The following is a 57,671-nucleotide window of genomic DNA, read 5'->3' on the forward strand; positions in this document are numbered from 1 at the left end:
CTGGCAAATGTGCATCAATCAAAGCAAAAATCGTCAAAATGTGAAAACTGTAAACATCTGATTTTATAAGCAAAGCGATTCCAGTTACTCATAAGATGTTAAATAAAGAGAGTTTTTATCTTTTTACATTTTTGTCGCGTTATTTGTTTGAAATACTGTGTGATGTCTTATTTACAAGATAAAATGATTGATGTATTCACTGAGATGAATGAACTTTTAAAAAGTAATGTGTTCAATTTACTGAAAAGTACCAAAAAAACATTCTTCAGGTCAGGCTGATTCTGATCTTGTATGAGGTGAACAAGGTTTTGGCAAAGTTAAAAAAAATTCAATTCTGGATTCCACCTGCAGTTGTAGCCATTGCTGTACTACTTACCTGGTATTATTTTGAACGTTTTTCCCTCAGGCAAGAGGTGGAAGATGCTCGTCTATCTGTACATTTTCAGTTGAGCACTTTACGTGCCGAACTGGAGAGAAATATTCACATTAATGCTTCCAGAGTTGAGGGGATGGTCATTGCCATTAGTCTTGAACCGAACATGTCTCTTGAACGGTATGCTTCTCTCGCTGCTCCCTTGATTGAGAATTATCCTCAACTTAGAAATATCGGTGCTGCTCCTGGTCTGGTCATGAAATACATGTATCCAGTTGAAGGAAATGAGGCAATTATCGGAGTAGATTTCCGGGACGTGCCAGCCCAGGCAGATGCAGCACTCAGAGCCATAGGGGCGGGTGCCCTTGTGCTGGCAGGGCCTGTTAATCTTCTTCAGGGTGGGCAGGGACTTATCGGTCGTATACCAGTGTTTATGGATAATGACGAAGGTAGAGAATTATGGGGACTTATTTCTGTAGTCATTGATTTGCATGATTTTTACCAGTCCAGTGGACTTTTTCTAAACGACATGCCTTTTCAGGTAGCCATCCGGGGAAAAGACGCCCTGGGTTCGGACGGTGATCTTTTTTTTGGCTCCCAGGAAGTTTTTGACTCTGATCCGGTCCTGGCAAGTGTGAACCTGCCATATGGATACTGGAAAATGGCAGCAATTCCCGAAAACGGATGGCCAAGCAAAGCTTCCAATGCCTGGCTTATTCGGCTTTTTTTCATTGTGGGTGGCGTGACAATTGTTTTACCAGTGGCTGCTACCTGTCGTTTGTTAGTTATCAGAAGGCAGAATATGCAGCAGCTGCAGCAAAGTTTTAAGCAACAGCAACTTGCTGCCAGAGAAGCTAATGCTGCCAGTAAGGCCAAGTCTGAATTTCTGGCCAATATGAGTCACGAAATTCGGACGCCAATGAACGGGGTAATAGGCATGAACGGCCTGCTCCTTGATACCAATCTTACGAGAGAGCAGCGTTATTATGCTGAAATAGTTCAATCCAGCGGCAAGGCCCTGCTTAATCTAATCAATGATATTCTTGACTTTTCCAAGATCGAGGCTGGACGCTTGGAGCTTGAACTCCTTGATTTTGACCTGCAAAATCTGATGGATGATTTTATTGCCTCCATGTCTTTGCGTGTACACGAAAAAGGTCTGGAACTAATTTATTCCATAGACTCAGACGTTCCCCGGCTTCTTCGCGGGGACCCCGGACGTTTGCGCCAGATATTAATTAATCTGGCTGGCAACGCACTGAAGTTTACAGAGTGCGGAGAAGTGGAGATCAGAGTCAGTAAAGTCATGGATGATGAATCCAGAATGACGACTGAAGATAATCAGGCAGGTCTATCCGCAATACATGATTCAGCACTGAACTCCTTTGAGCGTTGTACTCTTCTTTTTACTGTCCGTGATACCGGCATTGGCATTCCTGATGGCAAAACTGACATGCTTTTTAACAAATTCAGTCAAGTGGATGCCTCCATCACCAGAAAGTTTGGCGGAACAGGACTGGGACTGGCCATTTGCAAGCAACTGGCTGAATTGATGGGTGGAAACGTCGGAGTTAACAGTGTTTTAGGACAGGGTTCTAAATTCTGGTTTACAGCACGATTTGTGGTTCAGGCGAACAGCAAAAATATCCGGCCTGTGCCACCAATTGACTTAATAGGATTGCATGTCCTGGTAGTGGACGATAATGCTGCCAACCTGAATGTTATTCTAAAACACTTAACTTTCCTGGGCATAAGAACCCATGGGGTAGAGAGCGGTGAATCAGCCTTGCGTGCATTATCCGAAGCCCATGGTAGAGGCGATAGGTTTGATTTGGCCATTTTGGATCTGCATATGCCGGGGATGGACGGCATGGAAGTCATTAAAAGACTCAAGGCAGATGCACGCTTTAAATCTTTGCCAACAATCATGCTTGTTCCCTTAGGGCATTCAGACAAAAGTGTCTGTTCGCCCCAGACCATTTCTGCCTGCCTGAACAAACCAGTGAGTCAGTCAGGACTGTGTGACGCCCTGGTCACGGTTATGACTGGTACAGGAAACCAGGTATTCAGCAAATCCAGGATAAGATGCAATGTGACAGGTAAAGCTCAGCTGGAAGAGCCTGAGCATCCTATATTTTCCGGACGAGTCCTTGTAGCTGAGGATAATCATACCAATCAGCAGGTAGTTCTGACCATGCTTAAAAAAATAGGTCTTCGTGCCGATGCCGTAGCCAATGGTCAGGAAGCAGTGCATGCCATACAACAATTGCCTTATGATCTTATACTCATGGATTTAATGATGCCGGAAATGGACGGGTTTGAGGCAGCAAAGCAGATCAGAAGCTTAGAAGAAAACAATGCTGGAATGCGAAAATCATGGAGTGCTGGAAAAAACAGGAAAGATGATGCAGGAGTTCCCATCATCGCACTGACTGCGCATGCCTTGGCGGATGTCAGGGCGCAGTGCTTAGAGGCGGGTATGGATGACTATTTGACCAAGCCCATTGACCCGGAAAAGTTGTCGAGTGTATTGAAAAAATGGTTAAATAATGAAGCTGAACAGGAGGCCGAGGATTTTCAAAAGCCTGATAAAGCCATGATCCATCCATTCAATGCGACTGAGGGCTGGAAAGAACATGGAGCTGATTCTGGCTTGCCGGCTCTGGACCGGGATGAGCTGATGCATCGCTTCGTTGAACAGGATTTTGCAAAAAGCATTGTAGACAGCTTTATCTTGGAAACTTCTGAGAAGCTGACTGTTCTGAGTCTCGCTGTTCAATCACGGGATACTCAAGTAATCCATAAAGAAGGCCACTCGATGAAAGGAGCTGCTTTAACAATAAGTGCCAAAGCTCTGAGCCATGTTGCCATGCAAATTGAGAAAGCTGGCAGGGACTGTGATATTGCTGCTGCTGAAAGTCTGGTACTAATGGCAGAAAATGAGCTTGAAAGACTTAAAAAGGCCTGGAAAAACAATCATCTCAAATGAGCGTCAGATCTCGTGCCACATTTAAATGGCTGATATGGCTGGCACTGCAGACAGGAAGGATTACATGTTTTTGAAAATTCAATGGGGGACAGTTCCCAAGCCAGGGGCAGCCCCCGTGCTGCATAAAAAGATCTGAACTGATAAAATCCCTGCCTTGTGAGCTTAGAAATTCAGAGCTCTTTTTCCTTGCATTCACCATAAGTTAATGTTTACAAGATTCTGCGTTGTAACCTCATTAAATATGCTGAGCAATAAATAAATTTTAATCTTTATTAAAATTAGCAATGTCCAATGTCTTCAACCTTCAGTCTGAACTAAGAGTTTAACCCATTTTATGTTAAGCACAGGGCATGCATTCCGGGACCATCTTGAGCAATAACCAATGTTTTAAGCGTCTCACTTATCAGGCAAGTGGCTCCCGCAAGAATCATCATCTGTGCCACATCGATAACGAATAACGAATAACGAATAACAGATAACAGATAACGAATAACAATTACTAATAACAGATAGCTGGGTTGTGGGCACAGCCCGCATTAGATAAGAGCAATGCTCCCTTTTTTGGAGACTGTATGGTAACTGAACATATCTACAAAGAGCTTTTTGAACTGTCCCCCGACGGTGTTGTTCTCATAGATCCTGAAACTTCTCTGCCTATTGAATTCAATAAGGCAGCTCATGAAAACCTGGGTTATACCAGAGATGAGTTTTTCAGGCTTCGCATAAGCGATTATGAAGCAAAAGAAAGCTCAGAAGAGGTGCAGAAGCATATTCAGAAAATTATTAAAACAGGCATTGATAACTTTGAAACCCTGCATAGAACCAAAACAGGAGAATTACGCAGCTTTCTGGTAACAGTAAAACGTGTCGAGTTTCAGGAAAAAATGGTTTTCTTATGTTACTTCAGAGATATTACAGAGACCAAACAGGCTCAAAAGCAGGCTGTGGAGTTTTATGAAAGGCTTGAGAAAATTGCATCACAGGTGCCGGGTGTAGTTTATCAATACAAGGTTGATGCTGACGGAAAAGGAAGCTTTCCTTACGCCAGCGCCGGCATGAAGGTGGTCTATGGGGTCGATCCTGAGCAGGTTAGAGAAGACGCATCAGCTGTAATGGAGGTCATTGACCCCCGGGATACTCAAGGTGTTGTTGATTCCATTCAAGAGTCTGCAGGAACATTAAAACCCTGGAAAACTGAATACCGGGTTACCCATAAGGATGGAACCCGAAAGTGGCTTATGGGCAGCGCCATACCTCAACGCGATGAGCATGGATCAACACTCTGGCATGGTTTTATTGCAGATATTTCCGAACAGAAAAAGGTGCAGGAGGAACTGGAGATCAAAACCGCAGAGCTGGAAGGTTTTTTCAATGTTTCTCTTGATCTCTTATGCATTGCAGATATGCAGGGCAAGTTTCACAAGCTGAACAAGTCATGGGAAGAAGTTCTGGGCTATGATCTGGATGAGATCAGACAAAAAAATTTTATGGACTTTATACACCCGGAAGACAAGAAAAAAACTATCCAGCAAATGGCTTTGCTGAAAGAAAATAAAAATGTTATTAACTTTGTAAATCGTTTCAGGAAAAAGGATGGCACATATTGCTATATTGAATGGCGTTCGCATCCTCAAGGTAATTTGATATATGCTGCAGCCAGGGACATTACAGAGCGTATTGAAACTGAAGAAGCTCTAAGAATTAAAGAACAGCGATTTCGAGATATATCTCAGGCTGCAGGAGAGTATATTTGGGAGACCAATGTTGACGGAATTTACGTATTTGTCACTGAAAGGGCCAGTCAGGTTTTGAAACGACCTGTTGATGAAATCATAGGCAGTTCACCTTTTGATTTTATACCTGAAGAGGATTCTCAAAATGTAATGAATTTCTTTCTGGACAAGGCTGAAAAAGGTGAGTCTTTTTCAGGTCTTGAGCATAGATCAATGTTGCCTGACGGGAGCTTCATCTGGCAAAGGGTGACCGGAGTGCCTGTTTTTGACAGTGAGGGATTGCTCATTGGATACAGGGGAGCAGCAATGGATATAACCCTGGAAAAAGAAGCCCGGCTCAGCCTGCTGGAAAATGAGCAAAAGTTCAGGGGGCTTTTTGAAATGTCTCCTGTAGGCATTGGTTTAAATGATTTTGCTACAGGTCAGTGGTTTGATTTCAATCAGTCACTTTTAGAGAGTACCGGCTATACAAAAGAAGAGTTCAGAGAGTTGAGCTATTGGGACTTGACTCCGAGGGAGTATGAGCAACAGGAGGCAAAACAGTTAGAGTCTTTGGAAAAGACCGGTTATTTTGGTCCTTATGAAAAGGAATACATCAGAAAGGATGGTCAGCGTTATCCTGTATTGCTTAACGGGATGCTTATTACTGACAAGTCCGGCAAAAAGATGATCTGGTGTATAATACAGGACATTACAGAGCGTAAAGAGTTTGAAGAAGCCATTCTGCGCAAGGAAAAGGAAATTCGAAGTATGACTCAGGCTTCTCTTGATGCGCTTATTGTGATCGATTCAAAAGGAAGGGTGACCTTCTGGAACAAGGCCGCACATAATCTTTTCGGTTATTCTGAAGAAGAAGCTATTGGTAAGGATATTCATGACCTGGTGGCCCTTGAAGCAGATCGAATTAAGGCACAACAGGGTATTCGTGAGTTTGCAGGTAGTGGTCTTGGAAAGGTTGTAGACAATATTATGGAGTTTCAGGCCAGAACCAGGCAAGGAAAAATTATTGACGTGGAAAGATCTGTGGCATCTTTTGAGTTGGATGGTGAGTGGCATGCAGTTGGCAGTGTACGGGATATCTCCGACAGGATAAGAGCAAGAGTTGCCATGGAGCAGGCCAGAACAGCGGCAGAAGATGCCAACAGGGCTAAAAGTGATTTTTTAGCCAATATGAGCCATGAAATACGTACCCCCATGAATGCTATTATTGGTTTGAGCCAGCTTGCCCTGAATACTGAACTGAGTCCCAAACAAAGAGATTATCTGGAAAAGATTGAGACCTCCTCCAGGATGCTTCTCGGGGTTATTAATGATGTTCTGGATTTTTCCAAGATTGAAGCAGGCAGGCTGGAGCTGGAACACCATGAATTCGATCTTGAAAGCTTGCTGGATCAGGTTGCTGTGCTCTTCATAAATTCTACCGAATCCAAGGGACTGGAACTATTTTTTCGCGTGCATCCGGATGTGCCCAGGGTGGTTGTTGGTGATTCATTGCGTATCAAGCAGGTTTTGACCAATTTGATGAGTAATGCTGTAAAATTTACCCATGAAGGTCAGATTGAAATCAAGGTAAATCTGGTCAGCAGAGACAATGAACAGGCAATACTAAGGTTTGCAGTCTGTGATACTGGAATCGGTATCAGTTCAGAGGAGCAGCAGAAATTATTTAAGGCGTTTTCCCAGGCTGACACTTCAACTACCAGAAAATACGGAGGTACTGGACTGGGTCTTATTATCAGTCAGCGACTCGTGGAAATTATGGGGGGTAATATTGAAGTAAAAAGCGAGCCAGGGCAGGGAAGTGTATTTTCCTTTAATGCTCTTTTCAGGGTTGGAAAGGAGGTTGAAGACAGGTTTGACTCTTGCAGTCTGGATGAGTGCAGAGCTTTGATTGTTGACAAAAATGAAACTTCCCAGATTATTTTAAGAGAAATCCTTGAATCCTGGAATTTTTCTACAAAGGCTGCTGCAGATGGAAGACAAGCCTTAAAACTGGTCAGCGATGCTTTGAGTCAGGGAAGGGTTTTTGATGTCATTCTGGTAGATATGAATATTCAGGGTATAAGTGGTCCAGAGACCATCAGGCTGATCCGGGATAAAGAATTGTCCTGGGGAGTCAGACCTCAAGTCTGTATGTTGCTGGCACCATCCGGCAGAAAGGAAGAAGCAGAGAGTTATCTGAGTCTTAACAGGATTGATAATGTGCTTCTCAAGCCATTTACTTCCTCAACTCTTTTTGACGCCATTATGAGCGCAAGAGGAGAAGTGAAGGATGCACAGAAACCCAGCACCATATTTTTTCCTGATTATTATTTGCAGGGCCTTAGTATACTTGTAGTGGAGGACAACGAGATTAATCAACAGGTGGCAAGAGAGATCCTTGAGCAGGCAGGTATTTCAGTACAGGTGGCTGAAAATGGAAAAGTAGCTGTGGACGCAGTTGATGATCACAATTTTGACATTGTGCTTATGGATATCCAGATGCCTGAAATGGATGGTTTTGAGGCTACAAAAATTATTAAAAGCAAATATCCTGATCTGCCTGTTGTAGCTATGACAGCTGCAGCCATGGAGAGTGACCGGCAGAAAAGTTTAGCTGCCGGTATGGATGAGCATTTGGGCAAACCCATCAACCAGAAAATACTATTTCAAACTATCGAAAAATTTATCAGTTCAAAGATCCATGATGATAGGGCAGCTTCTTATAATGCACAAAATCTAAAGGGAGGTTTTCCGATGCAGTTGCCAGGACTTGACGTCCAAAGTGGTCTAAGCAGACTTGGGGGTAACACTTCTCTTTATTCCAGGCTTCTTAAAGATACCGTACGCGACTTTGCTGGCACTCCTGAAAAACTGAAACACTATTTAGACTCTCACAACAAAAGTGATGCTGAAGCTCTCATTCATACCCTGAAGGGTATAGCCGGCAATATCTCTGCAACCAAACTTTATGAGAGATGCAGTCGTATGGTTGAGGACATCAGACAAGATCGAAATATTACCGAAAATGATCTGAAATATTTACAGAGTGCTTTAGATGAGCTCAAAGAGAGTGTATTGCTGCTTAAAAGGCGAGAAAAGAATGATCGGTTAAAAGAATTTCTTCCAGTAGAAGAGCTTTTACCACGAATTGATGAATTTAGGCAGTTATTGATGAAAAACAGTCTGGATGCACAGGATTATGTGAAATATTTTAAAAACTATGCTGGATCAGAGTATTACGCGGAAATAGTGCAGGATCTTATGAAGTCCATGTCTGTTTTTGATTTTAGAGAGGCGGAAAAAATACTTGCCAGATTAGAGGTTCATCTTCAGCAAAACATGGATAATCAGGTTTAAAAATGTATAAAGACTGGCGTCCAAAAATTCTTATTGTAGATGATGCAGCACAAAATCTGACCATTCTGGGTACGATTCTGAAAAGGGATTATGATGTTGTGGCTGCCACGAGTGGCGAAGAGGCACTGCGTATAGCCTTTGGAAGAGAGCAGCCTGATCTTGTTCTGTTGGATATTCTCATGCCCGGTATGGATGGCTACGAGGTTTGCAGAAGGCTCAAAAATGACTCCAAGACTGAATCCACTCCCATTATTTTTGTTACAGCCAAAGCCACAAGTGAAGACGAAGCCAGGGGCTTGAGTCTTGGAGCTGTGGATTATATTACTAAACCTTATCAGGTTCATATAATAAGGGCCAGGGTCAAGACTCAGATTGAGCTTTTCAAGACACGCAAGAAGTTACATCAGGCAAATGTCATGCTCACTACGGAATTGGAGTCCATGAATGAACTCCAGAAAAGTGTCCTGCCCGCGGAACCATTCAAGTCAAACCATATTTTCGCTCATGGTGTTTATCATCTGCCCGGAGTGGCTGGCGGGGACTATTTCGATTATGTACCCCTGGCTGATGGCGGCTTGAGGTGCGTTGTGGCGGATGTATCAGGACACGGGGCCAGAGCAGCATTTATCATGGCCATGGTCAGAACCACGTTTCGGCTTGATAATTGCTGTACTTTGTCCCTTGCAAAGTTAATTAACAGTCTAAACCGGCAACTCATTCACACTTTTGGAGATGAAGGGGATTTTGTGACTCTGTTTGCAGCTGATTTTTTTCCACAGCAAAAGGAAATTGAGTACATTAATGCCGGTCATTGTCCAGCTTTTTTTATAGATGAAAATGGGTTTAATGAAGTAGATGCCACAGGACCGCTGCTCGGTGTTAATGAGCATGATTACCAGATTAATGTTATAGACGGTTCAGGTTTATGGAGGATGTTGTTATATACTGATGGTCTGTATGAGTCTGAAGACATTGACCAGGGGATTATCGGTTATGAAGCCTTTAGAGATGTTTGTCAGGAGCTGTTAATAAGAGATGATTTCGATGTACTGGATCTTCCGAGAAAAATTGCGGACAGCTTTTCGGGCATTCTGAAAGTTAATGATGATCAGACAGCTTTATACATCAGGAGATTATAGATGGATTTTGAGGCCCGTGAACGCGAAGGTGTTTTGATTGTCAAACCATTGGCCAAAAGGATTGACTCGGGCAATGCCCCTGCATTTAAAAGCGGCATGGTGGACTATATAATCAAAGATGAGATCAAAGTGGCCATAGATCTTTCCGATGTTGAGTTTATGGACAGCTCTGGCTTGTCATCTCTGCTATCGACCTACAAAACCATAAGCAAAAAGGGCAAAATGGTGATTTTCGGTGTAAGGCAGAATGTTGGCCAGCTGTTTGCCATTACCAGGCTTGATAAAGGTATTTTTACCATAGCCCGGGATGAAGAGCATGCCCTTACAATGTTTGTTTATGATGGGCTGCGGGCATAGGCCGCCTTAGTTCAAATATTTTCTGATTTCGTCCCAAATCTGTCTTGAACGGTGTTCATCTCCGGTAACTCCAACCCTTATGGTGACTCTGGTAGTATTGGAAGCTATATACCTGGTTCCTATCCAGACATGAGTGCCATCAGGATATTTTGACTCAAAGCTTGCTGAGTCAACATCTACCTCGTCTTTGGTTAACGGAAGGGTAAGGCTGGATAAACCCTGGCGCACGGCCTGATTGGTTGTTTGGAAATCATAACTTATATTTTCCTGAAGGCGACCTTTAAAAAACAGAGCCGCACCACCTCCTGCCGCGCCTCCAAGAGCGAAAAGGCAGCCCGATAAACCAAAGCAAAAAAGTACGATCATTCCCATACATATTTTTTGTTTTAAGTGATACATTTTAATTCTCCTTATTATTGCAGGTATCCCCATTCCTGAAGCCTTGAGTGGGCATGGGCGGCGTAATCACCCTGGTTAACCTGCTGCAGAAATTCATAATATTTTTGAGCAGAAGGCTCTCTTCTGCCCATGCCTTCATAAGAAAGACCTTGAAAAAAGATGGTATTCGGATTGCCTGGAAGAGCTTCATGATAGCGATTAAATTCGTTAAGCGCATTTTCAAAATTCCCGGTATAAATACTGGTCATGCCCAGGATGTGTACAGCCTGAGGCTCATCTGGATAAACCTCAGCTGCCCTGGCAGCGTAACGCCTGGCCAGTTGATACTGTTCCATGCTTAACTGGCATTTAGCCATTTTCAAATTGCCGGCATAATCATCAGGGGCAATGTTTAATGCCCGCTGGTACTGCTCTTTTGCCTTATCAGGGTTTCTCTGTGCCATATGGCTGTCTCCCTGCTGCAAAGCTTTGACAGCCGGAGCAATTCTGCGAAGACCTGCAATATTGTCCATATATCTTTCTCTGAAAATGGGCTTGGTATGCTTTTGTGCCTGGTATCTTGTGCTGACCTCATTTAAAGCTGTCTCATAACGTTCGCTGCTCATGGGATGGGTGGAAAAAAGTACAGCCATGGAGTTTTCATTTTTTCCGGACATTTCATTAAGCATGTTCATTAAGCCAACGAATCCTTCAGGGTTGTATTCAGACCTGGCCATGTATTCCAAACCCAGTGAGTCTGCTTCCCTTTCCTGGTTGCGGCTGTAACCTGCAAGAAGAGCACCGGCACCAATTCCACCAAGACCGGAAACAAGATCTCCCAAATCTGGTCCCACGGCAGCCGTGACTCCTGAAAGTAATACAGCTGTAAGCAGCCCTCTGGTCATTCTCTGACTGGTATGCCTTGCCGCCACATGGCCGACTTCATGGCCCATAAGTGCTGCCAGTTCAGCCTCATTTTCCATGTCCAGAAGGATACCCCGAGTTACGCCGATGGTTCCGCCTGGAAAGGCATAAGCATTGACATACGGAGCATTCAGAGCATGAAAAGAGTAGGGCATGTCGGGCCGGTGGCTCTGGGCCGCTACATTGCGACCCACATACGATACATAGTCATTTAGAGTTTTATCCTGAACTCTGCCGTAATCGGCAGATATCTGATGGGGTGAATTCTGCTGATCAATGCTTATCTCCTGAGATTCAGACATCAGCATAAGCTCTTGCCTGCCGGTTACAGGATTGACAGCGCAGCCAGCCAGAACCCCCATACCTGCTATAGCTGACAGATAAAGGAAGTGTCTGCGGTTGATAACAGGCAGGTCCATGGCAGATTCCACAGTCTTGATAAGTTGTTTCATGATTAACCCCGATAATTGTTCAGGTTTGGGTCTTTCTGAAAATTGCTTTTTCCAGTTCTACAAGAAAAAACAGAATAATACCAAAGATGAAAATCAAGATCCATGACGAAAAGGCAAGGGCTTCAGTCTGAAAAATAAATTGCATCGGCGGAAGATAGGTAAAGCTAAGCTGTAAAACAGCGAGAACAGCAATGGATAAAAGAACCGGGCGACTGCCGAATATTCCCTGAAAGTTCAATGAGGATTCATAGATATACCTGCTGTTGAATAAATAGAATACCTGACCCACCACAAGAGTATTGATGGCTGCTGTGCTTGCCAGGTCTTGAGAATATCCGCCTGCAAGAATAAGTTTGTAATGACCAAGAGCGCCTGTGACAAGGATCAGCGAAACAAAGGTTACTCGCCAGAGGAGAAAACCGGATACCAGGTTTTCATCAGGTGAGCGGGGTGGCCTGTTCATGACATTGGCTTCAGATGGTTCAAAGGCCAGGGCCAGGGCCAGGCTGACTGCTGTGACCATGTTGATCCATAAAATCTGAGGTGGTGTTACCGGCAGGGTGAAATGTCCTGTTGCGTCCATTACTCCGATTCCCATGAGAATGGATGCAATGACCAGTAACGCCTGTCCACCATTGGTGGGTAAAATGAACAGTATAGCCTTTTTGAGATTGTCATAAACTGTTCGCCCCTCTTCCACTGCGTTGGCTATGGAAGCAAAGTTGTCATCAGCAAGAACCATGTCAGAGGCTTCCTTGGCTGCTTCAGTACCGTTTTTGCCCATGGCCACACCTACGTCTGCTCTTTTGAGGGCCGGGGCGTCATTGACTCCGTCTCCAGTCATTGCAACAATATGGTTGCGTGCCTGCAGGGCCTTGACCAGTCTAAGTTTATGTTCAGGGCTGGTACGGGCAAAGACATCAATATCAGGGGTTACCTTTTCCAGATCTTCATCGGATTTGTTTTCAAGTTCCTTTCCAGTCAAGGCGGTTTTGCCGTCACCAATACCAAGTTTTTCAGCTATGGATAAAGCAGTTAAGGCGTGATCTCCAGTGATCATCTTGACCCTGATGCCTGCTGAACGACATTCCTTTACAGAAACACAATCCCCGATGAGTTTGGCAGCAGCCTCAATGGCTTCCTCTCTAGGGGGGTCAATAATACCAAAGACGCCGAGAAGTGTGAATCCATCTTCTACATCCTTATCCTGTACACTTTGCAGATCACCAGCTTTTTTTACGGCAACAGCAAGAAGACGCTGGCCTTTGGAAGCAATTTCTTCCCCGCTTTTCTGCCAGAAATCAAGATCTAAAGGCTTGTCTTTACCTTGATGGCGTTGATGAGAGCAACGCTCCATAACCCTTTCAGGAGCTCCTTTCAGGATAACTACATTTTTACTGTCAACCCTGTTCAGGGTGGCCATGAATTTTTTTTCTGAACTGAAAGGCATGCTGTCCTGGCGTGGATTTTCCGCATTTATTTTTTCCTGGTCAAGTCCGGCTTTCATGGCTGCAGTAACTAAAGCACCTTCGGTGGGTGCTCCATCAAGCTTCCAATGTCCATCTGATTCCTTGATATCAGCATCATTGCATAAAAAGGCAGAGCGCAACATTTCCATGAGCACCGGATAATTATTGAAATCTACTTCCTTATCATGGAGCTTGAAAACACCATCCGGAGAATAACCTGCCCCTGTAACCGTAAAGAGATTATCGCCTGTCTGAATATTTTGTACAGTCATCTCATTCTTGGTAAGTGTTCCTGTTTTGTCGGAACAGATAATGGTCACTGAGCCAAGGGTTTCAACAGCCGGCAAACTGCGAATAATGGCGTTTCTTCTGGCCATTCTCTGTACTCCGATGGCCAGAGTGATGGTCATAATGGCTGGAAGGCCTTCAGGTATGGCAGCTACAGCAAGACCTACAGCAGCCAGAAACATGTCGCCGGCACTATAATCCCTGATCAATATACCGAAGAAGAAAGTAAGACCGGCAAGGACAAGTATGACTGCAGTGAGCATGTGTCCGAATCTGGCAATCTGTCTTAACAAAGGAGTAGTCAGGGTATCAACCTGGCTGAGCATGGAGCTGATGCGCCCGATCTGGGTATTTTCTCCAGTTGTAGATACAACCCCTCTGGCCTGGCCGTATGTGACCAGCGTTCCAGAAAAGGCCATACTCGTTCTGTCACCCAGGGAAGAATCCTCGTCAACCTCATGGGTATTTTTACTCACAGCAACAGATTCTCCAGTCAGAGCCGACTCATCAATTTGAAGATCTCTGGATTCAAACAGTCTGATGTCAGCAGGGACTTTATCCCCTGCCTTAAGCACCACAACGTCTCCGGGGACAAGGTCCTGGGCTGAAATTGTCTGTCTTTTACCATCTCTTATGACCACAGCCTGGGGTGCAAGCATGTTTCTGATGCTGTCGAGAGATTTTTCAGCCTTGCCTTCCTGGATGAAACCTATCAGCGCATTGACTATGGTCACACCGAATATGACCATGGAATCCACCCATTCCTGCAATAGGGCGGTTATGACTGCCGCGACAAGAAGTACATAAATCAGAACATTGTGAAACTGGAGCAGAAATCTGGTTAGAGGACCCTTTCTTGCTGTCTGGGCCAGCATGTTAGGGCCAAAACTGTTCAGCCTGTCAGTGGCTTCCTTGATGGACAGGCCATCAGGGCCTGTCTCTAAAATATTCATGGCTTCATCAGTGGGAACACTGTGCCATTTTCTTTTATCAGATATTCTGGGTTGATTATTCACTTTATGCCTCCTTGAAATGAAATAAGCTTAACTTTGCTTTTGCCACAAATATGAAAATTTGTCCAATAGTAACAGTGCAAGGGAAAAGTATGTGCCGGACAGATAGGGTTTCACGTGCAGGTGTTTTCATTTGTGACTACTGTTATGGTGTAAGTGTTTACCATTTAGTATCCAAAAATAAAGAACACAAAAAACAAGATTGAGATAATTGAAGAAATTTGAAGAAAATCAAAAAGTATCTTGTTGAAAAAAAATTATGCAATGTCCAAAGCAGTTGTTAATGTCCCATGATCATTGGGGTTTGGGCTTGGAGAATTAAATTGTGGACAGCAGTTGGAGTAAACCTGATTATCAAATAAAAAATGTTTATTATCAATATGTTAAGAGTTGAGTGCTCCATAGGTGACAACTGCTTAAAAGCACTGATTTTGAAGGTTGCCAGTTAAACGGGATTCCGGATAAAGATCGTCCTCATGATGAACGCGTGGGAAAGAATTCAACCAATCCTCGAAAAATCCCTGAAACCAGGGATTTTTCAGCTATGGATCAAACCTCTCAAGGGTGAATATCATCAGGATTCCAACAGATTAGTGCTGGAAGCTCCCAATGACTTTATTGCTTCATGGGTCAAAGACAAACTGGAAGATGCAGTGTTAAGCTCTGGAATGGAGGTGCTTGGAAAAAAGCCGGAGTTGGCCATTACTTCACCTGACAATAACTGTAAAACCAGCCCTTTGAAGGTTGGACGTATGGTCAATCCTGAGGAAAAACCGGCTTTGCCATCTCGAAAAGCCTTGAAAATCGTCAGCGGATTCAAATTTTTCTTCAGGGACTTTGTTGTTGGTCCCTGCAATGAGCTGGCCTATGTGGCTTCCAAAAGCTTCTGCAGTGAACGTATTTCTTCTGATCAGCTTTTTCTGTGTTCCTCTACCGGTCTTGGCAAAACGCATCTGGCCCAGTCCATGGGCAACCACCTGGCTGAGATTTCCAATACTAAAAATATTCGCATGGCTTACCTGACTGCAGAAGAATTTGCCAGCCAACTGGTTATGGCTCTGAAATCACGTCGTATGGATGAATTCAAGGCAAGATTCAGGGATCAGATTGATGTACTTATGTTAGAAGATATCCATTTTTTTCAAGGAAAGGAGAATATTCAGAATGAGTTTCTTTCCACAATAAATTCTCTGCAGTGTCAGGGCAAAAAAGTAGTTTTAACCAGCACTTTTCTCCCCAAAGAGCTTAAAGACATTGATTCCAATATTGTTTCGCGAATGTGCAGGGGGTTTCTCGCCGTTATTGAGAGACCTGATTTGCAAACCAGAAGAGAAATCATCAAAAACAAGGCTGCTTCCATGCAGATTGATGTGCCCGACGAAGTGACGGATTTTCTTGCAGGCAAGATACAGCAAGATATCCGTCAGCTGGAAAGTTGTCTGCAAAATCTTGTTTTTAAGGCCAGGATGCTTAAGGAAAAGATATCTCTTGAGCTGGCAAACCAGGTTATCAAGCACTTTGATGTTCAGGAGCACAGCCTGAGCATGGATGATATCATTAATCAGGTGTGTAAGTTGTTTGATGTTTCTTTGGACAGCATCAGTTCCAAGAGTAGAAAAAAACAGTATGTTCTGGCGAGAAACGTGGCATTTTTTGTGGCTCGCAGACATACCGAAGCATCCCTGAAGGAAATCGGTTATAAACTTAACCGTCGACACTCCACTGTGATCAAGGGTATAACGAGTGTAGAAAAAGAGCTTTCCCGTCAAAGCCCTCTTGGCAGACAGCTGGAACAGACTATCAGCCAGATTGTAAGCTGAAAATACAGATCCATTTTTACAACATTACCAGTTCCATCTCTCCCCAGGCTGTCAGCTCTTCCCCGAGTTGGGCCAGTAGTCCAGTCACTCCCTTTTCCTCCAGTTCCTGCCTTTTTTTGTTCATGATATGCAGTGATTTTCTGCTGTTTACCATATTGCACAAAGCAGTAGCTGCAGCATCGGCTACTGCTCCTGATTTTGCTTTGACAACAACCAGATCACCCTTGCCCAGGCTTATGGAATGTCCGATTGTAGCTGATGAAGAACAGACAGCGCAGGGAGTTTCGCAGGTCTTGACGCGAATGCCAAGGGTCAGTTCCTGACCAGGGTCAGCAAGCAGCCCTACTAACCTGTCTTGCGTCGAGTATATAAATATATCTCCTCCATTTTCAATTAGAGCCTCAGGGCTTAATTGATTAAGGTACTGTGCAATATCCTGAGCAACAGCACCGGCCACTGCGGCCATTGGGCCAACATTAAAAAGTGCTGCAGCCTTACACATGTTCTGGATTATTGTCGGAGCATGCCTGGGAATGGGTAATGGGGTCATTGCTGCAGCAAATTCAGGGTGAAACAGGATATGAGTTTTGATGCTCTGTCTTATTTTGTGCAGTCGGCTCAGAAGATGCCCACTGTAGTCAGCTGTGCTTATGATGTATAGATCACTTTGCTCAACAACCAGTTGATAGCCGACTTCACCTTGAAAAGGGGTGCATGACTGACGATAATTTCTCGAAGGATTGATATATTTCATAATTGTAATCAAAGTTGACTGTAGCTGGATTTTTACTAATCTGGTTTTAGTCACTTAGAAGCTCTCCACCCGGGCGGCCCGGGACCGAACTTGTGAGTAACTGTCTTTAAAGTGGAGCCTGCATCCTGCAGGCTATTTAATTCCAGGCGGCTGGAAGCTGCCTCCACCTTGAAGAACAGTCCCATATTTGGAAATTGGGACAGTCCCCGCGAGGTACTATAAAAAAATTTGATGCTGCATTGGTCCCTGGAAGAAATTGGCTTTAATGACAAAATTTACACAGCGCGGGACAGTCCCTGTGCCAGGCTCAAAGTTCCCATCTTTGACGGAACTTTTCTGGCAAATGTGCATGTATCATAGGGCAAAAATCGAAAAATGTGAAAACTGTAAACGTATGATTTTATTGGCAAAACTATTCCAGTTACTTAGAAGAAGGATACAGCTTATGACGTCTCTGGTTTCAGTAATCATTCCAACATATAATAGAGCGTGGTGTCTAAATAGAGCCATATACTCTGTCCTGGCCCAAGATTATCGTCATTTTGAGCTGATCGTTGTTGATGACGGCTCCACAGACACTACAGCCGGAATAACTGACAGTTTTCATGATAGAAGAATCAGATACATTTATCAAGACAACAAAGGTGTTGCTGCTGCAAGAAATACTGGCCTCAGTATTTCTAGGGGCAGGTATGCAGCCTTTTTAGACTCAGACGACACGTGGATGCCTGATAAACTTGGCAGACATTTAAACTTTATGTGTGAAAGCGGATTCAAGATTTCACAGACTGAAGAAATCTGGTTTAGAAAAGGCAAAAGGGTAAATCCCATGATTAAGCATCATAAGCCTTCAGGCTGGATATTTGAACGTTCTTTAGAGTTGTGCCTGGTAAGTCCTTCCTGTACAATAATGAATATGGATCTGGTGGATCAGGGGTTTGTTTTCAATGAAGGGCTGCCTGCATGTGAGGACTATGATCTGTGGCTCAGAATAAGTCTGCATTATCCCTTTGGATTGCTTCCGGTTCCCTTGACTGTTAGGAATGGAGGGCGCCCTGATCAGCTTTCGTCAAAAATTATTGGTCTTGATTTGTACCGAATTTATTCCCTGCTGGATATAAAAAAACATGGAGTTCTTGACTATGAAGCAGACCTGGCTCTCAACAGTATTCTGAAAAACAAGGTGAGGATATATTGTCAAGGGTGCCTGAAAAGGGGACGCGTGGAAGAAGCCATGCGAGTTCAGGAGCTTGTGCTGCAATATTTTAGTAACTTACCGCCTCAATTCTGTAGCAAAAAACAAGAAGCTTTTTTACTTTGATATGAGAAATAATGCCCAAGATCCTGATTCTTCAGCCTTCAGCCTGATAAATCAGTCAACGCCTCAACTTAACTGTCCCTGTTCAAAATTGGGTTGTGGGCACAGCCCGCATTAATGTGGGTAGATGTTTGCTTATTTTATGTATTTGGCATTCCTTGCGCAGTGTTTCTTGACATAAGGTTTGAATAGTGAAAAATTTTAGTCAGGTAAGCTGTATGCAAAGGCCTGACTTCTGCAGTGATTTTTTTACGTATCTACATAACGGGCACGCCAGAGACCGTAAAGCTATGAAAATTACCTTTTTTGCCATTTTGTTATTTGTCCCTCTCTGGACTGTTCAGGCCCATGCCGCCAGTCAGGATAATGTTGTCCTGGCTTATGTTGATTTTCCTCCTTATGAATACATGGAAAATAACGAGGCCCGGGGAATTCTCGTGGAAATTGTGCGTACTGTATTTGACAGGGCTGACATAAACCTTGAACTGGTTTATTATCCATTCAACAGGGCCTATCAGGAAGCCATGCAGGGCAGTATAGCCGGTATTTTTAATTTTTACAAAACTCCCCAAAGACTTGAGCATTTCGACTTTTCCGATCCTGTCATTCTCAATCCACTTTACTTGTTTGTTCGCCAGGAAAGTGAGCTTTCTTTCAATGGCGCCATTGAAGATCTATCCGGTCTGAATGTAGGTGTTATGTCAGGGTATACTTATGGGGCTGAATTTGACAATTGCAATTTGTTCAACCTCGATAAAGCCAACTCTCATGAGTCCAACTTCAAAAAATTGATCATGGGACGCATTGATGTTTACCCGTGCGACTGGCTTGTGGGACATTACGTGCTCCAGAATCATGGATTGCAGCACAATGTCAGGGCCTTGCCTGTTCCTTTAACCGTTATGGAGGGCCATATCGGTTTTGCCGGGGGCAGACACCATGATGTCCTTAAAAGAATTAATCCTGTTATCAGAACTATGCATGAATCCGGAGAGATACAGGCCATCATAGACATTTATATTCAAGGCTCAGACTACCTGCAGAGTCTGATAACCGGGAATATGGAGTCAATGGGGGGTCAATACTCTCATAACCTTCAGCCCAAACCAGATGCGCAATGATTAAGCTTTTTGGCAGGCAAATTCAGAGAAGTTTGACTAAAGACCTCATTGTGGGGATTTCATTGTCCCTTGCCGTCTTACTGACTGCTCTCGGCGCAATCTTTTATTTTTATCTTACCGAGAGGTACAGTGCTGACATACAAAACAGATCTGAAATGCTGAGCGATGAAATAGCTCATGTTCTTTCCAGACCAGCTTGGAACCTGGACCATGATTTTGCCACCCATATTGCTTCGGCCTATTTACATAATGAAATAGTGAGCGGTATCAGACTGATTTTCAGTCCTGAGACTGTTGTTTTTGACCATATTCCAGACCATAACGGGCAGGATCTCTTTGGAAAGACCAGGGATATCTATTTTGAAAATGATTTTTTTGAACCACACGTTGTAGGCGAGGTGGAAATATGGTTTTCCAGACATCAAATTCATGAAATGCAGAATAATATAATCCGCATTGTAGGGGTGACGTTACTGAGTTCAATTGTGATTATTGTACTGGTTATTCAGATTCTAATGTCATTATTGCTCAAAAGGCCACTCTCAAGTTTGCATAAAAGTATCCGGTCCATAGCAGCAGGTAATTATAAAAGCTTTATAAGGCCGGTGCCGCAGGAGGATATAAATGCAATTATTTCAGATGTTAATCTAATGGCAGAATGTATAGCCGATCATACCAGCCGTCTCAGTCTGGAAATTAATGACCGCAAGCAGGTGGAAAAGGACTTGCGGGAGAGAGGCAGACAATTACAGAGTTTGAGCGATAATTTGCCGGATGGATATGTGTATCAATGTATCATGAGTGATGATGAAAAACGTTTTACTTACATCAGTGCCGGGGCCCAGCGCCTGCATAAAGTGTCTGTAACTGATATCCTGGCCGATTACCGGGCATTTTATAACCTGTTTACTGAACAGGACAGAGAGCATATTCTGGAGCAGGAGAATAGAGCGACTGAAACCATGTCGCAATTCAATACGACAGCGAGATATATCTCACCTGATAATGAACTGCGGTGGATGTCTCTAACAGCTGCCCCAAGGCTGACTGCAGAGGGTGATCTTGTCTGGGAAGGTATTGCCATGGATATTACTGCTCAAAAAAACCTTGAAGAGCAGCTGCGTCAGTCCCAGAAAATGGAATCAGTGGGTATTCTGGCAGGAGGTATTGCTCATGATTTTAATAATATTCTCCAGGCCATGAGTGGGAATATTCAGCTGATCTTAATGCATAAATCCAAAAACGATCATGACACAAAACGGTTGGAGATCATAGCGGGATCAATAGATCGGGCAGCCAGGCTTGTAAGGCAGCTGCTTCTGTTCAGCCGCAAAGCTGATGTTATGCGCCAATGCCTTGATCTCAATACTATTGCGCGTGATTCTATTGTCATGCTGCAGAGAATTATTCCCAAAATGATCAGCGTACAGTTTGCTCCTGATGAAAATTTATGGACAATTGAAGCAGACCCGGTTCAAGTCGAACAGGTAATCTTAAATCTGGGTACCAATGCAGCTGATGCCATGCTTGAAGGTGGCAGATTGACCATTGAAACAAAAAATGTGGATCTTGATGATGACTACGTCTCAAGTCAGCTGGATATCCAGCCTGGACAATATGTTATGCTTTGCATCTCTGATACCGGACATGGTATGGACACAGTTACTCTCGCCAGTATTTATGATCCTTTTTTTACTACCAAAGAAGTGGGTAAGGGAACAGGACTGGGGCTGGCTACGGTCTATGGAATAGTTAAAAGTCATGGTGGCAGTATTCATTGCTATAGCGAACCGGGACAGGGGACAACTTTCAGGATCTATTGGCCCCGGGCTGTGAATGAGCCTGCCCTAAAAGCGTTGGATCAGCCTGAAGTTGAATCTTCCTGGATTGTCAAGGGTAATGAGACAATACTGGTAGTGGACGATGACTTAGATATTCTGGAATTGACTGCAGAAGCTCTCGAGGGCTATGGCTATCAGATTCTGACGGCTGCCAGCGGCGAAGAAGCCCTGTCAAAGTACTCGGAGCGAAAAGGTGAGATAGATATGGTGATCCTGGATTTAAACATGCCCGGTATGGGCGGCAGGCAATGTTTGGATCAGTTGCTGACAAAGGATGCAGCAGTCAAAGTGCTTGTGGCCAGTGGCTACTCCTTAACCGGGCAGGCTGCAGATGTACTCAAAAGTGGTGCTGCGGGATACATTGGCAAGCCTTTTCAATTTAGTGAACTGCTGATCAAAATCAGGGAAATATTGAGTAAAGGAGAATAATTTATGAAATGGTTTTTTTTCGTACAAACCGGGATGACAGCCTTTATTGTTTTGGTTTTGCTTGTGGGATGTGGTGGGGGCACCAGCAAGGATGATGAAGAACTGAATCGTCAGATTGGACAGATGCTCATGATAGGTTTTCGTGGACTGGAAGTGGATGAAAACCACTTTATTGTCAGAGATATCCAGGAAGGCCGTGTGGGTGGGGTAATACTGTTTGATCGAGACGTGGCTTTAAGCTCGGATATACGCAATATTGAATCTCCTGAGCAGTTGAAAAAACTGACAGCAAGCCTGCAGAGCCTGACTGACGATCCCCTTCTCATTGCAGTGGATCAGGAGGGGGGCAGAGTAGCAAGGCTTAAAGAAAAGCATGGATTTCCGCCTACTGTATCTCAAGGCTGGTTAGGCAAAGCAGATGACCTGCAGCTTACCTTTGACTATGCATCACAAACAGCCCAGTTACTGGCTGACATGGGAATCAATGTCAATCTTACTCCAGTAGTTGATGTTAATGTTAACCCTGACAACCCGGTTATTGGCAGACTTGAGCGGAGTTTCTCAGATGATCCTCAAAAGGTTGCACTGCATTCCGCACAAGTCATAGAAGCCCACCGCGAGCATAATATCATTACTGCCCTGAAACACTTTCCAGGACATGGCAGTTCCACACAGGACTCGCACCACGGTTTTACTGATGTTACTGATACATGGAAAGAATACGAACTGAAACCCTATACTTTGCTCTTTGACTCTACCGGGGTTGATATGGTCATGACTGCTCATGTTTTTAATGCCCGCTTAGATTCACAGTGGCCGGCAACCTTGTCTTACAGTATATTGCATGATCTTCTGCGTGTTGAAATGGGGTTTGACAAGGTTATTATATCCGATGACATGCAGATGGGGGCCATAAGGGATCAGTACGGCCTTAATACTGCTGTTGAAAGAACTATACTCTCTGGAGCTGATATAATAATTTTTGGTAATAATCTTGTATATGACGAAGAGATTGCCTCAAAAGTACGGGACATTATCATCAACAAGGTTTATCAGGGCAAGATAAGCCGGGGGCGCATTCAGGAGTCTTATGACCGGATTATGAAGCTTAAAGAGGGTTTGTCTTAACACTAATGCAGGTTGTACCCGTAACCCAATTTAAACAAGGATCGTTAAGTTGGGGCGATAACTTTAATTTTAGGCTGAAGGCTGAAGGCTGAAGGCTGAAGGCTGAAGACTGAAGGCTGAAGACTGAAGGCTGAAGGCTGAAGGCTGAAGACTGAAGGTTTAAGGCTGAAGGTTGAAGGTTGAAGACTGAAGGTTTAAGGCTGAAGGCTGAAGGTTGAAGGCTGAAGGTTTAAGGCTGAAGGCTGAAGGCTGAAGGTTGAAGGCTGAAGGTTGAAGACTGAAGGTTTAAGGCTGAAGGTTGAAGGTTGAAGAATAAGGATTTTGGGTATTATTGCTCTTGTCAGGGTTAAAAATTTTCTTGTTACACCTCGTTCCCAGGCTCCAGCCTGGGGACGTTTAGTTCTTGCGGCTCCAGCCGCTTCTTCATACCAAAACCTGGATTCCGGCTTTCGCCGGAATGACGGTAAAGAGTAAAAACTTGCTTTAACCGTCACCCCGGACTTGATCCGGGGTCCAGTTTTTTTTGAAGTTACTTGTAAGTTCCTCACCTGGGTGGACCGGGACCGAACTTGTGAGTAACTGTCTTTAAAGTGGAGCCTGCATCCTGCAGGCTATTAAATTCCAGGCGGCTGGAAGCCGCCTCCACCTTGAAGAGCTGTCCCATATTTGGAAACTGGGACAGTCCCCGCGAGGTGCTACAAACAAGACTGATGCTGCATTGGTTCCTGGAAGAAATTTGCTTAAATGAAAAAATTTACACAGCGAGGGACAGCCCCCCTCCGGGCTGTAAGCCTCCGGGCAGGAAGCTGTGCCAGGCGCAAAGTTCCCATCTTTGACGGAATTTTTCAGGCAAATGTGCATCATTCATAAGCAAAAATCGTAAAAACATGAAAATTGTAACCGTCTGATTTTATTGGCAAAAAGATTATAGTTGCTTGTAAGCTCCTCCCCCGGGCGGATCGGGACCGAACGTGTGAGTAACTTGAAATAGCCTTAACACGTTAGAGATTGCCGCGCTCGAAGACTCGCTCGCAATGACAACTTAGCTGTCAGGGATGTAGTTGCTGAAAACCTGTCACCCAAGAGGGAGCCTAAGCAACCGAAGCAATCTGTATGGTAAAACCACCCCTCGTTCCCAGGCTCCAGCCTGGGGACGTCTTGCTCTTGCGGCTCCAGCCGCCTCTTCAAAAAGTAGCTGGAGCCACAAAAAAAAGAGATGTTCCCAGGCTGGAGCCTGGGAACAAGAGCAAATATACTGATATTTGTAAGTGTTTAATTTTATTGTTAATATGATTCCAGTTACTTAGAAGCTATAAAATATCGATACAAAGAGTACACTCCAGTTTTCAGAATCGCTTTATGTTCGAGGTACATTGTAACAGCTCCGGAGGGCGAGTATGCGTGGTGCGCCAAAAAAGAAAAAGATAAATGGCTGGGACAAAATTAGTAATTATCTGCTTAAAATTTTAAAACCTTATGATTGGACTCTTTCCTTTCGCTTCATAGTTATACCTGCTGTTTTCCTTTTTCTCGTTGTTTTGATTACTTCTCTTTTTTTTGCACGCAGTATTCACATGTCATCCCAGGAGCATCTTACCGAACGACTTCATCTTGGACATTCTTTACTGAATAACCAGTTCAGGGAGAACTTCAGATTTATTGACTTCAGCGCAGCCCGTATTGCAGAGAATCCAGATGTAATCCAGGCTTTTTCCTCACGGGATTTGTCTCTAATCAATGACCTGCTTAAACAATCCACAGACCCCATCAGACAACTGCCAGGTTTCAACTCTCTTGATTTCTGTATTTACCTTGACTTGGACCATGAAGGCCCATTGTCTGGATGGGAGTGTACTGTCAGAAATGAAGTGATTGCACCTTTTGTCGAAAAAACATGGAAGTCACGTGATGGGAACAGCGAGATTTATGTTGGATCCATGGGTCTGAGCAGAATAACCTTAGTGCCTGTTATTCAAGATATGAAAACTGCAGGAGTGTTCGGGATACGCATTTCTCTGAACTCCATTCTGTTCAATCTTGATCTGCCAAGAGGAATGACCATGGTTCCGGTGGTCAGTGATGAATTTGCAGCCAATCTCAACCCGGCGCTGATAAGCATGGATTATGCTGGCTGGATTGCCTATGATTCCAGCCATGCCTTTACTTTACTGCCGTCTGCAAGTATTGACAGTAACTGTCGATTATCCCTTGAGCGCAACAACAGCTTTTTGCTTTATCCCTTGATGAACTCTTCCGGAAATGAACTTGGAGGTGTTATTCTTGGAATAGACCACTCGCTCATCACCAGCCACAACCAGGCTTACTGGCGGTACATCACCATAATAAGCTTGTGTTTCGGTCTGGCAATAATTCTTACTCTTTTCATCAATCTTCTCAAGATCAAGCAGTTTTTTCAGAAGCTTAAAAGGATGGTCATTGCTTCGCACAGCAATGATTTTTCTGATCGTTTTGAAACTGATCCTGTGCATTGTCTGGAGGTTTTGAATTGTCATAATGAAGAGTGTCCTGTGTATGAAAATCCGGCCCTGGTATGTTATCTGGAAACAGGATCCGAGGCCATTTCTCCAAGGTGGCGGGACACATGCATTTTTTTAAACAAGTATGAAGATTGTACCAACTGTCCTGTTTATGCCATGCGCCGGGGAGACGAACTCGATGAAATGCGTAATGTGATAAATACCATGATGCGCCTTTGGAGCATTTTTCTTGATAAAAGCGGACGCCTTTTGAGCAAGGTTTTGAGAACTGAAAGCACCACTTATCATATTCCTTCTCTTGATGATGTCGCCAATAGAATGGAACAGATGGCTAACCTGACTTCTTTCAGCCATGATATCAGGGGGGTTTATCAGAAGGAAGAAGTTTACGAACAATTAAAAATTGCTTTCAGCAAAACTTTCAAGATCGATCATTTTCTGCTTTTTGAGGTCAATTCAAGTCAGAACAGGATGTCTCCTGTTCTGGACAGCCATCCGGATGATGTATTGTGTAAAAAGGATATTATTTTAAATCCTGAAATATGCAGGGCCAAGCGAATGTCCGAAGAAGTCTCTTCCGCAGGCAATGAAGCCTTATGTCCGTATTTTAATTGTGATCATTCAAGACATATTCGATATTGTATTCCCCTGGTTATGGGCGGTCAGGTGGGAACGGTCTTCTCTTTCATGGTTCCTCGATCTGAATGGAATATGAGGCGTGAGCAGGTAGTAGTTCTACGTAAATATATGGAGGAAACAGCACCTATTCTTACCACTTTGCGACTTCTTGAGGTGACCAGGGAACAATCCATGCGTGATCCTTTGACTCATTGCCAGAATCGCAGATTCCTGGATGAGTATATGCAACAGTATGAACCGTTGTGCATTAGAGAAAACAAGACCATAGGTTTTTTGATGGCTGACCTGGATTACTTTAAGCAGGTAAATGATCATCACGGCCATCAGGCAGGAGATATGATGCTCAAGCAGGTTGTGAGCATTATTAAGGAAGGAATTAGGTCATCTGACTTGCTGATCAGGTACGGTGGAGAGGAATTTTTGATTCTCCTGCCACAGGTTGAGCCTGATATGAGTGAAGCAGTGGCTGAAAAAATCCGGGCAAAAATTGAGCAATACGAGTTTGATATTGGTGATGGCAAAAGAATAAAGAAAACCATCAGTCTCGGAGTTGCTGAGTTTCCCCATGATGCAGACAGCATGTACAAGGCGATTAAGTTTTCTGATGTAGCTCTTTATGAGGCCAAGAAAAAAGGCAGGAACAGGGTAATCAGGTTTAAGCGGGAAATGTGGACGGATGAGGACTATTAAAGAGGGCTTTGTCGCAAGGTAACTGGTAATTGTGGTGCTCAAGTCTGTTAATAAAAAAACGTATCTGTATAGCGCCTTGTATGTGGCATGGCTTCCTGCCCGGACGCATACAGCCTGGAGGGGGACGAGCTATTCCGGTACACACAGATTCAGAAAAATGAGTCATTTTGAGCACAAATTGATGCTCAAACGAGTCTCGGAGTAGCCTGTCCTTATGCTTTCCTGTAAGCCGATAGACAGATACAAAAAAACATAAAGGAGAATAAGTATCGTGCAGAAAACAGTGTATTTTATCGAAGGAGATGGAATTGGTCCAGAAGTATGGAATGCAGCCCGGCCGGTTTTGGATAAGGCCTTAGAAAAGGCATATTCAGGTGAACATGGAATTGAATGGAAGGAATTACCGGCCGGGGAAAAGTCTTTTAAAGACAATGGAGAATATTTGCCTCAGTCAACTATAGACACTCTGGCCAAAGCTTCTCTGGCCATGAAAGGACCTCTGGCTACCCCAGTGAGCGGTGGGTTCAGAAGCCTTAATGTGACCTTGCGTCAGGTTCTTGATTTATATGCATGCATACGACCGGTACGCTACTTTCAAGGTATTGAATCACCTTTAAAAAGGCCTGATCTTGTAGACATGGTGGTTTTCAGAGAAAATACAGAAGATGTTTATGCCGGGATAGAGTGGGCTGCCGGGGCGTCAGAAGTTCAAAAGCTTATTTCCTTTTTGCGGGAAGAGATGAAAGTCAATGTTTCAGAAAACGCTGCTGTGGGGCTCAAACCTGTTACAAAAAATGGCTGCCAGCGTCTGGTAAGAAAAGCTGTACAGTTTGCCATTGATCAGAAAAGACCCGGTGTAACTCTGGTACACAAGGGCAATATCATGAAATTCACAGAAGGCGCATTCAGAACCTGGGGTTATGAACTGGCAGAAAGTGAGTTTGCTGACGTAACCATTTCAGAAGAAAAGGCCGCAGACAATGAGACCAGAGTGATAATTAATGACCGTATTGCAGACGCCATGTTTCAGGAAGTACTTATGCGCCCTGAGCAGTACAGCGTCATAGCCACCACCAACCTTAACGGAGATTATCTTTCTGATGCTCTTGCTGCCCAGGTAGGTGGTCTTGGTCTTGCGCCAGGAGTGAATATGAGCGATAAGCTGGCTTTTTTTGAGCCTACTCATGGAACCGCTCCCACAATAGCAGGAAAGGATATGGCTAACCCTGGCAGCCTCATACTTTCAGGCGCCATGCTCCTGGAACACGCTGGGTGGGGTGAAGCTGCGCGGCTTATTCATAATGCTGTGGAAAAGGTTATTGCCGGCAAGAAAGTTACTGTTGATCTGGCATCACAGATTCAAGGAGCTAATCAGGTTGGGTGCCGGGAGTTTGGAGAGCTTATTGGTATGAATTTATAAGCATATTGCTTGTATTGGTCGGGGGCCGGCAGTCATTTGAGGGGGTTCAGTTAAGGCTTATGTCGGAAAGCTGCCTGTCAAATGTGCGCCGGACCCAGCCTGGAGCATTACGCGTTTCTAAGAAATGTCAATTGGGGACAGTCCCGAAGCCCGGGACAGCCCCCTCTCCGGGCTGTAAGCCTCCTGGCAGGAAGCCGTGCCACATGCAAATGGCTAAACTATTACAAATTTTTTCAGTTTTCAAAAAAAGGGTAATGCTTCCATCCAGCCAAAACCGCTAAGTATTCACCATTTTGCGAGGACAGCCCGCTTCAGTATTACTTTCCGGCATATCTCTTGGGGTTTATATTGTATTTTTTTACCTTATAATTGATGATGCGGTAACTTACCCGAAGATCACGAGCTGCCTGCAGCATATTGCCTGCAGCTTTTTTCAGGGCTTCAATAATCAGCTCCTGTTCAAATTTGGCCACAGTTTCCACAAAGGGCAGTTCATTATCGGTAGCTGTGCTTTCAGCAGTCTGCAGTGTGGGTGGGAGATGATAGGTTCTGATTACCTCTTCATTACACAAGAGAACCGATCTTTCAATGCAGTTTTTCAGTTCCCTGACATTGCCCGGCCAATGATACTGACTCAGCAGATCCATGGCCGGAGTGGATATACGCTTTATCTGTTTTTCATATTCCTTGCTTGAAGACTCAAGAAAATGTTCAGCAATGGGCAGGATATCTTCCCTTCTTTCCCGCAGTGCTGGAATGAAAATGGGAAATACATTTATTCTATAATATAGATCTTCCCTGAACCTACCTTCTTTGATCAAGTTTTCCAGCAATTGATGAGTAGCACAGACAATGCGCACATTAACCTGGGTGGTTTTTTCACTGCCCAGTCTTTGAAATTCTCCTTCCTGAATGGCCCGTAAAAGTTTGGCCTGGGCGTCCGCACTTAGTTCGCCGATTTCATCGAGAAATAATGTGCCTTGATGGGCCAGTTCAAACCTTCCTTTTTTATGGCTGACGGCTCCTGTAAAAGCCCCTTTTTCATATCCAAAAAGTTCGCTTTCTAACAGTTCTGAAGGCAGAGCAGCACAATTAAGTTTGACAAAAGGTTTGCTTTTTCTCGGGCTCAAATTATGGATTGCTTCAGCCAGCAGTTCCTTACCTGTGCCGGATTCTCCCCTGACAAGCACAGTTGCCTTACTGGGGGCTACCTGCATGATCTGGTTCATAATGGCCATCATGATCTTTGATGATGCAATCAGCTTATTCTTGGCCAGGTCCTGATAGGTAACGCAGTGATCAACAGGTAAGAAACCGGCAAATTCTTTTTGCCGGGTCATTTCTTCCTGAAGAAAAGATGCCTGTCTGGCGATGATTATGCCAAGGATCTGGAGGAATCGGCAGTCTGTTTCCAGTTCTGAAATATTTTTCAACCCCATCTCAGCATTCAAAACGCCAAGGATTTCCATTTCATTGTCAGGGTTTATTCTCTTTATAGGTACGGAGATAAAAGAAAGGCTTGCCAGTTCTTCAGGAGATCGATCAAAAGCCAGGTTGAGGAAATTGGGATCGTCCTTCATTACGGGAACTGTGATGGGCGATCTTTCCTTGACTACCAGTCCGGTTATTCCCTGACCGGGTGTGTATGAATATTTGGGTGTTTTTTTATGACCGTATGACAGGCTGAATTCAATGCTTTGACTTTTGGGATCAAATATGGCCAGGGACATGCGCTTATATCCCATTTCCCTGGACGTAACTTTGAGCAGCTTTTCAAGCCCCTCACGGAGCGGGCCTTGCCAGCCCAACTCCATGAGGATCTTTTCCAGAATAATAAGTTGAGTGTTGTCACTCATTGAAAAGCCTATTTATCCCGGGTGATGTATTCAGCGCCAAGACGGGCCGCCTTCAGGTTAACATCAACCAGTTTGGGTTTCAGACGTTTTTCAATGGACTCAAGGAGGATATCAAGGCCAAAAGGAAGTACGCCCATGGAGAAAAAGGCTCCCATGAGAACAGTGTTGGCTGTTTGTACCACTCCTGTTTCTTTTGCCAGAGATAAGCAAGGCAAAAATTTTGCCCGGGGGGAACATTTAAGTGTTTCTGACTTGACTAAGTCTATGGAAGGGTATTCTTCCCTGCCTGTGGTGACTGAAATGGGCGGAACAGGATCTTCACTGCTAAGAACAAGGCCGTCCTTAGCAATAAAGGGAAGCGCACGCAGGGTTTCCATAGGTTCAAAACCCAGAAGAACATGAGCTTCTCCAAGCGATATCTTTGGGCTGGCATAACCCCCGAGAAGAACAAAAGAGTGAACCACCCCTCCTCGCTGAGCCATGCCGTGAATTTCTCCAGCATTTACTTCGACACCCTGGTCCAGGGCAGTTTCTGCCAGCAGTTTGGTGGCAGTAAGGGTTCCCTGGCCACCTACTCCAGTAAAAAATACTCTTAATGGTTTCATATAATCAGCTCCTGGAACCTGGTTTGATTTCATCGCAAATCTGGACACAAACCATGCATCCAGCGCAAGCATCCTGGTTGACCCCAACAGTTTCGCCATCTTTGAAAAAAGCTGGACAGGCCAGAGTATTAAGACATTCAAGGCTGGCAGGACCAGAAGTTTTGATGGTGGCGACCTTGGTACGCTTAATTCCCAGCACCTTCTTGGCATAAAGAGGGCAGGGATCTTCAGCAATAAGTACCCTGACACCTTTCATTTCCTTGAATTCCTCTAAGGCAGTTGATACAGCCTTTTGATTCAAAGCCTTGACCTTTTTTACATGTTGCACGCCACTGGCTTTTACCAATGGCTCAATTTCAATATTGCCAGGTCTGAGTCCGTATAGGGCCTGATCAACTCCGGGGTGGGGCTGATGTCCTGTCATGGCCGTGGTTCTGTTGTCTAAAATAACAACAATAAGATCATAGTCATTGTATACTGCATTGATGAGTCCGGTCACTCCGGAGTGAAAAAAAGTTGAGTCACCGATAAATGCAATTACCGGATTATCAACCACCCTGGACATTCCGCACCCGCTGGATACCGAAGAACCCATGCACAGCAGAAAGTCCGCTGATCTGAGAGGGGGAAGAATGCCAAGAGTATAACATCCAATATCTGAAGAGTAAATGGCGTCATCACCAAAAATCTTTCTGGTATTAACGTACACAGATCTGTGAGAGCATCCTGCACACAGGTTGGGCGGGCGGCTGGGCAGAGCTGCAAGATCCGGATTGCAAAGTTCCTGGGTTTTTATTTCTATACCTGTTGCTTTGGCCAGTGCCTGCTCAACACACAGAGTCGAGTATTCATCCCATAAAGGAAGTTCTTCTCCTTTACCTGTAACTTCAAGGGTCAGCCCGTTTTTCTGACACAGAACACGAACATCATTTTCCAGAATAGGTTCGAGTTCTTCCAGGATTACCACTTTATCAAGACCTTTCAGAAAGTTTTTAATGGTGTTTTCCGGAAGAGGCCAGGCAATTCCAAGCTCAAGAACTTTAACCTTGATTGCTGGATTGGATTTAAGAACATCTTTAAGATATGACCGTGATACTCCTGAGGCAATGACTCCTACTTTTCCCTCACCCCAGGATTTATTCCATGAACAGTTTTCAATTTCAGAGCGAATGTTTTCTAAGTTTGAAGTCAAAACTTTATGTCTGATTCTTGCTACAGCAGGAATGGGTACAAAGCGGCCAGGATCTTTTTTAAACTCACCCCTGGTTTTGGCGGGTTTCATGGGACCGAAGTCAACCGGACCTCTGAGGTGGTTGATTCTGGTTGTAGTTCTGAGAAGAACCGGCTGCTGCCACTTTGCGGAAAGCTCCATGGCTTCCTTAGCCATATCCTTACATTCCTGGGCAGAAGATGGCTCAAAGCAGGGCAAACCTGCCAACCGGGCATAATATCGGTTGTCCTGTTCATTCTGACTGGAATGACATCCCGGGTCATCAGCCGAGAGAATGACCAATCCTCCGGGGGTGCCAATATAGGCCAGAGTCATCATGGGATCTGCAGCGACATTCACTCCCACATGTTTCATGGTCACTAAGGTGGGTACACCTCCAAGGGCGGCAGCTCCTGCGGTTTCCATGGCTACTTTTTCATTGGGAGCATACTCAAAATAATAACTGCCCCTGGCAGACAATCGGAAGAAGGTGTCTGGAACTTCAGATGATGGAGTTCCAGGATAGCAGGATATAAATCCAACACCCGCTTCTAATGCCCCTCTAACAATGGCTTCGTTGCCGAGAAGCAATTCTCTAACCTCGCCTTTGGGATCTAAAAGATTCATAGCTGGCTTCCTTCTAAAGGTATTATGTTTTAAATTAATTTATGATTGAATTTTTTGCTGAAGCTGTTCGATTTTAAACTCAATAAATCCTGTATCCATGTCCTGGGAATGTTCCATGAGCTTTTGATAGGCATCCAGAGCAGCTGCATAATCCCCTGACTGTTCGGCGTTAAAAGACAGAAGGCTTAAGTATTGATGCTGGAAATCACCTGGAAGTGAGCTGTTTTTCAGTATCTCCAATGCCTGTTGATGATCGCCGGAGAGTTCATGGGCTTTAGCCTGACCCAGAACTGCTACCGGATGCATATCAGGATCAATTTGTCCCAGTTGTTTAAAATCAGCTGCAGCACTGGCAAAGTTTTCCATGTTCATATGTATGCGGGCTTTTTCAAGCAAAATAGCTCCATGGAGGCGTTTTGGGGCATGATTAGAGAATTCCTGTAACATGGACAATCTTGCGGATGAACTATCCTGACTCAGGATATTTTCCAACTCATTGTTTGCCCTGGTAACTTTTCTGTCTTCCCAGAAAGTATAAGATGAATAAACCACGGCCACAAGAAGAACCGTCCCAACAACAAGGACAATGGTTCTGATATGTTCCTGGATTTTTTCTAAAAAAGGGTGAGCTGATGAGTCAGCTTCACTCATTATTCTGTCCAGAAATCCTTTTTTCTCAGATTCGCTCATAATTGCTCCATTCTATCTATATTGAGAGTTAGAAGTTCTCAGTTCATTGTTAGTGGTTGAATAAAAAAATATGATTTCAAGTGGTTAGACATTAAATACGTCTAAACATTTTTAAGTATTGAAAAATGATAGCAGTTTAGCCCTTTGGACGCGACACTGGGACTGGGTCTTCCGGGATCCCCGTGCTTCTAAGTAACTACAATCGTTTTGACAATAAAATTAGACGGTTACATTTTTCACATTTTACGATTTTTGTCTATGATACATGAACATTTGCCTGAAAATTTCCGTCAAAGATGAGAGCTTTGCGCCTGGCACAGCTTCCTGCCCGGAGGCTTACAGCCCGGAGGGGGACTGTCCCTCGCTGTGTAAATTTTTATCATTAAGGCAAATTTCTACCAGGAACCTATGCAACATCAATCTTTTTTATAGTACCTCGCGGGGACTGTCCCAATTTTCAGAAAAGTGACAGTATCCTAAAGTTACTCACAAGTTTGGTCCCGGTCCGCCCGGGTGAGGAGCTTCTAACTTGACACATCTAAAGCATCGGTTGAGGCTCGAGTTGGCCCGGGAGTGCCAGTTTCCTGCTTTGCTTAAAATGGGGTTAGACTGTTACGTAAAATTCAATAAATCCAAATATGGGTAATATCACCCTTTATGTGATGCTGAGATCTGTTCTGCCAGCTTGAGAAGAGCTTGAGCTGCAGGGCTTTCAGGATGAGTCTTAACGTAGATATATCCTTCATCACCGGAACGGACTACCTCAGGATCTAATGGTATCCTGCCCAGAAAAGGCACATCCATTTCAGATGAAAGTCCTTCCCCTCCACCGGAATTAAAAATATTTAGTATTTCATTGCATTTAGGGCATGTGTAGCCACCCATATTTTCAAGAATGCCAAGTATGGGTGCATCCAGTTCCCGGCAGAATGTTACTGAGCGGCGGACATCATCAATGGCCACTGCCTGTGGTGTGGTAACAATAATAGCTTCAGCGTCATTGCCCATGAGCTGCAGGGCAGACATGGGCTCGTCCCCAGTGCCGGGAGGGCAGTCAACAATGAGATAATCAAGATCTCCCCAGGCCACATCCTGCAGAAACTGGCGTATAAGTCCCATTTTGACAGGACCCCTCCATATTACTGCTTCTCTGTTGTCCGGCAACATAAAACCGAGAGACATTACCCACAAATTTCTGCCCCAGGGGACAGGTTCAATATAATCTTTTTCAATGTGAGGTCTTTCTGTTGACAGGCTCAACAGTCGAGGAATTGACGGGCCGTGAACATCAACATCCAGAAGACCAACTTTCAATCCCTGCATGGAAAGCGCAGCGGCCAGGTTGGCGGCAACTGTGCTTTTTCCAACACCTCCCTTTCCACTCATAACTACAATTTTATTTTTAATGCGGCCAAGTTTATTTTTGAGTTTAGCTTCTTTGTCTTGCTGGTCTTTGTCCGGACCGCAAGCACATGATGAAGCCATTTTAAGATCCTGCATATATTCCTCCGGTATAATTACATCCTTGATTTTCAAGCCTGTTTTTTATTTTTCACTTCTGTCCTCAGCCATTCATACCAGGCATCAATGCCTTCCCTGGTTTTTGCTGATACAGGGTAAATATTGATGTCTTTGTTCAGGCTTCTGGCAAAGTTTGAGGCCTTTTCCAGGCTAAAATCAACATAGGGCAAGAGATCAGTTTTGTTTAAAAGCATTACTCTGGATTCAGCAAAGATAAGCGGATACTTTTCAGGCTTGTCGTCACCTTCAACAACGCTTAGAATTGTAACCTTATAGTCTTCTCCTACTGAAAACTCAGCCGGACATACAAGATTGCCGACATTTTCAACAAATAAGATATCTACATTGTCAAGATTTAACTCGCTGGCGGCATCCAGGACCATTGAACCGTCAAGATGACATCCGCCTTCAGTATTAATCTGGATTGCTTGAGCACCTGTTGCAGCTACCCGTTCGGCATCATTGCTGGTCTGAAGGTCGCCCTCAATAACAGCCATGTTGAACTCTTCCTTAAGATCAGTGAGAGTTGCTTCCAGCAGGGTTGTTTTCCCTGCACCCGGAGAGCTCATGAGGTTGAGAACCAGGATTTGTTTTTCCTGAAACATCTTACGCAATTGATCTGATATTCGATCATTGGCTTCAAGAATCTTGCGCACTACTTTTATTTGCATAATTTTTACTCCGATAAATATTTCACCTGATTTATTCTGCTTCTAATTCATCTATGTACAGGTCTTTTCCGGAAATGATTTCGTGTCCAAATTCAGCCCGGCAATGGGGGCAGGTCATGATGAGCAGGTCTCCTTCAGGCGCAAACTCTTTTCTGCATTCCCTGCATCTGGCTTGAAGGGGCACTTCTTCAATTTCCAGTATGGCCCCCTGAAGATCTGTATCCATGGTCATGGCTTCAAAGGCGGTCTGCAGAGCTTCCGGTACTATGGCGGATATTCGGCCGTACTTGACTTTGACTCTGATGAGTCTGGTTACACCGTGTTTAGCCATCTCCTGTTTGATAATTTCCACCAGGCTGTGGGCGATGGACATTTCATGCATAATATTTCACTTTGCTGTATTTTTTTCCTGCTATATGCAGAGATTTCTAATGAGTTTAACCTGGTCGGCCCGGGACAAAATGTGTGAGTAACTTATACCACTTGTTCCCAGGCTGGAGCCTGGGAACAAGAAAAAAATATTATTTAAAGAGATTACAGATTCAGGTTATAACTGCTGATGAAATCCTTGATTCTTATTCTGGACTGTTCCATACGAACCTTCAGTGATTGTCTGTATTCAGAGAGATCAACCTTTGAGCGGGCTACCCCGGAAGTCATGGCAGCCTCTGCCACAGCAGTAGATTCCCATTCTATGATTCTTGAATCAAGGGGTTTGGGAATGACATAGTCAGGTCCAAAGGAAAGTTCCTTGAGGCCGTAAGCATCAAGCATATCCTGAGGTACCGGCTCTTTGGCCAGGTCTGCCAGGGCACTGGCTGCTGCAATCTTCATTTCTTCATTGATTTTACGCGCATTGACATCAAGGGCACCACGGAAAATAAATGGAAAACCTGACACATTATTAACCTGGTTGGGATAGTCTGAACGTCCAGTACCCATTATGCAGTCCGGACTGACTTCCTTGGCATCAGGATATGAAATTTCAGGATCTGGATTGGCCATAGCAAAAATGATGGGTGATTTGGCCATGGTTTTGACCATGTCCTTTGACAAAAGTCCTTTGACCGAAAGGCCGATGAAAACATCCGCGCCCTTTATGGTTTCAGTCATGGCCCCGAAGTCTTTAGACTGGGCAAACTCCAGTTTATACTTGTTCAGGTCTTTTCTGTCTTTATGCAGCAGGCCCCTGGAGTCATACATGAATATGTTTTCAGCAGGCAGGCCGAGGCTTACATAAAACTTGCAGCAGGCAATGGAAGCAGCTCCTGCTCCGGATACCACCATCTTCATGTCTTCAATTTTTTTGCCTGTGATTTCTAAGGCGTTGAGAAGACCGGCTCCGGAAATGATGGCTGTGCCGTGCTGGTCATCATGGAAGACAGGTATGTCCATTTCTTCTATAAGGGTTTCTTCAATTTTGAAACACTCAGGAGCTTTTATGTCTTCGAGGTTGATTCCGCCAAATGTGGGTTCCAGCATTTTAACGAATTCAATGATTTTTTCCGGATCTTTCTGGTTGATATTGATATCATAGACATCAATGTCGGCAAAGGCCTTGAAAAGAACCCCCTTGCCCTCCATGACTGGTTTACCCGCCATGGGCCCTATATCTCCAAGTCCCAGCACCGCTGTGCCGTTGGAGATGACCGCCACAAGGTTGGCCCTGTTGGTATAATCAAAAACCTTGGCCGGATTATCAGCAATTTCAAGGCATGCTTCAGCAACGCCCGGGCTGTAGGCCATGGACAGATGTTTCTGATTGGCGCACGGTTTTACAGGCAAAACTTCAAGTTTGCCCTTCCTGCCCATGCTGTGATATTCAAGCGCTTCTTCTCTGGTAAATAAAGACATTTGCTCCTCCGAGGTGGTTATCTTAAATGTTTTTTTCAGCTACTGTCGAGATTCAAGCCGGCATATGTACATAGGTCAGATGGCTCTGGTTTTCAAGCAAATATTTTGAGGTACATTTGGATAAGTTTAATAATTTCCAGTCACTTGAGACTTTTCTAAAGACATTAGGGCAGTTCCGGATGGATCTGGGCCTGGAGCGAATGCACGCTGGTATAGAGTTGCTGGGAGGGCAGCCTCATTATCCTGCTGTCCAGATTGTAGGCACTAACGGTAAAGGCTCTACAGCCTGCTTTCTGGAAAGTTTAGCAAGGTGCAGCAGACTTAAAACCGGACTGTTCACTTCGCCGCATCTTGTTCATTTCAGGGAAAGAATCAGAATTGATTCAGAGCTTCTTTCTGAGGAAGCATGGGTTGTTGCGGCCAACAAGGTTTATGGCCTGTGCAGAGAGTTGAATCTTACTTATTTTGAGCTTTTGACCATTATTGGACTTGAAATTTTCAGGGAACAGCAAATTGATCTGGCTGTTTTGGAAGCCGGGCTGGGAGGGCGGTTTGATGCTACCAGCGCCATTACTCCGGCACTGAATATTTTTACCCGCATCGGCCTTGATCATATTTCTGTTCTGGGAAGCAATCTTGAAGAAATTGCCAGGGACAAATCCATGGCCATGAAGAAAGGTCCGGTGATTATTGCCAGGCAGGATGGCCAAGCCCTTAATGTTTTGCTGAACCGGGCAGAACAGGTCGGAGCTGATGTTTTTCTGGTGGATGAATTTTTTGAGTTTGTCGGCACTGAGGCAGTATTAAGAGATTTTCCTGAAATCATGATTATCAGCCGGGAACTGGGGCTTAAAGGAAGGCATCAGCTGGATAATGCTGCCACGGCTATACTTGCGTGGAAAGTGCTGTGTTCAGAATATGGTTATGTTTTTGATCTCCAGAACTGTCTTGCCGGGTTGAAAAAGGCATTCTGGCCTGGGAGGATGCATATTGTCAGAAACGAACCAGTAGTTATTCTTGATGGTGCTCATAATTGCCAGGCCTTTGAAGCTTTAAAGGATTCTCTTGAGGACATGAAAATCAGGCCTGAGACAATTATTTTTTCCTGCATGAAAGACAAAGACTTAAGCAATCTGGTTAAAGCTGTAAAAGAGATGGGGGCCTTAGAAATCCTGGTGCCGGACATTAAGGATAACCCAAGGGCAATGTCTAAGTGCGATCTGGCTGCCATGATTGGCAATAAAGCTAAGCCACTGGATAATATTGTAGAATTTTTAAAAAATATTGACAATGACCAGGGCCCGGTGCTGGTCTGCGGATCTTTATATCTGATTGGGGAAGTATACGCTGCCTTTCCTGAGTGGATGGAATCCAGGCAGACGGGCTGAGGGGAAATACTTGAAGAAAAACAGGTATTGGGATAGTTTAGGAGTTTGTTTGGTTGTCATTAACCTGAAAGTCACTGCTTACATGGGTAAACCTGCAGGTACACAGATTTGAGCAGGTTTATTTCTGTTTGCGGGTGCAAATGGCTGGGAGTCCTGGCATGAGCATTGTGGTTAGGGAGTCAGATCCAAGAGCAATGGAAGTGTCTGTTTCAGAAGATGAGATTTCTGTATTTCTTTCTGATGGTCGAAGGATCAGCGTTCCTTTGGCATGGTCCTGGCGTCTGTCCAATGCCAGTCACCAGGAGAGACAAAACTATCAGCTCATTGGCGATGGTTTGGGGATTAGCTGGCCGGATATTGATGAAGATATAAGTGTTGAAGGAATGCTTCGGGGGATACCGGCTAAAAGGCCTGGCACTGGCAAGCCTGCCAGTAATTGAAAGATGCTGTCACCTTTCTGGATACTGTGATATTCTTTGTAACCTGCCAGGTGTAGAACAAGAGGAGGAAGGCATGGCGAATATTAATATCTTCGGAGTGGATGAACGGGTTAAAGAGTTATTGGAAAAAGAAGCAACAAGTTCAGGGATAAGCATTAATTCTCTTGTGTTGCGGTACATATATAATGCAGTCGGGTATTGTCCAGGTCAAGATGAAAGCCATGTTCAGGATCATCTGGCAGGAACCTGGTCGCAATCAGAATATGATCAATTAATGGATGAGATTAAACATTTTAATGAAGTTGATGCATCTCTTTGGAAATGAAGAATATTGATGTCTATGGTCTTTTGGTCAGTCACTGCTTTTACTAATTTATGCTTTTTGCATTTTATTTTTAGTTTAATTTCAGGAGTTATTCTTGTCCTCTTTATTTAGATTGTTACCTTCAGTTGATTCGGTTTTGAGCGGGCTGGCTGATAAGAAATGCTACAGCAATTATCCCAGAGCTTTTATTCGTGACCTGGTGAATGACTTTCTGGAGCTTTGCAGGCAGGAAATCAAGGCTGGAACCATATCCGGCGATGACGAACTTAGTCCGGAAAGATTCAGCTCCCGCCTGGAAGCCTACCTTAAGGTCCATACCAGGCCGCATTTCAGAAGGGTTATCAATGCCACCGGGGTGGTCATTCATACCAATCTGGGGCGTTCTATTCTGAACAGGCAGGCAGCCCAGGCTGTGTGGGAAGCATGTCTGCATTATTCTAACCTCGAGTTTTCTCTAAATACAGGGAAAAGAGGCAGCCGCTACAGCCATGTGGAAGAGCTTCTGTGCAGGATTACCGGAGCAGAAGCAGGCCTTGTGGTCAACAACAATGCTTCGGCTGTACTGATTATTCTTGATACTCTTGCCAAAGGCAGGGAAGTGGTGGTCTCCAGAGGTCAGCTTGTGGAAATAGGCGGATCTTTCAGAATACCTGATGTCATGGCCAAGTCAGGGGCTTTTCTAAAGGAGGTGGGAGCAACCAATCGCACCCACCTTAAAGATTATGAATCAGTTATTAATGAAAATACCGGAGCTCTGCTTAAGGTTCACACTTCAAACTACCGAATCATCGGCTTTCACAAGGAAGTTACCTTGAAAGAGCTGGTTCAGCTGGGCGACAAGCATGGCCTCCCTGTGATTGAGGACATGGGAAGCGGTAATTTTTTTGATTTTCCCGGGCATGGGTATCATTTCATGCCTGAGCCTACAGTGCAGCAGGTGGTCAAAGATGGAGTATCAGTAGTTTCCTTCAGCGGGGATAAGTTACTGGGAGGACCACAGGCCGGTATAATAGTGGGCAGGGAAAAAATAATCAGCAAAATCAAAAAAAATCCCATGAACAGGGCTATTCGCATAGATAAAATGACTCTGGCCGCTCTTGAGTCAACTCTCAGATTTTATCTCGACTCTCAAGTTGCCATGCGTGAAGTTCCTACCTTGCGCATGATAACCATGAAGCAGGAAGAACTGAAAAAAGCTGCTCAGAAACTCATGAACAGGATCAGGAGAAGCTTCGGAAATGAATTGAAATGCAGCATATTTCCAGCCAACTCCAGGGTTGGTGGAGGTTCATTTCCAGAGCAGGACCTGCCCACATATCTGGTGGGCGTAAAATCAGACAGAATGAATTGTGAGCAGTTGAAGGAAAAGCTGCTGCGCACTGATCCACCATTAATCGGAATGATTGTACATGATCTTTTCTGTTTAGACCCCAGAACACTGGATGTGGATGAGTTTGGCCTGGTGGTGGAAGTACTTGGGCAGGCTTTGGAGGTGTAAGAAGTCAGAAGTCAGGGGTCAGGAGTCAGAAATCAGGAGTCAGAAGTCAGGAGTCAGGAGTCAGGAGTCAGGGGTCAGGGGTCAGAAGTCAGGAGTCAGGGGTCAGGAGTCAGAAATCAGGAGTCAGGAGTCAGAAATCAGGAGTCAGAAGTCAGGAGTCAGGAGTCAGAAGTCAGGAGTCAGAAGTCAGGAGTCAGGAGTCAGAAGTCAGGAGTCAGGAGTCAGAAGTCAGGGGTCAGGAGTCAGAAGTCAGAAGTCAGGGGTCAGAAGTCAGAAGTCAGGAGTCAGGGGTCAGGGATCAGGGATCAGGGGGCAGGGATCAGGGATCCGGGTGAAATATAGTACCTCGCGGTGACTGTCCCAATTTCCAGAAAAGTGACAGACTCATTAAAGTTACTCACAGGCTCGGTCCCAGGCCGCCCGGGTGAGGAGCTTAAAACTTAACACTTAAAACTTAAAACTTAACACTTAAAACTTTAAACTTAACACTTAAAACTTTAAAAAAATCCACGGAGCGCCAATGGAATTCAAAACAAAAAACTGCTGGGAAGTATATAAAAGTAAAAAGCATGTCAGCGCCATGGACAGGCTGGCTCAGGATTATATTGAATTTTTAAGTAAATGTAAGACAGAGCGGGAAACAGTGGAATTTCTGGCTGAAAAGGCCATGAATGCTGGTTTTGAAAGAGGTATAAGTTCTGACAGATTCATGAAGACTCATAAGGGAAAAAGCCTGATCCTGGTTAGAAAAGGCAGAAAGAAGCTCAGTGAAGGCCTCAGGATTCTCGGGGCGCATGCAGACACTCCCAGGCTGGATCTCAAACAGAGGCCACTTTATGAAGAATGTCAGGTCAGCCTGGCCAAGACTCATTACTATGGTGGCATCCGCAAGCATCAATGGCTGGCCAGGCCGTTAGCCCTACATGGGGTAGTAATTAAGACTGACGGTACAAAGATCAATGTATGTATTGGAGAAGATCAGGATGATCCGGTGTTTACCATTGCTGATCTATTACCCCATCTGGCCTACAAGCAGGTTGAAAAAAAGTTGTCTGAAGCTTTTGAGGCAGAAAAACTTAATGTTGTTCTGGGACATGTTCCTGTTGCGCCCTCAAAAGAAAAAAATGAAAAAGAAAAAAATCCTGTTAAGCTCGGAGTGCTGGGTATTCTTAACCAGCGATTCGGCATTATAGAGGAAGATTTATACAGTGCTGAACTGCAGGCTGTGCCTGCAGGGCCTGCGAGATATGTGGGCCTGGATAAGGGATTGATCGGAGGATATGGTCATGATGACCGGGTTTGCACTTTTGCCGGATTCAGAGCTTTTGTAACCCAGGAAGATCCGGAATTCACCCAGTTGCTCATTATCTGGGACAAGGAAGAGATCGGCTCTGAAGGTTCCAGCGGAGCCAAGTCTCTTTTTATGGAATACTGCATAGAAGATATGCTTGATGCCTGGGAACCTGAAACCAGAATCAGAACAGTTTTTGAAAATTCCAGGGCTTTGTCAGCAGACGTGCACGCGGCCATGGACCCTGATTATCAGGATGTGCATGAAAAACTCAATGCTTCTTTGTTGGGTCATGGACCTGTATTCTGCAAGTTTACAGGACACAGGGGAAAGGTTGGAGCCAATGATGCCCACCCGGAATATGTTGCCTGGCTAAGGGGGATACTCAACCAAGCCGGAATACCATGGCAGATGGCTGAAACTGGTAAGGTGGATCTTGGAGGAGGTGGTACAGTGGCTAAATTTCTGGCAGTTTATGGAATGGATATTATTGATTTTGGTCCAGGCGTCCTCGGAATGCACAGTCCTTTTGAGATCTGCAGTAAGGCAGATTTGTATGCTTCTGTTCTGGCCTTTGAACAGTTTTTCAAGAGTTGAAGATGGGCAGGCCTGTGGTGAATTCGACACTTTCCACCTTTTTTATCACCACTGAGTGCCGGGTGTTTACCTCTGTTTCCTTAGAAAAGGGCTGAACTGTTAAAATTATTTGAAATGTACCACGGGTCTGTTTAATGCTTAAGTTGCAGATAGACAAAGGCAAGTATTTTAAGGAGAAAAAATGCCTGTAATTATGGGCACTGCCGGACATATTGATCATGGTAAAACAACTTTGATCAAAGCCCTCACCGGAATAGAGTGTGATCGTCTAATTGAGGAGAAAAAAAGGGGCATCACCATTGAGCTGGGGTTCGCCTTTCTGGATCTGGATGATAATTTCAGGCTGGGCATTATTGATGTTCCCGGCCATGAAAGGTTTGTCAAAAATATGGTTTCCGGAGCTTCAGGGATTGACTTTGTCCTTCTGGTTATTGCTGCAGATGAGGGAGTAATGCCCCAAACCAGAGAGCATCTCGACATCTGCACCCTTCTGGGCATTGAAAAGGGTCTTGTGGCTATGACTAAGACAGACATGGTGGATGAAGAGTGGATGGAACTTGTTCAGGAAGATGTGGGAGAATACCTGCAAAATACTTTTCTTGCTGAGGCCCCCATTATTCCGGTATCAGCCCATACAGGCAAGGGGATTGATGAACTCAGGTCCAGACTTAAGGAAATTTCAGCTTCATTCAAGCCACATCGCAGGTCTGATCTTTTTCGTCTTCCAGTGGATAGAATATTCACTATGAAGGGGCATGGAACAGTCATAACCGGTACTACTGTCTCGGGAAAAATTTCTGTAGGCGAAGATATAATGATTTATCCCCTGGAAATAACTTCCAAGGTAAGATCCCTTCAGGTTCATGGTGAACAGCGCCCTGATAGTGAGGCTGGAATGCGTACCGCTGTCAACCTGCATGGTTTAGAAAAAGAGGATCTTGAGCGAGGGTTTGTTCTTGGCCGTCCAGGAACCTTATTCCCCAGTGCAGTATGGGATCTGGAGCTGAACTATCTTGAGTCTGCTCCAAGGCCTCTGAAGCACAGGACTCAAATCCATTTCCATCATGGTTCCAAGGAAATTCTGGCCAGGATCTACCTTTTGGATCGCGATAAGATTGAACCGGGAGAGAAATGTGTTTGCCAGGTTCGTTTTGAGGACCCCATGGCCGGAGTTTACGGAGATCGATGTGTACTACGTTCTTTTTCTCCTCTACGGACCATTGCTGGAGGCAAAATAATCAATCCAGTGGGCGGCAAAATAAAGCGTTTCTCAAAAGATGTTTCGGTTCTGGAAAAGCTTGCTCAAGCCAGAGAAGAAGAGGTTATTCTTCTGCAGTTAGAGCTTGCCGGTGCCTCCGGGCTTTCCTTGTCTCAGCTTGTGATCATGACTGACATGGAAAACAAGGAATTGGAAAAAAAACTACAGGTCATGGGGGGCAGGCAGGAAGTATTTCTTTTTGACAAGGACAAGAGGATCTATGCCAGCGGTGACATGGTCAGAGATACTGAGTCCGTGATGCTGGAAAAGCTTGAAGCCTTTCATGCAAAAAACCCCATCAAGGAAGGCATGTTCAGGGGTGAGCTTTCAGGCAAATGGGCCAGGGATATTCCGGAAAAGCTTTTTTTCTTTGTTCTGGAGAGAATGGTCCGCAAGGAGCGGATTGTTTCTGAGCAGGAATATTTGCGATTGCCTGGACATAAAGTTTCTCTTGCAGCTGATCAGGAAGAACTCAAGAAAAAGATCATGGCCATTTACAATTCTGCCTGGATTCAGCCTCCTACTGTCAAGAAACTGCTGGAAGACCTTGATCTTCAAATGAAGGAAGCAGCTCCAGTTCTAAAGCTTTTGCAGGGTCAGGGCGGGCTGATAAAGATCAATGAGGAATTTTATTTTACCCAGAAGGCCATCGATGATCTAAAGGGCAAAATATTTACTTTTTTCAAATCCAATGAGGAGATGGGGCCAGTGGAATTCAAGGAAATTACAGGGCTTTCCAGAAAATTTGCCATACCTTTGCTGGAGTTTATGGATAAGGAAAAGTTGACTATCAGGGTGGGAGATAAAAGAAAACTGCGCGGCCGCGGTTGATTTTTAAAGGCTGAAAATGCGCATATTAAATATCAGCGGCTCAGCTTTTGTGCCCACATTCAGATCATTGGGACATCAGGTATTGAGTGTCGGATCATCACCAAGTTGTGATGTTCATCTGAAAAATCCAATGGGAATAAAAGAATTATGGGATATTCTCAAAGCCAGATCCTTTTATCCGGACCTTGTTTTCTGGAATGACACCTGCCGACCTCCAGAAGTTTTCGGGATTGAGAAGTTGCCGGGAGTTACCATTGGTTTTACCATAGATCAATACTGCAACCCCTGGCATGTCCCATACAGTTGGGCCTTTGATCTGCTGCTGGTGGCCCAGAAGGATTATCTTCCTTTTTTTGTCCAGAAAAAATTGCCCAGAAATTGCCAGTGGTTTCCTCTTTTTTGCAATGAGGACAAGGATTTTGATTTTGGGCTGGATAAAGATATCCCTGTCAGCTTTGTTGGTACCCTTAATCCTCCTCTCAACAGGCAAAGACCTCTTCTTCTAAAAAACTTTAAAAAACTTTCCCCTTTATATACTCATCAGGGACAATACGCTGAAGTTTTTTCCAGAAGCATGATTGTATTAAATCAGAGTGCGGCAGGAGAATTGAATTTCAGGTTGTTCCAGGCAGCTTGTTGTGGCGCTGCTGTACTGACTGAGGACGTTGAGAATGGCCTTAGAGACATATTCAGGCCTGGTGAGGATATTCTTCCTTTTTATAAGCGCGGCAACCATGAAAGTGCGGTCAGCATAGCAAAAAAGGCATTATCCAATCCGGAAAAAACCTTAGAGATAGCAAAAGCCGGACAAAACAAGGTACGAAAGGAACATAGCGTAAGGGTTCGGGCCAAAAGGATAATCAGCATGGCAGAAAGGCTGATTTATAACAAGGCAAGTCAGTGGAGAAGGGATAATCTCAAGCTTATAGAAAATGAGCTCAGGAAAAGTTTTCTTTTTCTTGCTGCTGATCGGGAGTTGCCTTTAACCAAATCAATTAGAGACTTTTACATGCATCTTGGAATCAAGAACTGATGCAAGAAAAAAAAGCGTAAAGTTCCCAGCAGATATTTGTTAAATATTAGTAACTTACCGTTTTAATCCTGTAGAAAAAAACAAGAAATTTTGTAATTGTTTAGCCCTTTTCTAAGGAAAGCAGGGGACAGGCACCCCAACCCTTGTTTTTTGTTGATGTAAAACACAGACTTAATAAAACAAGGGCTGGGAGAGCCAGTCCCCCTCCGGGCTGTATGCCTCCGGGCCACATGCAAATGGCTAAACTATTACAATTATTCTTGTTTAAATTGAGTTGTGGGCACAGCCCGCATTAGACTTACCGACCTCTTGGGACGCTGCAAAAGCAGTTGAAAATTCGGGAAAACTGTTTATTCTTTTTTGCTTTACATAGTGCATTACGCTGGGGTATATTGGCAAAAATATTGCTACTTATTAATGTAGCACTACAGCGATGCTCTGGTGTTGAGGTAGTGTAAAGTGGTTTTACCTGGATTAACTTAAAATAGTGAGGGTTTTACAATCCATGTCATTTTTCAGCTCACAATCTCTTAGTTTAAGAAAATCTGCCCCTTTAACTGATAAGGAATTCGATGACCTCAGCACCTATATTTATGAATTAGCCGGCATAGAGATCCCTAAGCAGAGGAAATATCTCTTAGAAAACAGGTTACGTTCCAGGTTGGGCGAGCTCAAGCTAAATTCTTTTTCAGATTATTATAAATATTTGAAATTTGGGCCCAACAAGCAAAAAGAGGTGGAAATTTTCTGTGAAAAGATGACCACCAATGAGACAAGTTTTTTCAGAGATGCCAAGCAGCTTGGCGTTTTTCGCATGGCAGTGCTTGCTCCCATGCTGCAGAAGTTAAAACAGTCAGGAAAAAAGCAGATACATATCTGGTCGGCTGGCTGCTCGTCAGGTGAAGAGCCATACACTTTGAGTATTATGCTGCATGAAATGCTTAAAATGTCCATTATGGGCTGGCGAATTCGCATCACAGCCAATGATATTTCTTCAGCCATGATCGCTAAAGCGAAAAAGGGTCTTTATAGTGAACATTCCCTGAGAAATACCTCCAAAGACATCATAAACAGATACTTCACCAAAGAACCAGGTGGATATCTGGTCCATCCCAAAATAAAAAAGAATATTGTATTCGAAAAGATAAATCTTAATGATACAGCTGCCCTGAAAAAGATCCCCAAATCTCAGATAGTATTCTGTCGCAATGTTATAATTTATTTTGATCCGCCCATGAAGAAAAAGGTTATTAATTCTTTTTATGACAACCTTGTGCCTCAGGGCTATCTTGTCCTTGGACATTCAGAATCTTTACACAGTATAACCAATATTTTCCAACCCATGCGAAAGCCCGGTGGAATAATGTATCAGAAGATGGATTAGGGTGCAGGTATCGCTTAGCGTTTTCAATGACTAACGCGGGCCATGCCCGCAACCAGTTATCAGTTATTTGTTATATTTCAGTAAACAGATACCTTCTTTTAACTATGGAGGCTTAAGGGTGAAAAAAGTTTGTACTGAACATCTCCAACCGGGCATGAAGCTGGCCAAGGATGTAGCTGGAGCGGATCAAAGTGTTTTTCTAACCAAAGGGACTGAACTGACTCCCGACGATATAGAGGGGTTGATGGACCTCGGTGTCAGCTTCATCAACATAGCTTCTGAGGGAAAAGAACAGGACCTGGCTGATCTAGCTCGACGATGTGAAGAGTATGTCAGGCCTTTTTTTTATTATGTTGATCCCGGTAGTTCCATTTTCAACGATCTTTACAGGGAAACCCTGGAAAGCACGATGAGTCGGTTAGTGAAAGAGGGAGTCTGGAATTTGCCATGCGAACAGGAACTCAAGGCCATGAGCCATCAGGCCAAACGCGATCTTTTCTTTCATGGCGAGGGTGGACCTGAAGATATTGTAAGCCATGAAATGGAATTGATTTCATTTCCAGACACATATTTTAAGCTGCAGGAGATTCTCAAGGCCCCTGACAGCACCGCCAGTCATGTAGCGGATGTAGTTCGTTTGGATTTAAATCTTGTGGCTAAGCTGCTTCGACTGGTTAACAGTCCTGCATACGGTATGCCCGGAAAAATTGAGTCCATAGAGCGGGCAGTGGCTATCATTGGGGTAGAAGGCGTCTCCAACCTTGCCCTCGGTATAACCGCAATGCCCATGTTCAAGGATATTCCGCCTGATCTGATGGACGTAACTACTTTTTGGAGGCATTCTATCAGTTGCGCCATATTTGCCAAGGATATTGCCTCAGCTGCGGGGTTAGAAGCTGAGTCCTTTTTTACTGCCGGATTGCTGCACGATGTAGGCCGACTCCTCTTATTGAAAAACCTTCCTGACGCCTATTTGCAGGTACTTCTTTATGCCAGAGGCAGCTTTATACCTTTAATGGAGGCCGAACAGGCTATCTTGGGTTACAATCATTCAGAGCTTGGAAAGGTTCTGCTTAATTCTTGGGGATGTCCAGGAAAACTTGTAAATCTGGTGGGTACTCATCATTCACCGGAATACCATAATCAGGGTAGAGATGCCGCCATCATTCAACTTGGTGACAACCTTGCCCACGCTTTTGCCATAAGTGGGGGTTGGAAGTATGTTTTGCCCGGTATGCAGGAAGAAGCCTGGGAATCAATAGATGTCAAGCCCAGTGTTGTTATCAGCAGCTTTAAGAATCATGGCCAGGCACTTGAGGATATTTCGCAGACCCTTATGTAACTTGAGAGTTCGGGCAACTGTTACTGTCCAGCTACTCGCAAGCCTGCTCCCGGGCCGCCCGGATGAAGCGATTTTAATTTTCAAGATAACAAGCAAGGACTTGTTTTTGATACATATTCAAGAGCGTTTATAGTTTCATGAAAGGACAATATAGTGTACAGTTTATTAATCCTGTCTTGAGCGCTGTTCTGAATGTTTTATCCACCATGGCGAATATAGAAGCCAGGCCTGGCAAACCTTATGTGAACAAAAAGGGCACTGCCTGTGGAGATATAACAGGCAGTATAGAAATCAGCGGTTTTACAAATGGTATAATATCTTTAACTCTAGAAGAAAAAGTTATATTAACCATTGTAAATAATATGTTATATGAAAATTTTACTGAAATTAATGATGAAATTATTGATGCCGTCGGAGAACTGACTAACATGATATCAGGCCAGGCCAGAAGTGAACTGTCCAAGGAAGGGATAAGCTTTAAGGCTGGAACACCCAAGGTGGTACTTGGATTCGGGGAAAAAATTGGGCATATTGAATCTGCACCAATTCTTGCGGTACCTTTCCAATGTGATGGGGGCAAACTTGTTGTGGAAATCAGTATTTCCTGAATATAAGGTATATTTACCATGGTTAACATCAACTCAGACTTAATCAGCAATGAAAACCTTGAGCCTGTCTATGTAGCGAGGCAGCCGGTTTTTGACACCGACATGGAGATTTGGGGTTATGAATTGTTGTTTCGCAGTGGTACTGAAAGCAATCTGGCCAGTTTTGAAGACGGTGATATGGCAACTTCCAGGGTGGTTGTAGATGGTTTTTCAATGGCTGTGGATATGCTGACCCCGGGGCAGAAAGTGCTAATTAACTATCCTTCGTCAATGCTGCTCAAAAAGGTTCCCTGGGCCTTGCCATCAGAAACTGCTGTAGTTGAAATTCTGGAAACGGTTGAGCCTGATCAGGATATCCTTAAAATATGCAAACAGTTAAAAAGTGATGGTTATGTCCTTGCTCTTGATGATTTTGTAGGCAGTCCAGGTTATGAACCTTTTTTGGAAATTGCTGATATTGTCAAAGTGGATGTTTTGGACTTGGGACCACAAAAACTTGTGGATGTGGCTAAGAACCTCCAGAATTATCCCTGCATCATGCTGGCTGAAAAAGTTGAGTTTCTCGAAACTTTTGATTTCTGCCGTAAAATCGGATTCAAACTGTTTCAAGGCTATTTTTTCAGTAAACCTCAGATTGTGTCCGGGAAAAAGCTGGCTGCAAATCAGCTGTCCAAGCTTGATATCATGAGAGAATTAGGTGCTGCAGACATTGATATGAAAAAGATATCTCATATTATTCAAGCTGATGTGTCACTCAGTTACAGGCTGCTCAGGTACATCAACTCTGCAGGGATGGGATTAACCCATAAAATCAAATCCATATCACAGGCAGTCAATATGCTGGGGCAAAGGAAGATTGCCACCTGGCTCCAAGTAATTGTAATGGCTGAGATGAACTCTACAGCCCGGGCAGGGGAGCTGCTGCAACTTTCTCTGCAGCGGGCCAGATTTCTTGAAATTATCTGTAAGCATACCAGAACAACCCCTCTGCCACCTGATTCCATGTTTATCCTTGGTCTTTTTTCCTACCTTGACGCTTTATTATCTCAGCCTATGGAAGAAATTATTGAGAAAATCAGCCTTGAACCGAGGATGTCCGAAGCTTTATTGGGGCATGATAAGGAGCTTGGTGTATGGTTGAGTCTTGTGAAGGCTTGCGAAAGGGGTGACTGGGAAAGTGCAGCTGCAGCACTTAAACTTACTGGGCTTAACTCCAGTGTTGCGGCTATTTCCATGAATGCTGCAGGGATATGGGCCAGGAAATTTCTTGATATGGCGTAAGGCATCTTGAGAGTTATCAGTAAAGTGTGTCTTTTTTGTATCTCTTTAGCGTTTTTAGGAAAAGGGGACAGGCACTCCGCGACCCATTTGAGCATCAATTTGTGCTCAAAATGAATCATTTTATGGGACAAGTGGGTCCCGGAAGAGCCAGTCCCCCTCCGGGCTGTATGCCTCCGGGCAGGAAGCCATGCCACATTCAAAGCCCTAAACAGGTACTGTCTTTTTAATATTGTGTCTTAAAGGAGTTTGTTTTGTTTACAACAGATGAATTGGATAAATACGCGCAGGTAATGATATGGGCTATGAAAAAAGCAAGAAAAGAGATGTTCATCAAGGGTGATATAGTTCTTATCAGGGCTGACAAATCAACAATTCCCCTGGCAGATGTGATATATAAGCATCTGCTGAAAATGCAGCTAAATCCTGTGATTCGCATCAACCTGCCTGAACAGATGGAAAAAACTTTTTTTTCTCTGGCAGACGATGGGCAACTTGCATTCAAAATTCCTGGAGACCAGGAGCTTTATTCATCTTTAAATGGTCTGATATCACTTCTTGGGCCTGAATCTTTAACACATCTCAAAGAAATTGATCCTTCCAGGATAGGTAAATACGCAGTTACTAAAAAGTATTTACGTGATATACTGGAAGAAAGAGAAGGTAAGGGCAATTTTGGCTGGAGTCTTTGTCTGTACCCGACAGAAGAGCTTGCTAAGAGAGCAGGCCTTGGCATCCATGAATACAAAGAACAGATTGTAAAGGCTGTATATCTTGACCGTAACGATCCAGGCGTAATCTGGCAAAGCATTTTTGAAACTTCTCAACAGGTAAAGAAATGGTTGAACAGCATGGATGTTGAATACTTCCATGTCCAGTCAAAAAATACTGATCTAAAAGTCTTCCCGGGAGAAAAACGTCGCTGGCTTGGTGTATCGGGTCACAATATTCCCAGCTTTGAACTCTTTCTGTCTCCAGACAGACGTTTGACACAAGGCGTCTATTTTGCTGATCAACCATCATATCGCAGTGGTAACTATGTCAAGGGAGTGCGTTTAGAATTTGAAAATGGTAAGGTTGTACACTCTTCTGCTGAAGAGGGTGGAGATTTTCTTAAAAACCAGCTGGAAATGGATGATGGTGCCTCATATCTTGGTGAATTTTCGCTGACAGATAAGCGTTTTTCCAGAATAGACAGGTTTATGGCTCATACTCTGTATGATGAAAACTTTGGTGGCGCAAGTGGTAATTGCCATGTTGCCATTGGAGCTTCTTATGCTGACACCTATTCCTCGGACTCTAAAGAACTGACCCGGGAACTTAAGAAAGAACTGGGTTTTAATGACTCTGCTCTGCACTGGGATCTGGTTAACACAGAGCAGAAAACTGTACATGCAGTTTTAAAAAAAGGTGCAAAACAAGTTATTTACGACAATGGTCAGTTTACCATGCAAGGTCTGTAACCTACCCAGCCCCTCCTTAGTTAGTTTCCATACGGAAAGTCTTTCTTTCCGGATGTTGGGGAGCATTACGCGTTTCTGAAAATTCAATTGGGGACAGTCCCGAATTCTAAAATAATTGACATAAAATTATGCTTAAATCATTACGCTCCAAACTCCTGGCAATGGTGGCTCTCATTCTCCTTCTCACCGCTGTTACGATCCTCTATTTTACTCACAGGGATGTGGGACGGGAAGTTATGCGTATTGAGCAGAACAATGCCGTGAATATCCTGGATTCTGTTTTTCTCAATATCCAGGGGGTTTATCGCGGGCTTATCTCTGACAGGGTGATGAGCATTGAGATGAGCAAGGAACGGCTCAAAAGAGAATCAGGTTTTGTCCTGTCCATGCTTGAGCTGTACATGGGAGGGCATGATGAAGTTTTGGCCCGGAACAGGGAAGACCAGCAGGAAAGATTTCTGAACTGGCTCTGGGATCTGGATCTTGGTTCAACCGGTTTTTTTATTGCCGACAATCAGGGTAATATTATTTTTGATACACAAGTGAGTCTGGTGGGACTGGCCCTTGATGATGTTTCAGATATTAAGGGTCAGTCACTTAGTCAGGTGGTAAACAGGCCCGGTGCCGGTTATGAGCAGTTTGTTGTTTTTTCAGCAGAAGGTGCTTCCCGTGATGCTCAGCAGGACCAGCGTCTGGGATACCTGGTCTTTTTTCCCGGATGGGAATGGGTGCTGGGCTCTTCTGTGGATATTTCATATATTCAGGCTGCAGAAACCGCCAGACTGGCAGAGCTTGTTCAGGGGCTTGAAACCCAGTTCAGGCAGATGCGCATTGCTGAAACCGGTTCTTTGATGATGTTTGACAGTGAGGGTGAAATTCTTATTGCAGCCACTGCCTTTCAAGACAGGGACAGTATGGAAGAACACCTGTCTGACCTGGCTGGGTCAGGGAGGAACAGGGAATCTCTGATCATATCTGCAGATGGTCAGAACATCATTGCCTTAACCCGCTATTTTCGCCCCCTGGAGTGGTATCTGAGCGCCCTGATTCCAGAGGATGAACTCAGTGCTCCGGCCCAGAACCTGGTCCGCAGTCAGTCCGTAATTATTGGGCTCATATTTGTTCTGGGCGCCTTGGCAGCAGTCTTTTTTGTGCGTCAAATATCCGGGCCGCTGGTTATACTGGCAGGACAGTCTAAGGAAATGGCAGTCAGAGACATTACGTCCCATGAATTTGACGCCAGACCCCTGCAGCGTCTTGTAGATAAATACCGTGACGAAGTAGGGGAGCTGGCTGGTTCTTTCATGCATATGCAGCAGGAACTGCGGAAGAATGTTCTAAAGCTGGTGGATGCTACTGCTGCCCGGGAAAGATATGAAAGTGAACTTAACATGGCCAGGGAAATTCAGATGAGTATCCTGCCTAAAAAGTTTCCTCCCTTTCCTGAGATAAAGGAATTTGATCTGTATGCTTACCTTGAGCCGGCTCGTGAAGTCGGCGGGGATTTATACGACTATTTTCTGCTGGATGAAGATCACCTTTGCTTTACTGTGGGTGATGTGTCCGACAAGGGCATGCCTGCATCGCTGTATATGGCCATTACCAGAACCCTGGTCCAGAGTCATTCAGGCAAGGACAAGTCTCCAGCTGCCATAATGTCCAGAGTGAATGACGATTTGAGCAGAGATAATACCAAAAGCATGTTTGTTACAATGATTCTCGGTATTTTGAATATCAGGACCGGACAGGTCAGGTATGCCAATGCTGGTCATAACCTGCCCATAGTTTTCAAAAGCAGGGGAGAATGTGCTTTTGTGCCCGGTATCAGCGGACCTGTGGCCGGGGCCATGGAAGGCATGAATTATAAGGAGCTGAGTCTTGATCTTGAACCTGGAGATGGTTTGTTTATCTATACCGATGGGGTAACCGAAGCCATGAATCCGCAAAAAGAGCTTTTTTCCGATGAAAAGCTGCTTCAGGATGTAGCAGTACTGGAAAATGCCGGGGTTGAAGAGGTGATCCAGGCTGTCCGACAGAGGGTTGTGGAATTTGCTGACAGCGCACCGCAGTCTGATGATATCACTATGCTCATGCTTAGGTATAATGGCCGGTAACAGGTGTTTAAAATCCTAACGGGGTCATACCAAGAGAGCTTGAGCAGGTCTGGGTCGCACCCCCAAAATAGCAGTCAATCTCAATGTAAAAAAATGACAATCAAAATTTGGTACTGGTATAATGCCTGAAAACACAAACATATCAAATAGGCCCTTGGAGCAGGCTGGATGCATCCCTGGTCAGCCGGATGCAGAAACACCGGACATTTATGCTTGATCATTAAGGCAGATTTATGCTTCTCACAGGATAAGTTCACAGGCTTTTTTTTAGTAATAGGTAATAGTTTAGCCATTTGCATGTGGCAGGGCTTCCTGCCCGGAGGCATACAGCCCGGAGGGGGACTGGCTCTTCCGGGACTCACTTGTCTCAAAAGTGAGACGTTTAAATCATCGGTTGACCCTCAAGTGGGGCCCGGAGTGCCTGTCCCCTGCTTTTCTTAAAAAAGGGCTAAACTATTACAATAATAGTTATTCGCCGTACATATCAGTAATAAGTTTCCGTAATTGGGCTGCTTTTTCCTCTGATAAATTATCAATTTTTTTTCTCAACCTTTGCTTGCTGATGGTCCGAATCTTGTCAGCATCAATTTCAGCATTTCTGTTTGCACATTTTGTCTGTATACGCGTTCTCCATAAAGGATGCAGCTTAGAAGTTAATGGGCAGACAACAACAGTATCTAAATATTTGTTCATTTCATCTTGACTTACTATGACGACGGGGCGCACTTTTTTGATTTCGCTTCCCAAGGTGGGGTTAAGGTCAGCAACAAATATGTCATATCTTTTAATATTCAAAGTCCTCATCCTCCAGGCCATCAAGAAGTGCTATATTAAAATCGTCCCAGTTTTCATTTTCATCAGCCATGCTTTTGTAGGTATCTTCCCAGGAAAGCGTCTTTTCTTCTTTATTACGAAGAAGTAGCTTCCTGCGGATGTTGCACCGAGAGCTGATAGAAAGCTTGAATACGTGGATCTGTCCGAACAGCTTGAGGATTTGAAAGTGCCGCCTGGCAATCTCCTTCATCCACTGTCGGGAAACAGGCAGGGACAGCATGCAATTTCAATCAATGATCAGTGGCGTATCTGTTTTCGTTTTGAAGGTGGCGATGCGTATGAAGTCGAAGTGTGTGACTACCACTGAGTGAGGTGATGATATGTCTATTCTTAATACGACCGGTATGCAACGCAAACCCACGCATCCTGGCGAAATGCTGAGGGAAGATTATCTTCCGGATTATGGACTGACGGTTTCGGGGTTGGCCGAATCTTTGGGTGTCTCTCGTCAGTCAGTTAACGAATTATTATGCGAACGTCGTGCTGTTAGCCCTGAAATGGCGCTCCGGCTTGCTCGCTTGTTTGGTAACTCGCCCGAATTCTGGCTGAATGCGCAGCGGTCTGTTGATCTCTGGAATGCTGCGAAGTCGGTGAAGGAAGAAGTGGATCGAATCAAGCCGCTACATGCTGCATAACCAAGCCGTACACCGGATGCCAAAACCTCCGCTTCGCGGCTCCAAACCGGCGCGTGAGCCTGGCGTTATAAGAAGAGAGAAACGTGCAAAAAGCAATTGTAGTCGGTGCCAGTTCCGGTATAGGACAAGAGTTGGCCAGAATATTAGCCGCATGAAAATCTATCTGGACAATTGCTGCTTCAATAGGCCGTTCGACGACCAATCCAATATCCGAATTCGTCTTGAGGCGGAAGCGAAATTACGAGTTCAGGAGGAGATTCGTTCTGGTTCATTTAAGAAATTAGGGCTGGGCTACTCTGCCGCACAGCGGCTTACTTGAACAATGCGCTCACTTCGTTCGGCACGATTATGGAACAAAAAAGCCATATTTTTATATTGACACATTTTCTTCCCCTATCTATTCAAACCTAATGAGCAAACTTTCTGACTTCGAGTGGGATTCGAAAAAAAACAAGCAGAACCAGGAAAAACATGGAGTTTCTTTTGCCCTGGCACAGCTTGCTTTTCTGGACACTGATCGTGTTATCCTTGAAGACCTTGAACATAGTGAAAATGAAAAACGGTTTTACTGTCTTGGCAGGGTCTCAGACGCGATAATGACGGTTCGGTTTACATACAGAAAGAACAAAATCAGAATAATCGGCGCCGGATATTGGCGAAAAGGAAAGAAAATCTATGAAAGAGAAAATCAAATACACAGACGAACCAATGGGGAAAGTTAAGGTTATCTCTGACTTTCTTCCATCTCCGGAAGAACTTGCTTTAAAAGATGAAACCGTTAAGGTTACAATTGCGCTAAGTAAAACGAGTGTGGACTTTTTTAAGAAAGAGGCAAAAAAATATAATACACAATATCAAAAAATGATTCGCAGGCTCCTGGATGAGTATACACTGTCCAGCAATAACCATGAAGCCTTAACCAATAAGGATAGAGTCGACCAGGAAGCCGTGAATATTGGCTCTGGACAGAAATGAGCATGGTCGAGCTCTATCCATAAGTTCATAAAGCCCGGTGTGCCTGGCAGAGAGTAGGGGGGGAAGCTTTTTTGAGGATTGTTGCTGGAGGGAGTAATTGAATCAATTATAGAAAAAACCAAAAAAAATAAAGCAATTAGTATGAGGATGTCAGCCTTTGACCTTGAATTGCTAAAACAAAAAGCACAGCGAGAAGGAATGCCGTACCAGACTTTATTGAACACTATAGTTCATAAGTATGTCACCAATCAATTAGTAGATAAGAACGAAGTAATAAAAACAATCACAATGATGAAGGAAAATGAGGCAATTTAACAATGGGCTCCAAGGGACGCTCCGCTTCGCTACGCCCCTGAGCTCAGGCGTTAGTGATGAGCGACAATTATAATCCCCCCCTGACGACAATAATTTTTTTCTCTGCTGATGAATCGTGGCACCCACTTCGTTCGTGCCACGAGTATCTGAGAAGTGCGAATTGGACTTGACTAATCACATGCAGTGACGTATATTTAGAATAGATACGTCACTGGAGGGCCGATATGGATACAAAGCTTACGCTTAGGCTGGACAAGGAAACAATTGAGAGAGTGAAAATTTACGCTTCAAAGCAGAAAAAGTCTCTAAGTAAGTTAACTGAAGAGCTGTATAAGTCATTCCTGATGAGGAGTAATGATGATTGTCAATCAGAAATTCGCTCACCAATTGCAAAAAAGTATAAAGGTATTATTAGCAATACTGATTTTGATGCTGAATTCCATAAATTGACTTACTTAAGGGATAAGCACCTACCATGATCAAAGCATACATTGATTGCAATATCCTGCTTGATTGGCTTCTAGACAGGGAGCCGTTCTCATCTTATTCTGCGAAAATTATTGAATTAATCGAAACTCGAAAGATCATTGGTCTTGTTTCACCGCTTACATTGGCGAATACATATTATGTAATTTCGAAAGATTTGAACAAAAAGATAGCCAATGAATTTATCCATGATAGTTTACGTATCTTTTCAGTGCCGGGGGTATCTCTAAAAAATGTTAAAGAAGCGATTGCAAATAAGTTTAAAGATTTCGAGGATGATATACATAGTTCCATTGCTGCTGAAAATAATGTGGATTTTCTCATAACCAGGAATAAAAAAGACTTTAAGACCGATAAATTCAAAATATTGGATGCAGAAGAGTTTCTGCGAATAATTGAAACAAAATAGTATGAAGAATTAAAAGTTTCT

The 57,671-nt window shown here is 44.2% G+C and carries 45 protein-coding genes; 31 read left to right on the forward strand and 14 right to left on the reverse strand.

Annotation, left to right across the window (positions count from 1 at the left end; genetic code table 11):
* The first annotated feature begins 308 nt into the window (after positions 1-308).
* The 4 genes from LZ23_RS22285 (at position 309) to LZ23_RS03980 (ending at position 9,930) form a co-directional block, all read left to right on the forward strand.
* Entirely contained in the window at positions 309-3,362 is a 3,054-nt protein-coding gene (locus LZ23_RS22285; protein WP_157493105.1) for a hybrid sensor histidine kinase/response regulator, read from the forward strand.
* Between the two features lie 572 nt (positions 3,363-3,934).
* Positions 3,935-8,434 carry a PAS domain S-box protein gene (locus tag LZ23_RS22290; protein WP_052507098.1) on the forward strand — a complete coding sequence of 1,500 codons (4,500 nt, stop codon included), beginning with the start codon at positions 3,935-3,937 and terminating at the stop codon, positions 8,432-8,434.
* 2 nt (positions 8,435-8,436) lie between these two features.
* Positions 8,437-9,573: a PP2C family protein-serine/threonine phosphatase gene (locus LZ23_RS22295; RefSeq protein ID WP_052507099.1), complete on the forward strand. Its 1,137-nt coding sequence runs from the start codon at positions 8,437-8,439 to the stop codon at positions 9,571-9,573.
* On the forward strand, positions 9,574-9,930 hold the full coding sequence (locus LZ23_RS03980; RefSeq protein ID WP_045211792.1) for an anti-sigma factor antagonist: 357 nt from the start codon (positions 9,574-9,576) through the stop codon (positions 9,928-9,930). It abuts the gene before it with no gap.
* Between the two features lie 6 nt (positions 9,931-9,936).
* Here LZ23_RS03980 and LZ23_RS22300 read toward each other — a convergent pair whose 3' ends face one another.
* From LZ23_RS22300 to LZ23_RS03995, 3 genes are read right to left on the reverse strand one after another with little or no spacing between them, the layout of a single operon-like run.
* On the reverse strand, positions 9,937-10,329 hold the full coding sequence (locus LZ23_RS22300) for a DUF3568 family protein (RefSeq protein WP_052507100.1): 393 nt from the start codon (positions 10,327-10,329) through the stop codon (positions 9,937-9,939).
* A gap of 14 nt (positions 10,330-10,343) precedes the next feature.
* Positions 10,344-11,684 carry a M48 family metalloprotease gene (locus LZ23_RS03990; protein WP_084590884.1) on the reverse strand — a complete coding sequence of 447 codons (1,341 nt, stop codon included), beginning with the start codon at positions 11,682-11,684 and terminating at the stop codon, positions 10,344-10,346.
* A 19-nt stretch (positions 11,685-11,703) separates the two neighbouring features.
* Entirely contained in the window at positions 11,704-14,457 is a 2,754-nt protein-coding gene (locus LZ23_RS03995) for a cation-transporting P-type ATPase (protein WP_232300398.1), read from the reverse strand.
* 473 nt (positions 14,458-14,930) lie between these two features.
* Between LZ23_RS03995 and dnaA the strand changes: the two genes are divergently transcribed.
* Positions 14,931-16,274, forward strand: a complete 1,344-nt coding sequence (dnaA, locus tag LZ23_RS04000) for a chromosomal replication initiator protein DnaA (protein WP_045211794.1) — start codon at positions 14,931-14,933, stop codon at positions 16,272-16,274.
* 16 nt (positions 16,275-16,290) lie between these two features.
* On the opposite strand, the gene LZ23_RS04005 is transcribed toward dnaA, so the two are convergent.
* Positions 16,291-17,028, reverse strand: coding sequence for a UPF0280 family protein (locus LZ23_RS04005; protein ID WP_045211900.1), 738 nt, complete (start codon positions 17,026-17,028; stop codon positions 16,291-16,293).
* A gap of 445 nt (positions 17,029-17,473) precedes the next feature.
* Between LZ23_RS04005 and LZ23_RS04010 the strand changes: the two genes are divergently transcribed.
* The 6 genes from LZ23_RS04010 to icd all read left to right on the forward strand — a co-directional run bounded on the left by LZ23_RS04010 (position 17,474) and on the right by icd (position 28,112).
* Positions 17,474-18,349: a glycosyltransferase family 2 protein gene (locus LZ23_RS04010; RefSeq protein ID WP_045211795.1), complete on the forward strand. Its 876-nt coding sequence runs from the start codon at positions 17,474-17,476 to the stop codon at positions 18,347-18,349.
* Between the two features lie 215 nt (positions 18,350-18,564).
* A complete protein-coding gene (locus tag LZ23_RS04015) occupies positions 18,565-19,467 on the forward strand; it encodes a substrate-binding periplasmic protein (RefSeq protein WP_045211797.1) in 903 nt (300 codons plus the stop codon).
* The gene (locus LZ23_RS22305) at positions 19,464-21,737 is read left to right on the forward strand and encodes a hybrid sensor histidine kinase/response regulator (protein ID WP_052507102.1); all 2,274 of its coding nucleotides are present in this window, start codon (positions 19,464-19,466) and stop codon (positions 21,735-21,737) included. Before LZ23_RS04015 ends, LZ23_RS22305 begins: the two co-directional genes overlap by 4 nt.
* 3 nt (positions 21,738-21,740) lie before the next feature.
* Positions 21,741-22,865, forward strand: a complete 1,125-nt coding sequence (locus tag LZ23_RS04025) for a glycoside hydrolase family 3 protein (protein WP_045211799.1) — start codon at positions 21,741-21,743, stop codon at positions 22,863-22,865.
* 1,397 nt (positions 22,866-24,262) lie between these two features.
* Positions 24,263-26,692 carry a GGDEF domain-containing protein gene (locus LZ23_RS22310; RefSeq protein WP_052507103.1) on the forward strand — a complete coding sequence of 810 codons (2,430 nt, stop codon included), beginning with the start codon at positions 24,263-24,265 and terminating at the stop codon, positions 26,690-26,692.
* A gap of 268 nt (positions 26,693-26,960) precedes the next feature.
* Positions 26,961-28,112, forward strand: coding sequence for an NADP-dependent isocitrate dehydrogenase (gene icd, locus LZ23_RS04045; protein ID WP_198145896.1), 1,152 nt, complete (start codon positions 26,961-26,963; stop codon positions 28,110-28,112).
* Between the two features lie 317 nt (positions 28,113-28,429).
* Here icd and LZ23_RS04050 read toward each other — a convergent pair whose 3' ends face one another.
* The 8 genes from LZ23_RS04050 to LZ23_RS04085 form a co-directional block, all read right to left on the reverse strand.
* Positions 28,430-29,968 carry a sigma-54-dependent Fis family transcriptional regulator gene (locus tag LZ23_RS04050; protein ID WP_045211805.1) on the reverse strand — a complete coding sequence of 513 codons (1,539 nt, stop codon included), beginning with the start codon at positions 29,966-29,968 and terminating at the stop codon, positions 28,430-28,432.
* Positions 29,969-29,976: 8 nt separating this feature from the next.
* A complete protein-coding gene (locus LZ23_RS04055) occupies positions 29,977-30,573 on the reverse strand; it encodes an indolepyruvate oxidoreductase subunit beta (RefSeq protein WP_045211807.1) in 597 nt (198 codons plus the stop codon).
* Between the two features lie 4 nt (positions 30,574-30,577).
* Positions 30,578-32,410, reverse strand: coding sequence for an indolepyruvate ferredoxin oxidoreductase subunit alpha (gene iorA / locus LZ23_RS04060; protein ID WP_045211808.1), 1,833 nt, complete (start codon positions 32,408-32,410; stop codon positions 30,578-30,580).
* Between the two features lie 39 nt (positions 32,411-32,449).
* Positions 32,450-33,100, reverse strand: a complete 651-nt coding sequence (locus LZ23_RS04065) for a tetratricopeptide repeat protein (protein ID WP_045211810.1) — start codon at positions 33,098-33,100, stop codon at positions 32,450-32,452.
* 648 nt (positions 33,101-33,748) lie between these two features.
* Entirely contained in the window at positions 33,749-34,600 is an 852-nt protein-coding gene (locus LZ23_RS04070; RefSeq protein WP_052507104.1) for an Mrp/NBP35 family ATP-binding protein, read from the reverse strand.
* 32 nt (positions 34,601-34,632) lie between these two features.
* Entirely contained in the window at positions 34,633-35,292 is a 660-nt protein-coding gene (hypB, locus tag LZ23_RS04075) for a hydrogenase nickel incorporation protein HypB (RefSeq protein ID WP_045211811.1), read from the reverse strand.
* A gap of 31 nt (positions 35,293-35,323) precedes the next feature.
* Positions 35,324-35,674 carry a hydrogenase maturation nickel metallochaperone HypA gene (gene hypA, locus LZ23_RS04080; protein ID WP_045211813.1) on the reverse strand — a complete coding sequence of 117 codons (351 nt, stop codon included), beginning with the start codon at positions 35,672-35,674 and terminating at the stop codon, positions 35,324-35,326.
* Positions 35,675-35,826: 152 nt separating this feature from the next.
* The gene (locus LZ23_RS04085) at positions 35,827-37,146 is read right to left on the reverse strand and encodes a malic enzyme-like NAD(P)-binding protein (RefSeq protein ID WP_045211815.1); all 1,320 of its coding nucleotides are present in this window, start codon (positions 37,144-37,146) and stop codon (positions 35,827-35,829) included.
* Positions 37,147-37,262: 116 nt separating this feature from the next.
* Here LZ23_RS04085 and LZ23_RS04090 point away from each other — a divergent pair, with 116 nt between their 5' ends.
* From LZ23_RS04090 to LZ23_RS22315, 13 genes are all read left to right on the forward strand, one after another.
* Complete coding sequence (locus tag LZ23_RS04090; RefSeq protein WP_045211817.1) at positions 37,263-38,534, forward strand: bifunctional folylpolyglutamate synthase/dihydrofolate synthase; 1,272 nt, start codon at positions 37,263-37,265, stop codon at positions 38,532-38,534.
* 158 nt (positions 38,535-38,692) lie between these two features.
* Positions 38,693-38,974, forward strand: a complete 282-nt coding sequence (locus tag LZ23_RS04095) for a DUF2442 domain-containing protein (protein WP_045211818.1) — start codon at positions 38,693-38,695, stop codon at positions 38,972-38,974.
* 73 nt (positions 38,975-39,047) lie between these two features.
* Positions 39,048-39,299, forward strand: coding sequence for a hypothetical protein (locus LZ23_RS04100; RefSeq protein ID WP_045211820.1), 252 nt, complete (start codon positions 39,048-39,050; stop codon positions 39,297-39,299).
* 94 nt (positions 39,300-39,393) lie between these two features.
* Positions 39,394-40,797: an L-seryl-tRNA(Sec) selenium transferase gene (selA, locus tag LZ23_RS04105; RefSeq protein WP_045211822.1), complete on the forward strand. Its 1,404-nt coding sequence runs from the start codon at positions 39,394-39,396 to the stop codon at positions 40,795-40,797.
* A gap of 520 nt (positions 40,798-41,317) precedes the next feature.
* Complete coding sequence (locus LZ23_RS04120) at positions 41,318-42,685, forward strand: aminopeptidase (RefSeq protein ID WP_045211823.1); 1,368 nt, start codon at positions 41,318-41,320, stop codon at positions 42,683-42,685.
* A gap of 181 nt (positions 42,686-42,866) precedes the next feature.
* The gene (gene selB / locus LZ23_RS04130; RefSeq protein ID WP_045211826.1) at positions 42,867-44,774 is read left to right on the forward strand and encodes a selenocysteine-specific translation elongation factor; all 1,908 of its coding nucleotides are present in this window, start codon (positions 42,867-42,869) and stop codon (positions 44,772-44,774) included.
* 16 nt (positions 44,775-44,790) lie between these two features.
* Positions 44,791-45,807 carry a glycosyltransferase family protein gene (locus LZ23_RS04135; protein WP_045211828.1) on the forward strand — a complete coding sequence of 339 codons (1,017 nt, stop codon included), beginning with the start codon at positions 44,791-44,793 and terminating at the stop codon, positions 45,805-45,807.
* A 505-nt stretch (positions 45,808-46,312) separates the two neighbouring features.
* The gene (locus LZ23_RS04140; protein ID WP_045211830.1) at positions 46,313-47,191 is read left to right on the forward strand and encodes a CheR family methyltransferase; all 879 of its coding nucleotides are present in this window, start codon (positions 46,313-46,315) and stop codon (positions 47,189-47,191) included.
* Positions 47,192-47,309: 118 nt separating this feature from the next.
* On the forward strand, positions 47,310-48,533 hold the full coding sequence (locus LZ23_RS04145; RefSeq protein ID WP_052507106.1) for an HDOD domain-containing protein: 1,224 nt from the start codon (positions 47,310-47,312) through the stop codon (positions 48,531-48,533).
* 137 nt (positions 48,534-48,670) lie between these two features.
* The gene (locus LZ23_RS04150; protein ID WP_045211831.1) at positions 48,671-49,141 is read left to right on the forward strand and encodes a chemotaxis protein CheX; all 471 of its coding nucleotides are present in this window, start codon (positions 48,671-48,673) and stop codon (positions 49,139-49,141) included.
* Between the two features lie 18 nt (positions 49,142-49,159).
* Positions 49,160-50,422, forward strand: a complete 1,263-nt coding sequence (locus tag LZ23_RS04155; RefSeq protein WP_045211833.1) for an EAL and HDOD domain-containing protein — start codon at positions 49,160-49,162, stop codon at positions 50,420-50,422.
* Between the two features lie 251 nt (positions 50,423-50,673).
* A complete protein-coding gene (locus LZ23_RS04160) occupies positions 50,674-51,882 on the forward strand; it encodes an aminopeptidase (RefSeq protein ID WP_045211835.1) in 1,209 nt (402 codons plus the stop codon).
* 128 nt (positions 51,883-52,010) lie between these two features.
* The gene (locus LZ23_RS22315; RefSeq protein ID WP_052507107.1) at positions 52,011-53,996 is read left to right on the forward strand and encodes a SpoIIE family protein phosphatase; all 1,986 of its coding nucleotides are present in this window, start codon (positions 52,011-52,013) and stop codon (positions 53,994-53,996) included.
* 468 nt (positions 53,997-54,464) lie between these two features.
* On the opposite strand, the gene LZ23_RS04175 is transcribed toward LZ23_RS22315, so the two are convergent.
* Positions 54,465-54,791, reverse strand: a complete 327-nt coding sequence (locus LZ23_RS04175) for a type II toxin-antitoxin system PemK/MazF family toxin (protein WP_045211839.1) — start codon at positions 54,789-54,791, stop codon at positions 54,465-54,467.
* Positions 54,781-55,050 (reverse strand): hypothetical protein, encoded by a 270-nt coding sequence (locus LZ23_RS24520; protein ID WP_045211841.1) that lies wholly within the window; start codon positions 55,048-55,050, stop codon positions 54,781-54,783. Before LZ23_RS24520 ends, LZ23_RS04175 begins: the two co-directional genes overlap by 11 nt.
* Between LZ23_RS24520 and LZ23_RS25460 the strand changes: the two genes are divergently transcribed.
* From LZ23_RS25460 to LZ23_RS04215, 7 genes are all read left to right on the forward strand, one after another.
* Entirely contained in the window at positions 54,970-55,137 is a 168-nt protein-coding gene (locus LZ23_RS25460) for a type II toxin-antitoxin system RelE/ParE family toxin (RefSeq protein WP_435050734.1), read from the forward strand. The genes LZ23_RS24520 and LZ23_RS25460 overlap by 81 nt on opposite strands.
* 13 nt (positions 55,138-55,150) lie before the next feature.
* Positions 55,151-55,465 (forward strand): HigA family addiction module antitoxin, encoded by a 315-nt coding sequence (locus LZ23_RS04185; protein ID WP_045211843.1) that lies wholly within the window; start codon positions 55,151-55,153, stop codon positions 55,463-55,465.
* A 410-nt stretch (positions 55,466-55,875) separates the two neighbouring features.
* On the forward strand, positions 55,876-56,187 hold the full coding sequence (locus LZ23_RS25465) for a BrnT family toxin (protein WP_045211846.1): 312 nt from the start codon (positions 55,876-55,878) through the stop codon (positions 56,185-56,187).
* Entirely contained in the window at positions 56,141-56,440 is a 300-nt protein-coding gene (locus LZ23_RS04200; RefSeq protein ID WP_045211847.1) for a hypothetical protein, read from the forward strand. Before LZ23_RS25465 ends, LZ23_RS04200 begins: the two co-directional genes overlap by 47 nt.
* A gap of 81 nt (positions 56,441-56,521) precedes the next feature.
* On the forward strand, positions 56,522-56,755 hold the full coding sequence (locus LZ23_RS04205; RefSeq protein ID WP_052507109.1) for a CopG family antitoxin: 234 nt from the start codon (positions 56,522-56,524) through the stop codon (positions 56,753-56,755).
* 224 nt (positions 56,756-56,979) lie between these two features.
* Positions 56,980-57,234: a DUF6364 family protein gene (locus tag LZ23_RS04210; protein WP_045211851.1), complete on the forward strand. Its 255-nt coding sequence runs from the start codon at positions 56,980-56,982 to the stop codon at positions 57,232-57,234.
* Positions 57,231-57,650, forward strand: coding sequence for a PIN domain-containing protein (locus tag LZ23_RS04215; RefSeq protein ID WP_045211852.1), 420 nt, complete (start codon positions 57,231-57,233; stop codon positions 57,648-57,650). The genes LZ23_RS04210 and LZ23_RS04215 overlap by 4 nt, the downstream gene beginning before the upstream one ends.
* Positions 57,651-57,671 lie beyond the last annotated feature (21 nt).

This window comes from Desulfonatronovibrio magnus (assembly GCF_000934755.1).
Taxonomy (GTDB): Bacteria; Desulfobacterota; Desulfovibrionia; order Desulfovibrionales; family Desulfonatronovibrionaceae; genus Desulfonatronovibrio; species Desulfonatronovibrio magnus.

Excerpts from the sequence above, each read along its gene's own strand:
- LZ23_RS03980 (WP_045211792.1), top strand. The coding sequence starts at position 9,574 with ATGGATTTTGAGGCCCGTGAACGCGAAGGTGTTTTGATTGTCAAACCA.
- LZ23_RS25465 (WP_045211846.1), top strand. The coding sequence starts at position 55,876 with ATGAGCAAACTTTCTGACTTCGAGTGGGATTCGAAAAAAAACAAGCAG.
- LZ23_RS24520 (WP_045211841.1), bottom strand. The coding sequence starts at position 55,050 with ATGCTGTCCCTGCCTGTTTCCCGACAGTGGATGAAGGAGATTGCCAGG.
- selB (WP_045211826.1), top strand. The coding sequence starts at position 42,867 with ATGCCTGTAATTATGGGCACTGCCGGACATATTGATCATGGTAAAACA.
- LZ23_RS04215 (WP_045211852.1), top strand. The coding sequence starts at position 57,231 with ATGATCAAAGCATACATTGATTGCAATATCCTGCTTGATTGGCTTCTA.
- dnaA (WP_045211794.1), top strand. The coding sequence starts at position 14,931 with ATGATGAACGCGTGGGAAAGAATTCAACCAATCCTCGAAAAATCCCTG.
- LZ23_RS22290 (WP_052507098.1), top strand. The coding sequence starts at position 3,935 with ATGGTAACTGAACATATCTACAAAGAGCTTTTTGAACTGTCCCCCGAC.
- LZ23_RS04005 (WP_045211900.1), bottom strand. The coding sequence starts at position 17,028 with ATGAAATATATCAATCCTTCGAGAAATTATCGTCAGTCATGCACCCCT.
- LZ23_RS04155 (WP_045211833.1), top strand. The coding sequence starts at position 49,160 with ATGGTTAACATCAACTCAGACTTAATCAGCAATGAAAACCTTGAGCCT.
- hypB (WP_045211811.1), bottom strand. The coding sequence starts at position 35,292 with ATGCAAATAAAAGTAGTGCGCAAGATTCTTGAAGCCAATGATCGAATA.
- LZ23_RS22310 (WP_052507103.1), top strand. The coding sequence starts at position 24,263 with ATGCGTGGTGCGCCAAAAAAGAAAAAGATAAATGGCTGGGACAAAATT.
- LZ23_RS03990 (WP_084590884.1), bottom strand. The coding sequence starts at position 11,684 with ATGAAACAACTTATCAAGACTGTGGAATCTGCCATGGACCTGCCTGTT.
- LZ23_RS22315 (WP_052507107.1), top strand. The coding sequence starts at position 52,011 with ATGCTTAAATCATTACGCTCCAAACTCCTGGCAATGGTGGCTCTCATT.
- LZ23_RS04050 (WP_045211805.1), bottom strand. The coding sequence starts at position 29,968 with ATGAGTGACAACACTCAACTTATTATTCTGGAAAAGATCCTCATGGAG.
- LZ23_RS04150 (WP_045211831.1), top strand. The coding sequence starts at position 48,671 with ATGAAAGGACAATATAGTGTACAGTTTATTAATCCTGTCTTGAGCGCT.
- LZ23_RS04010 (WP_045211795.1), top strand. The coding sequence starts at position 17,474 with ATGACGTCTCTGGTTTCAGTAATCATTCCAACATATAATAGAGCGTGG.
- LZ23_RS04070 (WP_052507104.1), bottom strand. The coding sequence starts at position 34,600 with ATGCAGGATCTTAAAATGGCTTCATCATGTGCTTGCGGTCCGGACAAA.
- hypA (WP_045211813.1), bottom strand. The coding sequence starts at position 35,674 with ATGCATGAAATGTCCATCGCCCACAGCCTGGTGGAAATTATCAAACAG.
- LZ23_RS04140 (WP_045211830.1), top strand. The coding sequence starts at position 46,313 with ATGTCATTTTTCAGCTCACAATCTCTTAGTTTAAGAAAATCTGCCCCT.
- LZ23_RS04095 (WP_045211818.1), top strand. The coding sequence starts at position 38,693 with ATGAGCATTGTGGTTAGGGAGTCAGATCCAAGAGCAATGGAAGTGTCT.
- LZ23_RS22305 (WP_052507102.1), top strand. The coding sequence starts at position 19,464 with ATGATTAAGCTTTTTGGCAGGCAAATTCAGAGAAGTTTGACTAAAGAC.
- LZ23_RS04200 (WP_045211847.1), top strand. The coding sequence starts at position 56,141 with ATGAAAGAGAAAATCAAATACACAGACGAACCAATGGGGAAAGTTAAG.
- LZ23_RS04210 (WP_045211851.1), top strand. The coding sequence starts at position 56,980 with ATGGATACAAAGCTTACGCTTAGGCTGGACAAGGAAACAATTGAGAGA.
- iorA (WP_045211808.1), bottom strand. The coding sequence starts at position 32,410 with ATGAATCTTTTAGATCCCAAAGGCGAGGTTAGAGAATTGCTTCTCGGC.
- LZ23_RS04185 (WP_045211843.1), top strand. The coding sequence starts at position 55,151 with ATGTCTATTCTTAATACGACCGGTATGCAACGCAAACCCACGCATCCT.
- LZ23_RS04015 (WP_045211797.1), top strand. The coding sequence starts at position 18,565 with ATGCAAAGGCCTGACTTCTGCAGTGATTTTTTTACGTATCTACATAAC.
- LZ23_RS04120 (WP_045211823.1), top strand. The coding sequence starts at position 41,318 with ATGGAATTCAAAACAAAAAACTGCTGGGAAGTATATAAAAGTAAAAAG.
- LZ23_RS04065 (WP_045211810.1), bottom strand. The coding sequence starts at position 33,100 with ATGAGCGAATCTGAGAAAAAAGGATTTCTGGACAGAATAATGAGTGAA.
- LZ23_RS22300 (WP_052507100.1), bottom strand. The coding sequence starts at position 10,329 with ATGTATCACTTAAAACAAAAAATATGTATGGGAATGATCGTACTTTTT.
- LZ23_RS04135 (WP_045211828.1), top strand. The coding sequence starts at position 44,791 with ATGCGCATATTAAATATCAGCGGCTCAGCTTTTGTGCCCACATTCAGA.
- LZ23_RS04085 (WP_045211815.1), bottom strand. The coding sequence starts at position 37,146 with ATGTCTTTATTTACCAGAGAAGAAGCGCTTGAATATCACAGCATGGGC.
- LZ23_RS04100 (WP_045211820.1), top strand. The coding sequence starts at position 39,048 with ATGGCGAATATTAATATCTTCGGAGTGGATGAACGGGTTAAAGAGTTA.
- LZ23_RS04025 (WP_045211799.1), top strand. The coding sequence starts at position 21,741 with ATGAAATGGTTTTTTTTCGTACAAACCGGGATGACAGCCTTTATTGTT.
- LZ23_RS22295 (WP_052507099.1), top strand. The coding sequence starts at position 8,437 with ATGTATAAAGACTGGCGTCCAAAAATTCTTATTGTAGATGATGCAGCA.
- LZ23_RS04055 (WP_045211807.1), bottom strand. The coding sequence starts at position 30,573 with ATGAAACCATTAAGAGTATTTTTTACTGGAGTAGGTGGCCAGGGAACC.